Source organism: Bradyrhizobium sp. CCGB01 (genome assembly GCF_024199795.1).
GTDB lineage: Bacteria > Pseudomonadota > Alphaproteobacteria > Rhizobiales > Xanthobacteraceae > Bradyrhizobium.
In genome coordinates this window covers 8,726,297-8,781,716 of the sequence record NZ_JANADK010000001.1, presented here as the reverse complement: position 1 = coordinate 8,781,716, position 55,420 = coordinate 8,726,297, and the positions used below count along the sequence as shown (strand labels likewise).

55 protein-coding genes and 1 tRNA gene (1 of these 56 only partly in view) are annotated in these 55,420 nt (G+C 65.4%); 29 read left to right on the top strand and 27 right to left on the bottom strand.

The genetic code is table 11. From position 1 onward, the window contains the following. Positions 1 to 121 precede the first annotated feature (121 nt). From NLM25_RS41345 to NLM25_RS41320, 6 genes are all read right to left on the bottom strand, one after another. Positions 122 to 607, bottom strand: coding sequence for a peroxiredoxin (locus tag NLM25_RS41345; protein WP_007597501.1), 486 nt, complete (start codon positions 605 to 607; stop codon positions 122 to 124). Between the two features lie 108 nt (positions 608 to 715). Further along, the gene (locus NLM25_RS41340) at positions 716 to 1,270 is read right to left on the bottom strand and encodes a DUF924 family protein (protein WP_254140735.1); all 555 of its coding nucleotides are present in this window, start codon (positions 1,268 to 1,270) and stop codon (positions 716 to 718) included. 16 nt (positions 1,271 to 1,286) lie between these two features. Further along, positions 1,287 to 2,972 (bottom strand): long-chain fatty acid--CoA ligase, encoded by a 1,686-nt coding sequence (locus NLM25_RS41335; RefSeq protein ID WP_254140734.1) that lies wholly within the window; start codon positions 2,970 to 2,972, stop codon positions 1,287 to 1,289. 190 nt (positions 2,973 to 3,162) lie between these two features. Further along, positions 3,163 to 4,620, bottom strand: a complete 1,458-nt coding sequence (locus tag NLM25_RS41330; protein WP_254140733.1) for a D-alanyl-D-alanine carboxypeptidase family protein — start codon at positions 4,618 to 4,620, stop codon at positions 3,163 to 3,165. A gap of 189 nt (positions 4,621 to 4,809) precedes the next feature. Further along, the gene (locus NLM25_RS41325; RefSeq protein WP_254123643.1) at positions 4,810 to 6,606 is read right to left on the bottom strand and encodes a glucan ABC transporter ATP-binding protein/ permease; all 1,797 of its coding nucleotides are present in this window, start codon (positions 6,604 to 6,606) and stop codon (positions 4,810 to 4,812) included. A gap of 91 nt (positions 6,607 to 6,697) precedes the next feature. Further along, positions 6,698 to 7,747, bottom strand: coding sequence for an ABC transporter substrate-binding protein (locus NLM25_RS41320; RefSeq protein WP_254140732.1), 1,050 nt, complete (start codon positions 7,745 to 7,747; stop codon positions 6,698 to 6,700). A gap of 226 nt (positions 7,748 to 7,973) precedes the next feature. Between NLM25_RS41320 and NLM25_RS41315 the strand changes: the two genes are divergently transcribed. The 7 genes from NLM25_RS41315 (at position 7,974) to NLM25_RS41285 (ending at position 13,750) form a co-directional block, all read left to right on the top strand. Further along, complete coding sequence (locus tag NLM25_RS41315) at positions 7,974 to 8,351, top strand: hypothetical protein (protein WP_254123641.1); 378 nt, start codon at positions 7,974 to 7,976, stop codon at positions 8,349 to 8,351. A gap of 117 nt (positions 8,352 to 8,468) precedes the next feature. Continuing rightward, on the top strand, positions 8,469 to 8,873 hold the full coding sequence (gene hisE / locus NLM25_RS41310) for a phosphoribosyl-ATP diphosphatase (RefSeq protein ID WP_254123639.1): 405 nt from the start codon (positions 8,469 to 8,471) through the stop codon (positions 8,871 to 8,873). A gap of 154 nt (positions 8,874 to 9,027) precedes the next feature. Beyond that, positions 9,028 to 9,609, top strand: coding sequence for a YqaA family protein (locus NLM25_RS41305; RefSeq protein ID WP_254140731.1), 582 nt, complete (start codon positions 9,028 to 9,030; stop codon positions 9,607 to 9,609). A gap of 46 nt (positions 9,610 to 9,655) precedes the next feature. After that, a complete protein-coding gene (locus NLM25_RS41300; RefSeq protein WP_254123636.1) occupies positions 9,656 to 10,174 on the top strand; it encodes a hypothetical protein in 519 nt (172 codons plus the stop codon). 27 nt (positions 10,175 to 10,201) lie between these two features. Further along, positions 10,202 to 11,602: an aspartate ammonia-lyase gene (locus tag NLM25_RS41295; RefSeq protein ID WP_254140730.1), complete on the top strand. Its 1,401-nt coding sequence runs from the start codon at positions 10,202 to 10,204 to the stop codon at positions 11,600 to 11,602. 186 nt (positions 11,603 to 11,788) lie between these two features. Beyond that, entirely contained in the window at positions 11,789 to 12,757 is a 969-nt protein-coding gene (locus NLM25_RS41290) for a nitronate monooxygenase family protein (protein WP_254140729.1), read from the top strand. A 219-nt stretch (positions 12,758 to 12,976) separates the two neighbouring features. Next, positions 12,977 to 13,750, top strand: coding sequence for a thioesterase family protein (locus tag NLM25_RS41285; protein WP_254140728.1), 774 nt, complete (start codon positions 12,977 to 12,979; stop codon positions 13,748 to 13,750). Between the two features lie 640 nt (positions 13,751 to 14,390). Here NLM25_RS41285 and NLM25_RS41280 read toward each other — a convergent pair. Continuing rightward, positions 14,391 to 15,953, bottom strand: a complete 1,563-nt coding sequence (locus tag NLM25_RS41280) for an AMP-binding protein (RefSeq protein WP_254140727.1) — start codon at positions 15,951 to 15,953, stop codon at positions 14,391 to 14,393. 158 nt (positions 15,954 to 16,111) lie between these two features. Here NLM25_RS41280 and NLM25_RS41275 point away from each other — a divergent pair, with 158 nt between their 5' ends. The 6 genes from NLM25_RS41275 (at position 16,112) to NLM25_RS41250 (ending at position 21,799) form a co-directional block, all read left to right on the top strand. Next, entirely contained in the window at positions 16,112 to 17,077 is a 966-nt protein-coding gene (locus NLM25_RS41275; RefSeq protein WP_254140726.1) for a nitronate monooxygenase family protein, read from the top strand. Positions 17,078 to 17,229: 152 nt separating this feature from the next. After that, positions 17,230 to 17,478, top strand: coding sequence for a hypothetical protein (locus NLM25_RS41270; protein WP_014491549.1), 249 nt, complete (start codon positions 17,230 to 17,232; stop codon positions 17,476 to 17,478). 132 nt (positions 17,479 to 17,610) lie between these two features. After that, positions 17,611 to 18,303: a hypothetical protein gene (locus NLM25_RS41265; RefSeq protein ID WP_254140725.1), complete on the top strand. Its 693-nt coding sequence runs from the start codon at positions 17,611 to 17,613 to the stop codon at positions 18,301 to 18,303. Between the two features lie 86 nt (positions 18,304 to 18,389). Continuing rightward, on the top strand, positions 18,390 to 19,085 hold the full coding sequence (locus NLM25_RS41260; RefSeq protein WP_254140724.1) for a hypothetical protein: 696 nt from the start codon (positions 18,390 to 18,392) through the stop codon (positions 19,083 to 19,085). Between the two features lie 351 nt (positions 19,086 to 19,436). Next, on the top strand, positions 19,437 to 19,904 hold the full coding sequence (locus tag NLM25_RS41255; protein WP_254140723.1) for a hypothetical protein: 468 nt from the start codon (positions 19,437 to 19,439) through the stop codon (positions 19,902 to 19,904). 2 nt (positions 19,905 to 19,906) lie between these two features. Beyond that, complete coding sequence (locus NLM25_RS41250; protein WP_254140722.1) at positions 19,907 to 21,799, top strand: PQQ-like beta-propeller repeat protein; 1,893 nt, start codon at positions 19,907 to 19,909, stop codon at positions 21,797 to 21,799. Positions 21,800 to 21,857: 58 nt separating this feature from the next. Here NLM25_RS41250 and NLM25_RS41245 read toward each other — a convergent pair whose 3' ends face one another. Beyond that, the gene (locus NLM25_RS41245; RefSeq protein ID WP_254123620.1) at positions 21,858 to 22,082 is read right to left on the bottom strand and encodes a cysteine rich repeat-containing protein; all 225 of its coding nucleotides are present in this window, start codon (positions 22,080 to 22,082) and stop codon (positions 21,858 to 21,860) included. Between the two features lie 226 nt (positions 22,083 to 22,308). Between NLM25_RS41245 and NLM25_RS41240 the strand changes: the two genes are divergently transcribed. Continuing rightward, positions 22,309 to 22,593, top strand: coding sequence for a hypothetical protein (locus NLM25_RS41240; RefSeq protein WP_254140721.1), 285 nt, complete (start codon positions 22,309 to 22,311; stop codon positions 22,591 to 22,593). 135 nt (positions 22,594 to 22,728) lie between these two features. On the opposite strand, the gene NLM25_RS41235 is transcribed toward NLM25_RS41240, so the two are convergent. The 5 genes from NLM25_RS41235 to NLM25_RS41215 all read right to left on the bottom strand — a co-directional run bounded on the left by NLM25_RS41235 (position 22,729) and on the right by NLM25_RS41215 (position 28,933). Then, positions 22,729 to 24,633, bottom strand: a complete 1,905-nt coding sequence (locus NLM25_RS41235; protein WP_254140720.1) for a sensor histidine kinase — start codon at positions 24,631 to 24,633, stop codon at positions 22,729 to 22,731. Further along, complete coding sequence (locus NLM25_RS41230) at positions 24,630 to 25,313, bottom strand: response regulator transcription factor (RefSeq protein WP_254123614.1); 684 nt, start codon at positions 25,311 to 25,313, stop codon at positions 24,630 to 24,632. The genes NLM25_RS41235 and NLM25_RS41230 overlap by 4 nt, the downstream gene beginning before the upstream one ends. 106 nt (positions 25,314 to 25,419) lie before the next feature. Then, positions 25,420 to 28,143 (bottom strand): DUF2235 domain-containing protein, encoded by a 2,724-nt coding sequence (locus NLM25_RS41225; protein ID WP_254140719.1) that lies wholly within the window; start codon positions 28,141 to 28,143, stop codon positions 25,420 to 25,422. A 269-nt stretch (positions 28,144 to 28,412) separates the two neighbouring features. Then, a complete protein-coding gene (locus NLM25_RS41220) occupies positions 28,413 to 28,664 on the bottom strand; it encodes a GCG_CRPN prefix-to-repeats domain-containing protein (RefSeq protein ID WP_375166917.1) in 252 nt (83 codons plus the stop codon). A 26-nt stretch (positions 28,665 to 28,690) separates the two neighbouring features. Then, a complete protein-coding gene (locus NLM25_RS41215; protein ID WP_254140718.1) occupies positions 28,691 to 28,933 on the bottom strand; it encodes a hypothetical protein in 243 nt (80 codons plus the stop codon). A 294-nt stretch (positions 28,934 to 29,227) separates the two neighbouring features. Between NLM25_RS41215 and NLM25_RS41210 the strand changes: the two genes are divergently transcribed. Continuing rightward, positions 29,228 to 30,187: a helix-turn-helix transcriptional regulator gene (locus NLM25_RS41210; protein WP_254140717.1), complete on the top strand. Its 960-nt coding sequence runs from the start codon at positions 29,228 to 29,230 to the stop codon at positions 30,185 to 30,187. Between the two features lie 136 nt (positions 30,188 to 30,323). Here the strand turns inward: NLM25_RS41210 and NLM25_RS41205 are convergent, their stop codons facing one another. The 3 genes from NLM25_RS41205 to NLM25_RS41195 all read right to left on the bottom strand — a co-directional run bounded on the left by NLM25_RS41205 (position 30,324) and on the right by NLM25_RS41195 (position 31,287). Next, a complete protein-coding gene (locus NLM25_RS41205) occupies positions 30,324 to 30,557 on the bottom strand; it encodes a hypothetical protein (protein WP_254123607.1) in 234 nt (77 codons plus the stop codon). A gap of 156 nt (positions 30,558 to 30,713) precedes the next feature. After that, positions 30,714 to 31,016: a hypothetical protein gene (locus NLM25_RS41200; RefSeq protein WP_254140716.1), complete on the bottom strand. Its 303-nt coding sequence runs from the start codon at positions 31,014 to 31,016 to the stop codon at positions 30,714 to 30,716. A 186-nt stretch (positions 31,017 to 31,202) separates the two neighbouring features. Continuing rightward, a tRNA-Leu gene (locus NLM25_RS41195) sits at positions 31,203 to 31,287 on the bottom strand. A 159-nt stretch (positions 31,288 to 31,446) separates the two neighbouring features. Between NLM25_RS41195 and NLM25_RS41190 the strand changes: the two genes are divergently transcribed. Continuing rightward, positions 31,447 to 31,986, top strand: coding sequence for a disulfide bond formation protein B (locus NLM25_RS41190; RefSeq protein ID WP_254140715.1), 540 nt, complete (start codon positions 31,447 to 31,449; stop codon positions 31,984 to 31,986). Between the two features lie 114 nt (positions 31,987 to 32,100). On the opposite strand, the gene NLM25_RS41185 is transcribed toward NLM25_RS41190, so the two are convergent. Then, positions 32,101 to 33,186, bottom strand: a complete 1,086-nt coding sequence (locus NLM25_RS41185) for an AbrB family transcriptional regulator (RefSeq protein ID WP_254140714.1) — start codon at positions 33,184 to 33,186, stop codon at positions 32,101 to 32,103. 101 nt (positions 33,187 to 33,287) lie between these two features. Continuing rightward, positions 33,288 to 33,575, bottom strand: a complete 288-nt coding sequence (locus tag NLM25_RS41180; RefSeq protein ID WP_254140713.1) for a PsiF family protein — start codon at positions 33,573 to 33,575, stop codon at positions 33,288 to 33,290. Positions 33,576 to 33,778: 203 nt separating this feature from the next. Between NLM25_RS41180 and NLM25_RS41175 the strand changes: the two genes are divergently transcribed. Continuing rightward, positions 33,779 to 34,270 carry a hypothetical protein gene (locus tag NLM25_RS41175; RefSeq protein ID WP_254140712.1) on the top strand — a complete coding sequence of 164 codons (492 nt, stop codon included), beginning with the start codon at positions 33,779 to 33,781 and terminating at the stop codon, positions 34,268 to 34,270. Positions 34,271 to 34,418: 148 nt separating this feature from the next. On the opposite strand, the gene NLM25_RS41170 is transcribed toward NLM25_RS41175, so the two are convergent. After that, positions 34,419 to 34,967: a TetR/AcrR family transcriptional regulator gene (locus tag NLM25_RS41170; RefSeq protein ID WP_254140711.1), complete on the bottom strand. Its 549-nt coding sequence runs from the start codon at positions 34,965 to 34,967 to the stop codon at positions 34,419 to 34,421. Between the two features lie 110 nt (positions 34,968 to 35,077). Between NLM25_RS41170 and NLM25_RS41165 the strand changes: the two genes are divergently transcribed. The 3 genes from NLM25_RS41165 (at position 35,078) to NLM25_RS41155 (ending at position 36,741) form a co-directional block, all read left to right on the top strand. After that, positions 35,078 to 35,503, top strand: coding sequence for a thioesterase family protein (locus NLM25_RS41165; RefSeq protein ID WP_254140710.1), 426 nt, complete (start codon positions 35,078 to 35,080; stop codon positions 35,501 to 35,503). Between the two features lie 3 nt (positions 35,504 to 35,506). After that, positions 35,507 to 35,983: a PaaI family thioesterase gene (locus tag NLM25_RS41160; protein WP_254140709.1), complete on the top strand. Its 477-nt coding sequence runs from the start codon at positions 35,507 to 35,509 to the stop codon at positions 35,981 to 35,983. A 98-nt stretch (positions 35,984 to 36,081) separates the two neighbouring features. Then, positions 36,082 to 36,741: a DsbA family protein gene (locus NLM25_RS41155; protein ID WP_254140708.1), complete on the top strand. Its 660-nt coding sequence runs from the start codon at positions 36,082 to 36,084 to the stop codon at positions 36,739 to 36,741. Between the two features lie 78 nt (positions 36,742 to 36,819). Here NLM25_RS41155 and NLM25_RS41150 read toward each other — a convergent pair whose 3' ends face one another. The 3 genes from NLM25_RS41150 to NLM25_RS41140 form a co-directional block, all read right to left on the bottom strand. Continuing rightward, the gene (locus NLM25_RS41150) at positions 36,820 to 37,026 is read right to left on the bottom strand and encodes a hypothetical protein (protein ID WP_028159206.1); all 207 of its coding nucleotides are present in this window, start codon (positions 37,024 to 37,026) and stop codon (positions 36,820 to 36,822) included. A gap of 81 nt (positions 37,027 to 37,107) precedes the next feature. Continuing rightward, positions 37,108 to 38,178: a phospholipase gene (locus tag NLM25_RS41145; RefSeq protein ID WP_254140707.1), complete on the bottom strand. Its 1,071-nt coding sequence runs from the start codon at positions 38,176 to 38,178 to the stop codon at positions 37,108 to 37,110. A 35-nt stretch (positions 38,179 to 38,213) separates the two neighbouring features. After that, positions 38,214 to 39,185, bottom strand: a complete 972-nt coding sequence (locus tag NLM25_RS41140; protein ID WP_254123592.1) for a S1C family serine protease — start codon at positions 39,183 to 39,185, stop codon at positions 38,214 to 38,216. A 284-nt stretch (positions 39,186 to 39,469) separates the two neighbouring features. Here NLM25_RS41140 and NLM25_RS41135 point away from each other — a divergent pair, with 284 nt between their 5' ends. The 6 genes from NLM25_RS41135 (at position 39,470) to NLM25_RS41110 (ending at position 46,772) form a co-directional block, all read left to right on the top strand. After that, positions 39,470 to 40,888 carry a M20 family metallopeptidase gene (locus tag NLM25_RS41135; RefSeq protein ID WP_254123591.1) on the top strand — a complete coding sequence of 473 codons (1,419 nt, stop codon included), beginning with the start codon at positions 39,470 to 39,472 and terminating at the stop codon, positions 40,886 to 40,888. A 260-nt stretch (positions 40,889 to 41,148) separates the two neighbouring features. Then, positions 41,149 to 42,939, top strand: coding sequence for a peptide ABC transporter substrate-binding protein (locus NLM25_RS41130; RefSeq protein ID WP_254123590.1), 1,791 nt, complete (start codon positions 41,149 to 41,151; stop codon positions 42,937 to 42,939). Positions 42,940 to 42,969: 30 nt separating this feature from the next. Then, on the top strand, positions 42,970 to 43,929 hold the full coding sequence (locus NLM25_RS41125) for an ABC transporter permease (protein WP_254123589.1): 960 nt from the start codon (positions 42,970 to 42,972) through the stop codon (positions 43,927 to 43,929). Then, entirely contained in the window at positions 43,895 to 44,812 is a 918-nt protein-coding gene (locus tag NLM25_RS41120) for an ABC transporter permease (RefSeq protein ID WP_254140706.1), read from the top strand. Before NLM25_RS41125 ends, NLM25_RS41120 begins: the two co-directional genes overlap by 35 nt. Next, positions 44,812 to 45,807, top strand: coding sequence for an ABC transporter ATP-binding protein (locus tag NLM25_RS41115; protein ID WP_254140705.1), 996 nt, complete (start codon positions 44,812 to 44,814; stop codon positions 45,805 to 45,807). Before NLM25_RS41120 ends, NLM25_RS41115 begins: the two co-directional genes overlap by 1 nt. Beyond that, a complete protein-coding gene (locus NLM25_RS41110; RefSeq protein ID WP_254123584.1) occupies positions 45,804 to 46,772 on the top strand; it encodes an ABC transporter ATP-binding protein in 969 nt (322 codons plus the stop codon). Before NLM25_RS41115 ends, NLM25_RS41110 begins: the two co-directional genes overlap by 4 nt. A 25-nt stretch (positions 46,773 to 46,797) precedes the next feature. Here NLM25_RS41110 and NLM25_RS41105 read toward each other — a convergent pair whose 3' ends face one another. From NLM25_RS41105 to NLM25_RS41090, 4 genes are all read right to left on the bottom strand, one after another. Further along, the gene (locus tag NLM25_RS41105) at positions 46,798 to 47,421 is read right to left on the bottom strand and encodes an HAD-IA family hydrolase (protein ID WP_254140704.1); all 624 of its coding nucleotides are present in this window, start codon (positions 47,419 to 47,421) and stop codon (positions 46,798 to 46,800) included. A 96-nt stretch (positions 47,422 to 47,517) separates the two neighbouring features. Further along, positions 47,518 to 48,549, bottom strand: coding sequence for a helix-turn-helix domain-containing protein (locus NLM25_RS41100; protein ID WP_254140703.1), 1,032 nt, complete (start codon positions 48,547 to 48,549; stop codon positions 47,518 to 47,520). Between the two features lie 178 nt (positions 48,550 to 48,727). Further along, positions 48,728 to 50,632, bottom strand: coding sequence for a diguanylate cyclase domain-containing protein (locus tag NLM25_RS41095; RefSeq protein WP_254140702.1), 1,905 nt, complete (start codon positions 50,630 to 50,632; stop codon positions 48,728 to 48,730). 180 nt (positions 50,633 to 50,812) lie between these two features. Next, positions 50,813 to 51,034, bottom strand: coding sequence for a dodecin (locus NLM25_RS41090; protein ID WP_254123576.1), 222 nt, complete (start codon positions 51,032 to 51,034; stop codon positions 50,813 to 50,815). Between the two features lie 148 nt (positions 51,035 to 51,182). Between NLM25_RS41090 and NLM25_RS41085 the strand changes: the two genes are divergently transcribed. Next, on the top strand, positions 51,183 to 52,064 hold the full coding sequence (locus NLM25_RS41085) for a DMT family transporter (protein WP_254140701.1): 882 nt from the start codon (positions 51,183 to 51,185) through the stop codon (positions 52,062 to 52,064). Positions 52,065 to 52,069: 5 nt separating this feature from the next. Here the strand turns inward: NLM25_RS41085 and NLM25_RS41080 are convergent, their stop codons facing one another. Continuing rightward, positions 52,070 to 53,317, bottom strand: a complete 1,248-nt coding sequence (locus tag NLM25_RS41080; protein ID WP_254140700.1) for a glycosyltransferase family 87 protein — start codon at positions 53,315 to 53,317, stop codon at positions 52,070 to 52,072. Between the two features lie 272 nt (positions 53,318 to 53,589). Here NLM25_RS41080 and NLM25_RS41075 point away from each other — a divergent pair, with 272 nt between their 5' ends. Both NLM25_RS41075 and NLM25_RS41070 read left to right on the top strand, forming a co-directional pair. Continuing rightward, on the top strand, positions 53,590 to 54,591 hold the full coding sequence (locus tag NLM25_RS41075; RefSeq protein WP_254140699.1) for a family 16 glycosylhydrolase: 1,002 nt from the start codon (positions 53,590 to 53,592) through the stop codon (positions 54,589 to 54,591). 2 nt (positions 54,592 to 54,593) lie between these two features. Next, on the top strand, positions 54,594 to 55,420 hold the 5' portion of the coding sequence (locus NLM25_RS41070) for a GH1 family beta-glucosidase (RefSeq protein ID WP_254140698.1). Its footprint extends 649 nt past the window's final position; the window shows 827 of its 1,476 coding nt (coding positions 1-827); the start codon lies at positions 54,594 to 54,596; its stop codon lies off the right edge, out of view.

The following is a 55,420-nucleotide window of genomic DNA, read 5'->3' as shown; positions in this document are numbered from 1 at the left end:
TCATCGCCCGGTTTCGTAGGGTGGGCAAAGCGAAGCGTGCCCACGACTTTTTTAAATCGAGGAAGATGGTGGGCACGGCGCTGACGCGCCTTTGCCCACCCTACGGTACTTCCGCCGTGACTCAGAGCTGCCCGAGCAGCGTATCGCCGCCGGATACCTCGACCTTGCCGGGCATCGCCTCGAGGTTCAGCTTCTTGACCACGCCGTCCTCGACCAGCATCGAATAACGCTTGGAGCGGATGCCGAGGCCGTTGCCGGAGGCGTCGAGCTCCATGCCGATCGCCTTGGCGAAGTCGGCGTTACCGTCGGCGAGGAAGATGGCCTCGTCGCGCTGGTCGGTGTCGCGCTTCCAGGCGTTCATGACGAAAGCGTCATTGACGGAGACGATGGCGATGGTGTCGACGCCCTTGTCCTTCATCGCGTAGGCGTTGAGGAAGATGCTCGGCAGATGCATCTTGTGGCAGGTGCCGGTGTAGGCGCCGGGCACGGCGAACAGCGCCACCTTCTTGCCCTTGAAGATATCGTCGGTGGTCTTCACCTGCGGGCCTTCCGCCGTCATCACGCGGAATTTCGCCTCGGGCAGCTTGTCGCCAGTCTGGATCGCCATCGTCAGTCTCCCTGAAAATCGGTCCCGCTTTTTAGACCGTGCAGCGGGCCTGCACAATATTGCCGGCGGGGAAAGCGGCGAGGGCGGTCGTCTTTCACCGTGATGTCATCAGCCGGCAAACCCGCCGCCGTCGAGGAAAGCCTGCTCCTCCTCGGTGGTGTCGCGGCCGAGGAGGCGGTTGCGGTGGGGGAAGCGGCCGAACCGCTGGATGATGTCGGCGTGCTCCCGCGCGTATTTCAGGTTCTCGGCATTGTCGGTGTCCTGAAACAGCGCGACGCAATGCAATTGGTCGGGCAGGTGCTCGGAATGCATGAAGGGCAAATAGAGGAATTCGAGCAAGATCGGATCGATCCTGCGATCGACGCCCCGATCGATGGCGCGGCGGGTGACGTCGCGCGCCAGCGCGTCGCTGGCAAAGGCCTGCGGCGTACCGCGAAACATGTTGCGGGGAAACTGGTCGAGCACGATGACGAGCGCGAGCGTGCCGTCGTCGCTCGCCTCCCACGAGGACAGCTCGCCGGCAACCGCCTTCTGCCATAGCGGAAGAAAACGGAGCCTGACCTCCGCGTCGAAAGCGTCGTCCCGCTCGTACCAGCGTTCGCGGCCGGCCTCGCGCCAGAAGGCGAGAATGCCGGCCGGGCTGATATTGGCCTCGTCAGTCATGAACCAGAGGCGCGGCTTACGCCGCCTCCGCCTTCTTCTCGTCGCGGAGCTGCCGGCGCAGGATCTTGCCGACATTGGTCTTCGGCAGGTCGGTGCGGAATTCGATGTGCTTGGGCACCTTGTAGCCGGTGAGCTGCTCCTGGCAGAACTTGATCACGGCTTCCGCCGTGAGGTTCGGGTCCTTCTTGACCACGAACGCCTTCACCGCCTCGCCCGACTTGGAATCGGGGATGCCGATCACGGCGCATTCGAGCACGCCCGGATTGCTCGCGATCACTTCCTCGATCTCGTTCGGATAGACGTTGAAGCCGGAGACCAGGATCATGTCCTTCTTGCGGTCCACGATCTTGGTGTATCCCTTCTCGTCCATCACGCCGATATCGCCGGTGCGGAAATAGCCGTCCGCGGTCATCACCTTCGCGGTCTCTTCCGGCCTGTTCCAATAGCCCGACATCACCTGCGGGCCCTTGGCGCAGATCTCGCCGGGCTGGCCGAGCGGCAGCTCGTTGCCGTCATCGTCACGGATCGAGATCCAGGTCGAGGGCACGGGGATGCCGATCGAGCCCGAGAACTCGGTCGTGGTCGCCGGATTGCAGGTCAGCGTCGGCGAGGTCTCCGACAGGCCGTAGCCTTCGGCGATGAAGCAGCCGGTCACGGCCTTCCACTGTTCGGCCACCGGGCGCTGCACCGCCATGCCGCCGCCGTTCGAAATCTTCAGCTTGGAGAAGTCGAGCTTCTTGAAGTCGGGATGGTGCATCAGCCCGTTGTAGAGCGTGTTCACCGCCGGGAAGCTGTTGACCTGGTACTTCGCCAGCTCCTTGATGAAGCCCGCGATGTCGCGCGGATTGGGGATCAGCAGATTGCAGCCGCCAGCGCGCACCGCGAGCAGGTAGCAGGCCGTCAGCGCGAAGATGTGATAGAGCGGCAGCGCGCAGACGATCATGAGCTGATCGACATGCGGAGGTGCGGCCATCGCCGGCTGAAGCCACGCGTCGTTTTGCAGGACGTTGGCGACGATGTTGCGGTGGAGCAGGGTGGCGCCCTTGGAGACGCCGGTGGTGCCGCCGGTATATTGCAGGAAGGCGACGTCGCCCGGCGACAGTTTTGGCTTGTTGAACGTCATGCTGCGGCCGGCCGATACCGCGTCGTTGAAAGACACCGCGCCCGGCAGCGACCAGGCCGGCACCATCTTCTTCACGCGGCGGACGACCAGGTTGACGATCACGCCCTTGAAGCCGAGCAGATCGCCCATGCTGCCGACGATGACATGCTTGACTTGTGTCTTCGCGATCACCTGCTCGACCGTGTGGGCAAAATTCTCCAGCACGATGATGGCTTCGGCGCCGGAATCCTTGAGCTGGTGCTCGAGCTCGCGCGGCGTGTAGAGCGGGTTGACGTTGACCACCGCGAAACCGGCACGCAGCACGGCGGCGGTGGCGACCGGATATTGCAGCACGTTCGGCATCATGATCGCGACGCGCGCGCCGCGCTGGAGACCGCGACCCTGCAAGTAAGCCGCGAGCGCCAGCGACATCTGGTCGAGGTCGCGATAGGTGATCGCCTTGTCCATGCAGATGAACGCCTTGCGGTCGGCGAATTTGGAGAAGCTCTCCTCCAAGAGGTTGACCAGCGATGCGTATTGGGTCGGCTCGATATCAGCGGGCACGCCGGGCGGATATTGCTTGAGCCAGATGCGCTCCATGGAAAACTCCCCTCATTTGCCAGAGCCCGTTGTGTCTCGGGCTTGCCTCATTGCCGGCAGTATCGAGCCTGCCGGAACGGGTGGCAAGCCGGTCGAGGCTTAGGACAAAGGTCAGGGAGTGGCTACTGGAATCGTCGCAAACCGCGCTGCCGCAAGTGCGAAGCGCGGGGCGGTTTTGGCCGCAAGGGCGTTAACTGTTGTTGGCCGGCTTGGCGGCAGGCTTGGTCGCGGCCTTGGGCTTGGCGGGCTTGGCCGCCGGCTCGCCGCTCGCAGCGGGCTTCGCGGCTGCATCAGGCTTTGCTGCAGCGTGCCTGGCCCCGGCCGGTTTGGCCGCGGTCTTGGTGTCGCTCTTGGTATCGCCCTTGGCGCCGGATTTGGCATCCGGCTTCGCCGCCGTCTTGGTGCCCGCGTCTTTCGGCTTGTCAGCTGCGTCCGGCTTCCTGGCGACGCGCGACTTCTTGCCACGCGGCTTTGGCGTGGCCTGCTGGTCGGCATCGGCCGCGACTGCCGCGATCAGGGCGGTGCCGGTGCGGGTCGGGCCGGTATAGACCAGCACGGGTTCGGCCGCAGCGGGAGCGGTGGCCATCAGCTCGGAGGCCTTCATCAGCGGCGGCTGAAGGCCCGCCGTGAAGAAGCTGACCTGGGCTTCGCCGCCGGTGGCGGAAGCCGACCCGGACGTGCCGCCATTGGTGGCGATCAGCGCGTCGTCATCGTCGCTGGCCGGCCGCTTGCGATGACCGCCGCACATGTCCTCGCGCAGGTTCGGCGGTGAGGCGTCGACCGGTACCAGCCTGTCGACGGTGCCGAGCGAGGGGCGCAGCCAGGTGAGATTGTCCTGGCTGAAGCCGCGCTCGAGCAGCTGCGCCGCCTTCACCGCGCGCGCGGTGCCGGAATTGGCGCCGAGCACGACGGCGATCAGCCGGCGGCCGTTGCGCGTCGCCGACGCCACCAGGTTGTAGCCGGAGGCGCAGATGAAGCCGGTCTTAAAACCGTCGGCGCCGGGATAGCGGCCGATCAGCTTGTTGAAATTGCCGGTGACGCGCTTGCCGAAGCGGATCGCCGGGATGTGCACGAAGTACTCGTATTCCGGCAGGTCGCGCAGGAACGAGCGCGCGAGAATGCCGAGGTCGCGGGCCGACGTGATCTGGCCGTCGGCGGGCAGGCCGTTCGGATTGACGTAGCTCGTCTGCGTCATGCCGAGCCTTGCGGCGGTGTCGTTCATCATCGCCGAGAAGCCGTCGATCGAGCCGCCGACGCCTTCGGCGAGCACCACGGCCATGTCGTTCGCCGACTTCACCATCATCATCTTCAGCGCGTTGTCGACGGTGAGCTGCGTTCCCGGACGGAACCCCATCTTCGACGGCGACTGCGATGCGGCCGTCGGCGACACCGTGAGCAGCGTATCGAGCGTGAGCCTGCCGTCCTTCACCGCCTTCAGCGTCACATAGGCGGTCATGATCTTGGTGACGGAGGCCGGATACCAGGGAATGGTCGCGTTCTCCGCCTGCAGCACCTTGCCGCTGTCGGCTTCGATCAGCAGCAGTGCTTCTGCGTTCGCCGTGCGCGGCGCAAGCAGCGCGGTGCATGCGAGGGCCGCAGCGAACAGATTGAACAGGGACTTGCGAAGCAGCGGGCGAAGGGCGTGCACTATCCGATTCCGGTCCTTGGAGACCCGCCTGATACGGTCGGCTCTCGTGATCTGATGTTCGGTTCTGAAATCCGGCGCCGCCGCTTGCGGCGTCGCAAACCTATACCGGCTGTTGCGTCGAGAATAGGGGCTTCGGTGCGGTATTCCGCAATGAAATAGGCCGAATTTCGACGGTGCTGCGGGGACTTGCTAGGGGGATTTGGCCGCAGTCGCGGCAGCCTCAGCGGCCGTCACGCTGGCCCGTGTATTCTCATGAACCATGAACTGGGCCCTGGCGAGCTCGGCGAAATGGCCGCCTTTGGCCACGAGTTCATCGAAAGTTCCGCTTTCGATCACGCGGCCGTTCTCGAACACCAGGATCCGCGTGGCATTGCGGATGGTGGAGAGGCGGTGGGCGATCACGAACGTGGTGCGTCCCTTCATCACTTCGTCGAGAGCGGCGTTCACCTTGGCCTCGGTGACGGCGTCGAGTGCACTGGTGGCCTCGTCCAGGATCAGGATCGGCGGATCCTTCAGCAGCGCGCGGGCGATCGACAGCCGCTGGCGCTCGCCGCCGGAGAGCATGCGGCCGCGCTCGCCGGCATTGGTCGCGAAGCCGCCGCTGCGTTCGATGAATTCGAGCGCCTGCGCGCGCTCGGCGGCCTTGCGCATCTCGGCCTCGGTCGCATCCGGTTTGCCGACGCGCAGATTTTCCTCGATCGAGCGGTTGAACAGCAGCGCTTCCTGGAACACCACGCCGATGTTCCGCCGCAGCGACGTCAGCGTCACGCCGCGCACATCCATGCCGTCGATCCTGATGAAGCCGGATTGCGGATCGAAGGCGCGATGCAACAGCGCGATCGCGGTCGACTTGCCGGCGCCGGTCGGGCCGACCAGCGCGATGGTCTGGCCGGGCAGCGCGGTGAAGGAGAGGTCCTCGATCGCCGGGCGCTTGCCGTCATAGGAGAAGGTGACGTCGTTGAATTCGACGAGGCCGGAGAGCCGCCCCGCATCGATTGCGTCGGGGCGGTCGTGCACCGCGGGCACCGCATCGAGCACGTTGAAGAATTCGCGCAGGCGCGGGGCTTCCATGAACACGTTGTTGATGAAGCTGACGACCTGCTCGAGCTTCTGGATCAGCATGGTCGCGAAGCTCACGAACATCACGATCTCGCCGACGGTGGTGAGCCCCTGGTCGTGCAACGCGATGCCGAGCGAGAAGATCGCGAGCACCGTGATGGTGGTGGAGGCGCGGGTGATGACGGTGACGAGCGCCCACCATGACAGCACCGGCATCTGCGCGGCCAGCAGATCGTCGGCGACGGAACGCAGTCCCTTCACCTCGGATTCGACACGGACAAAGCTCTGCACCAGCGCGACGTTGCCGAGCGCGTCGGAGGCGCGCGCGGAGAGCTCGCTGTAGTGCTCCTCGACCTCCATCTGCATGCCGAAGGTCCTGCGCACGACGAAGGTCGTCAGCGCCGTGAAGACGATGCAGAGCACGAACAGCAGGATCGCGAGCCGCCAGTTCAGGTAGAGCGACAGCGGCAGCAGCACCACGACCGACAGGATCGCGGCAAAGTGCTCGCGGAAGAAGCCGAGCCAGAGCCGCCATAGCGCATCGGTGCCGTTGAGCATCACCTTCATCAGCCGGCCCGAATGGGTGCCGGAATGGAAGGTCAGCGGCAGTTGCAGGATGTGCTCGAAATAGTCGGTCAGCACCGCCTGGCGCTGGCGGTGGGAGAGCCGGTCGGCCTGCAGCGCCACGAGCGCGCTGCAGACGATGGTGAACAGCCCGAACGCCACCCAGGCCATCAGGAACGGCCAGGCCGAGTTCGATCCGGCGACCGTCTTGCCGGAGAGCACGTCGACGATCCGGCCGAACAGCACGGGTTCCGCGAATTGCGAGGCGGCCAGCAGGAGATTGGCAAACGCCAGCAACCAGCCCAGCCGCGCCTCCTTGCCGAGCAGTTCGAGAACGCGGGTGTAGAGGCGGAGGATGGGCATGCGGGCGAAGAACTCGGGCTCTTGAGTCAAAGGTGAGCCCGTATTCTAAGCAGGGTCGCCCGCGAGATACAGCGGAAGCTGTCGGTTTTGCTCAGTTGATCAGCCGCCCCGCGACCGGCGGCAGGAACCGGTCGTCGAAGATTTCGCCGGCCGCGGGCCGTTTGCGGAATTTGAAGTCCTGCGCGAGCTGATCGATCGAGCGCTCCAGGCGCGCCGGGTCGATGCCGCCGAGGCCGTTGCGCTTGACCTCTTCGGTCAGGATGTTGTCGATGAGCGTGCTGCGCAGGCGTTCCAGCTCGAGGTCGCGGTCGCCGTCGTCGATCCGGCTCGCGGCCTCGCCCGCCGCGCGCGCCGGCTCTTTGACGGACGCGTTGACGCCGGCGATCAATGCGCGGACGAATCCCTTCACTGCGTCGGGCTTCGCGGCGGCGAAAGCGGGGTTGGCTACCACGGCGAAGCCGTAGGCCTCGCAGCCATAGTCGGCATAGCGGAGTACCACGAGGTCGCCACCGGGCACGCCGCGGTCGCGCAGGTTCACCGCCGAGAGATAGCTGAAGCCCGCGACCGCATCGACCTGGCCCGCGGAGAGGAGCGGCTCGCGGACCGCAGCACTGATCTTGTGGAATTTCACATGCGACGAGTTGATGCCGTTCTGCTGCGCGAGCGCCGGCCACAGCCGCATCGACAGATCGCCGTCGGCAACGCCGACGGTCTTGCCGTCGAGATCGGGCAGCAAGTGGATGCCGCGGCTCCGGCGCGCAACGATTGCATAGGGCGCGCGGTTGAACAGCACGAACACCGCCTTGATTTGCGCGGCATCGTCCTTGTCGCGAAAACGCATCAGCTCGTTGATGTCGACGAGCGCGAGCTCGCTGTCGCCTTTGGCGACGCGTGCGAGCGCGTCGGGCGATCCGGCCGCGCTGTTGAAGGAGACGTTGAGACGCTCGGCGCCGAAATTGCCGTCCTTTGCGGCAATGAAGAACGGCGCCATGCTCGCGTCGATTGGGCGGTCGAAGGTGAAGTGAATCGCAATGGAGGGCGCGGCGGTCTCGGCCGCTCCGGCATCGCGTGCAGTCAGCGCGGCGAGCGAGATTGCAAGGGCCAGCAGGCCGCGAAGGGCGATTGTCTTGAATGCGAACATCAGTCGCGCCGGTCCCGCATTGTTTGGTGTGGTGACGCTCGGAGCGCCGGCTGGCGGCGACTGTGTCCGTGCCAACATGAACGGCGGATGAGCGGCGGTTGCGGCATGATTACGCAACCCCGTTCAGCTTGTGTTGGGGTTGGGGAACCCAACATGGGATGCGGGTGTTTGAAAGACATGAGCCTGTCGTCAGGCACCATTCGAGGTCCCAAGGAGGGTCCAGGACATGTTTGACAGATTTTCCAGATTTGCGGGCCGTAAGGCCGTCCTTGCCACGGCCGCCGTGGTGGCGCTGACTGCGGTCGCCCCGACTGCCTCTTACGCAGGCGGCCGCCACTGGCATGGCGGCGGCGGGGCAGCCTTCGCCGGCGCCGCCATTGCCGGCGCCATCGGCACTGGCCTTGCGATCGCCGCGACCCGTGACGCCTACGCCTATGATTACGGCCCGGGGCCGGGCTACGGCTATTACGGTGGCCCTGTCTATTATAGCGCCCCCGCCTACGGTCCCTATTACGGTCCGGGCCCGAACTATCAGTATCAGCGCTATGGCGGCTCGGCTCCCTCCGAGCTCTGCGGCCAGGGCTACGCCCAGAACTGCTACTAGCTTTGGCTAGCAAGTCTTGACCATAACTGGCCGTCGCGCTTGCCGCGGCGGCCGGTTTTTTGCTTTTACTATCGAACGTTAACGCGCTCTCCATTGGTTTAGAGTAGTTTCCAGTACATGAGTGATTCGCTTGAGCGGCTATATCTGGCTGTGCTCGCGGCCAAGGATCTTGATCCGGCAACATCTCGTACGGCCCGGCTGTTTCAGCGTGGCCCCTCCAAAATGGCGAAGAAGCTGGCCGAAGAGGCCATCGAAGTCGTGATCGATGCGGTCAACGGCGACAGCGAGGCCGTGGTCCGGGAAAGCGCCGATCTGCTCTACAATCTCACTGTGCTCTGGGCTTCAGCCGGCGTGCGCCCTGAAGACGTCTGGCGCGAGATGTCGCGGCGGGAAGACATGCTCGGCATTGCCGAGAAGCTGCCGAAGTCGGAGATGAAACTGCCCAAAGTTGCGTCACCGCGTGTTGCCGCCAGGCGGCCAATTGTCGCGCTGGAAGGGCGCGTCGCGCGCAAGCGCCACTAAAGCGCGATGACATTGGAACGAAGCGTCATCGCGCTTTAGGTTATTGTTTGAGCGGGATCTTTTCGGAATACCGCGACACACTTTTCCGGATCACGCTAAAACGTCACAAACTCGCGATGGACAAATCCGTCCCAGGGTGCTTCATCGCGGCGCCATGCTGAAACGTATCTACGATTGGTGCATCGACGCCGCCCACAAGCCCTACGCGCTCTGGATCATGGGAGCCGTGTCTTTCGCGGAAAGCTCGTTCTTTCCGGTCCCGCCGGACGTGATGCTGATCCCGATGTCGCTGGCGCGCCCGCAGCGCGCCTGGGTCTATGCGGCGATCTGCACCGTCACCTCGGTGCTCGGTGGCGTCCTTGGCTACGCCATCGGGGCGCTGCTGTTCGACTCGGTCGGCCACTGGCTGATCCAGGTCTATGGCCTCGGCGACAAGGTCGACGCTTTCCGCGCCTCCTATGCCGAGTGGGGCGCGGTGATCATCCTGCTCAAGGGTCTGACGCCGATCCCCTACAAGCTCGTCACCATCACCTCGGGCTTTGCTGGCTACAATCTCATCCTGTTCATCCTGTGCTCGATCGTCGCGCGCGGCGGACGCTTCTTCATCGTGGCGATCCTGCTCAACCGTTACGGCGATTGGATCCGGCACAAGCTCGAGGAGCATCTCGGCCTGTGGGTCACGCTCGGCGCCGTCGTGCTGGTGCTCGGCTTCGTGGTGGCGGTCAAGCTGATCTAGACTCCCGCGCTTTGATGCTGCGGCGGGTTCGGGTACGGTTGCGGTCATGATGGTTCGATCCGGCAATCCGGTCCTGCGACTGGGGACGCTGACATTTGCGGTGCTTTGGCTCCTGCTCGGTGCTGGCGGGACCGGATGGCCGCAATCCGCGCCGCCGGCGCTTGGATTGCAGGAGCAGGGACCGCAGACCGCGCCGCCGCCCTCGACTCCCGCGCCGGAAAATCCCGGGCTGATCAACGAAATGGGCAAGCTGTTCGACAAGCTGCCCTCGATCCTGCCGCCGATCAAAAGCCCGAGCGAGACCATGAACGACCTGTCGCGGCTGGCGACGCCGTCGACCATGGTGTCGGGGCGTGTGGCCTGCCCCGCCTCGTCGAACGGCGCGCCCGATTGCAAGCAAGCCGCCGACCAGCTCTGCCAGAGCAAGGGCTACAAGGAAGGCAAGAGCCTGAACGCCGATTCCGCGGAAAAATGCTCGGCCAAGGTTCTGATCCCGGGCCGGCAGCGCAAACCGGATGACTGCCGCACCGATACCGTCGTCACCAGCGCGCTGTGCCAGAACTGAGGACGTCGCGCCAGCAAAGGAGCGCCCATGAGCCGCACTGAGCAGGACTTCCTCGGACAGCGTGAGATCGCTGACGACATCTACTACGGCGTCCAGACCATCCGCGGGAAGGAGAACTTCCACATCACCGGCATTCCGATGAACCAGGAGCCTTACTTCGTGAAGGCGCTTGGTTATGTGAAGAAGGCCGCCGCCATGGCCAACCGTGATCTCGGCGCAATCGACACCAGGGTGGCGGACGCGATCATCCTCGGATGCGACCGCGTCATCGCCGGCGACATGATGGACCAGTTCGTCACCGACTTCATCCAGGGCGGCGCCGGCACCTCCACCAACATGAACGCCAACGAGGTGATCGCCAATCTCGCGCTGGAATCGCTCGGCTTCGGCAAGGGCGACTACCAGCACGTCAGCCCCAACGATCACGTCAACTACGGCCAGTCGACCAACGACACCTATCCGACCGCCTTTCGGCTGGCGCTGATCCTGCGGCTCGAGAGCTACATGACCGCGCTGCGCCAGCTCCAGGAAGCCTTCTTCACCAAGGGCCGCGAGTTCGACCGCGTGCTGAAGATGGGCCGCACGCATCTCCAGGACGCGGTGCCGATGTCGCTCGGCGCCGAATTCCGGGGATGGGGCACCACGATCGGCGAGGAGGTCGATCGCATCTCGGAGGCGCGTGCGCTGCTGCGCGAGATCAACCTCGGCGCCACCGCGATCGGCACCTCCGTCACCGCGGCGGTCGGCTATCCCAAGCTCGCGGTCCGGCATTTGAGCGCGCTGACCGGCGTCGACTTCATCCTCGCCGGCGATCTCGTCGAGGCGACCTCCGACACCGGCGCCTATGTGCAGCTCTCCGGTGTGCTCAAGCGCACGGCGAGCAAGCTGACGAAGATCTGCAACGACATCCGCCTGCTGGCCTCCGGCCCGCGCGCCGGCTTCAACGAGATCAACCTGCCGCAGCTCCAGCCGGGCTCGTCGATCATGCCGGGCAAGGTCAATCCCGTGATCCCCGAGGTCGTCAACCAGACCAGCTTCCTCGTCATCGGCCTCGACACCACCGTGACGTTGGCCGCGAGCGCCGGCCAGCTTCAGCTCAACGTGATGGAGCCGGTGATCTCGTTCGCGCTGTTCTTCTCGATCCGCACCATGGAGCGCGCGGTCAACAGCCTGCGCGAGAACTGCGTGCTCGGCATCACCGCCAACGAGGAGCACACCCGCAACATGGTGCTGAACTCGCTCGGCATCGTGACGGTGCTGAAGCCGCTGCTCGGCTACAAGCAGTGCGCCGAGATCGCGCGCGAGGGCTACAAGAGCGGCAAGTCGCTGCACCAGATCGTGGTGGTCGAGCGCAAGCTGCTGACACAGGAGAAATGGGACGAGATGTTTTCGTTCGAGCGGCTGATCAATCCGGATTTGATCGGGTAGGATCGCTGTCATTCGGGCTCGGCGCTGCGCGTCGCGCCGGAATGACAGAGAAGGAATTCCGCGCGTTGGAATTGCGGTAACGACGTCCGGTCCGGCGTCAAAACGCAATACTTGACAGTGGAAAGATTGCCTTGTTGGTATGGCCCCCAACCTTCAATTTGTCGGCCAATAGAGGATCGTTCCGCAATGTCCATGCCTGCCTTGTTCAAGGGACGCCTGTCGATCCCCGTGATCGGTTCGCCGCTCTTCATCATCTCGGTGCCCGACCTCGTGATCGCGCAGTGCAAGGCCGGTGTGGTCGGCTCGTTTCCGTCGCTGAACGCGCGACCGCCGGAGCTGCTCGACGAATGGCTGGCGCGGATCACCGAAGAGCTCGCGGCCTATGACCGGGCCCATCCCGACAAGCCGTCGGCGCCGTTCGCGGTGAACCAGATCGTGCACAAGTCGAACAACCGGCTCGATCACGACATGCAGCTTTGCGCCAAGTACAAGGTGCCGATGATCATCTCGTCGCTCGGCGCGCGCGAGGAGCTCAATCAGGCCGTGCACGGCTGGGGCGGCATCGTCTTCCACGACGTGATCAACCAGAAATTCGCTCACAAGGCGATCGAGAAGGGCGCCGATGGCCTGATCCTGGTCGCGGCCGGCGCCGGCGGCCATGCCGGCACCATCTCGCCGCTGGCCTTCGTCGCCGAGACGCGAAAGTGGTTCGACGGCCCGATCGCGCTGTCGGGCGCCATCGGCAACGGCAAGGCGATCCGTGCCGCGCGCATCCTCGGTGCCGACTTCGCCTATATCGGCTCGGCCTTCATCGCCACCAAGGAAGCCAACGCGGTCGAGAATTACAAGGAGATGATCGCGGGCTCGACGGCCGACGACATCGTCTATTCCAACCTCTTCACCGGCGTGCACGGTAACTATCTGAAACCTTCGATCCTCGCCGCCGGCATGGACCCGGAAAACCTGCCGACGTCCGATCCGTCCAAGATGAACTTCGGCACGGATGCCTCCGGCGAGCGCGCCAAGCCGAAAGCCTGGAAGGAGATCTGGGGTTCGGGCCAGGGCATCGGCAGCGTCGACGGTATCGTCCCCGCCGCCGAATTGATCGCGCGCTTCAAGAAGGAATACGACGAAGCGATCGATCCGCCGTTGTGATCGCTCTCGTAGCCGTCGTCCCGGACAAGCGCAGCGAAGCGGAGCGCCGATCCGGGACCCCCGCGCGAGCGCCTGCGCTCGTCGCTAGCCACAGGAAGTAGTTCGATGAAGACTCGCGGTTGCCAGCTTGCGCAACAACTTCTTCCTGTGGTTATGGGTCCCGGCGTTCGCCGGGACGACACTTTTTTCTAAGCTCCGAATGTGCTCCACGGAGAAACGATGACCGCCATCTACCGCGTCGACGGCAACAATGTCGTTACCAGCCCTGATGCCGCCGGCCCCTGGGACCGGCGCATGCAGCACGGCTCGGCGCCGGCTTCGCTGGTGACGTGGGCGGCCGAACGGATTCCGACGCCTGTCCCGATGGACATCGCGCGCGTCACCATCGATCTGATGCGTCCGGTCCCTGTAGCGCCGCTGACGATCGTGACCGAGGTATTGCGCGAGGGTCGCAAGATCCAGCTCTGCGAAATCAAGCTGCTCGCGGACGGCGTTCAGGTCGTCGGTGCAACCGTTCTCAAGATCAAGCGGCAGGCGCTGACGCTGCCGGACGGTGTCGAGGAGCTCCCGGTCGCGCTGCCGTCGCCGGAGGACTCCCTCGTCGAGGACGGTCACGCCGCCACCAGCCCGTTCGTGCGCTCGGTCTCGATGCGGGCCGCGCGCGGTCGCTTCGGTCAGGCCGGCGCCGGCGCGATCTGGTTTCGCGTCGACAGTCCGCTGATCGAAGGCGAGGCGGTCTCCCAGGCGATGCGCGCCGTGGTCGCCGCCGACTTTTCCAACGGCACCGCCTCGACGCTCGACTTCCGCGCCTGGACCTACATCAATGCCGACCTCACGGTGAACCTGTCGCGCCAGCCGGTCGGCGAGTGGATTCTGCTCGACGGCGAATCCTGGATCGGCCCCGACGGTGCCGGGCTCGCGATGTCGCGGCTCGCGGACAGGCAGGGCTACTTTGGCCGCGCGGTGCAGAGCCTGGTGATCGAGAAGCGGTGAGGGGCGCGACGCCGCGGTGAGTTTGGCGGGACGCTCGCCTCATTCTCGCTGTCATGCCCCGGCTTGACCGGGGCATCCAGTACGCCGCGGCCTCTCGATCCAATGACTCCCGTCTCTGGAATACTGGATCGCCCGGTCAAGGCCGGGCGATGACACCTGTTGTGTGGGTGCCGCGTCGCGTGTCGCGACGTTCATCAGAGCCTGGTGATCGAGAAGCGGTGAGCGTGACGGCGGGTGCCGCGATCGCTCCTTGGGCCGATTGAACGGCAGGCTTCCGCCGCCGCGGAAGGGACGCTTGGCCACGAGCTTCCTGTCCGGAAGTCTCTTGTTTGACGCGGCATCCTGCCTGTTCACATACCGTAGAAGATCTTGATCTCCCACAGCACCACGATGATAGCCGTGATCAACGTGACCGCGGCCACTGCACTTTCCAGGGAAGCGACTCTCATTCTACTCTCCGCTTCCCAGCCCCGTTATCGGTCTAGTTGATTCGTTGATTCGCCCGCAATTGCGCGGACGGCGCGCCTGAAAAGTCCCTTGCGCGCTGTTGTTCGCGGGCCACAGCGACACCGTAGAACCCCGGGGGGTGGATACGGGAAGCCGTGCGGCGCTGCGTGCCACAGGTTGCAAATCGAGGTGGCTACCCCACCATCCGGTCGCGTCCGCTCCAGAAGCCTGCGCGCAGTACCTTCTTGTCGACCTTGCCCACGCCGGTCATCGGCAGCTGCTTGACGAACTGGATCTGCTTCGGCGCATGTGCCGAGCCTTTTCGCCTTTTCACCAGATCGATCAGCTCGTCTTCGTCGGGTTTCGCGCCCTCGCGCGGCACGACGATGGCGGTGACGGCTTCGCCCCATTTCTCGTCGGGAATGCCGACGACCGCGACCATCGCAACGTCCGCATGCTGCGACAGTACGTCCTCGACCTCGCGCGGAAAAATGTTGAAGCCGCCGGAGACGATCATGTCCTTCTTGCGGTCGAGGATGAACATGTAGCCGCGCTCATCCTTGCGCGCGATGTCGCCGGTGTGAACCCAGCCATTCTTCAGCGTCTCGGCGGTGATGTCAGGCCGCTTCCAGTATTCGGCCATGACATGCGGGGCGCGCACGCAGATCTCGCCGGCGTCGCCCGTCCTCACTTCCTGGTCGTTGTCGTCGAGGATCCTGACCTCGCAGGCCGAGATCGGGAAGCCGCAGGACAGGAACAGCTCCGGCGTCTTTGGATCATGATCCGCCTTGCGCAGCACCGAGACCGGATAGCATTCGGTCTGGCCGTAGAGCTGCGAGAACACCGGCCCGATCCGCTCGATGCCCTCGATCAGCCGGCTCGGCGACATCGCGGAGGCACCGTAGAGCACGAGCTCGAGCGAGGAGAGATCGGTCTTGCCCAACGCGGGATGATCGAGCAGCACATAGATCATGGTCGGCACGAACAGCGTGAAGTTGATGCGCTCGCGCGCGATGGTCGCCAGCACGGCCTCTGGATCGAAACCCTTCAGCATGTGCACGGTGCCGCCGCGCATCAGGGTCGGGAGCACTTTCGTGCCCGCGACGTGGCTGATCGGTGCGACCGTCAGATAGCGCGCTTCTTCCGGGATTTCGAAGTCGGCGAGGATCGCGCCGGCGGCCCCGCTGTTTTCGCGGTGGTAGCGCAGCGCGCCCTTGGATTTGCCGGTCGTGCCGCCGGTGTAGTTCAGCGTGGCGAGATCGTCGGGGCGGGCGAGGCACAGCGCACTGGCATGGCCTTCGATCTCGATCGCCTGCAACAGATCGACGCCGTAGTCGGCCGGTCCCATGGTGAAGATTGCCTTGAGCCGGCCCGCCTGCGCGGCGAGCTCGCCGCCGCGCTCGCGGAAGGCGGCTGCATCGACCACCAGCATTTCGGCCTCGGAATCCTCGAGTTGGAAGAGCTGGTCTCCTCGCGATCCCAAAGGATGCAGCCAGGTGATGCAAAGCCGGGACAATTGCGCGGCGACGCCTGCGCACCAGGTGTCGGCGCGGTTCGCGGTGAGAAATGCGACGCGCGCGCCGGGCTGCAGTCCAAGCCGTATGAACACGCCCTGGATGCGTCCGATCAGGTCGATGGTGCCCTGATAGCTGAGCGATCCGCCGGGCCAGGCGAAAGCAGTGCGGCCGGGATAGCGCGACAGCGCGCGTAGCGTCTGCGCACAAGCCGGGAGCGATGCGTGGAGCGGATCGGACATTTGTTTCCTCGTTGCTTTGTCATCGGCTTCTGGCGTGCCAATGTTGCGTGCAACGCTAGCACAGAGAATGCGGGATGGAACGACAAAGCCCGCATAGGGCGGCTTGGATGAAAGCAAGGCTTCGATGAAAGCAAGGCTTGGATGAAAGAGAGGCTTGGGTGACATCCGATCGACTGCAACACTTCCGCGATCGTCTCAGCCTGCCTTTGATCGCGGCGCCGATGTTTCTGGTGTCGGGCGTCGAGCTCATGGTCGCGGCCTGCCGCAACGGTGTGATCGGCAGCTTCCCCACCGTGAATTGCCGCAGCACGGAACAACTCGATGCGTGGCTCACCGAGATCGAAACGCGGTTGCGGCAGTATGAGGATCGAGCCGGCCGCAAGGCCGCGCCGCTCTGTCCGAACCTGATCGTGCATCGCTCCAACGCGCGGCTGGAGCAGGATCTCGCCGTGCTGCTGCGACACAAGCCGGAGATCGTCATCACCTCGGTCGGATCGCCCGCGCCGGTGCTGAAGCCGCTGCATGAAGCCGGCGCGCTGGTGCTGGCGGACGTGGCCTCGATCCGCCACGCCCAGCGCGCGGTGGAAGCCGGCGCCGACGGGCTCGTGCTGCTCACCGCGGGTGCAGGCGGGCAGACCGGCTGGCTCAATCCGTTCGCCTTCGTCCGCGCGGTGCGTGCGTTCTTTGACGGCATCATCGTGCTCGCCGGAGGCATCAGCGACGGCCACGCGCTGCACGCGGCCGAAGTGCTCGGCTGCGATCTCGCTTACATGGGCACGAAGTTCATCGCGACGCGCGAAAGCATGGCGGACGAGCGCCACAAGGACATGCTGGTCGGGAGCAATGCCGACGACATCCTGCTCACCACCGCGTTCACGGGATTGCAGACCAGCATGCTGAAGCCGTCGATCGTGGCTGCCGGCCTCGATCCCGACGATCTGCCGGCACGCGGGGCGATCGACATCGGCAAGGACATCGACGTCGGTGCGCGAGAGAACCGCCCCAAGCGCTGGCGCGATATCTGGAGCGGGGGGCACTCGACGTCGGGCGTGACCGACGTGATGGCGGTGGACGATCTCGTTGCGCGGACGCTCGCCGAATATCGCGAGGCGGGCGGCCGGTAAGTTGTCTCCTGCTTTCCCCGTAAAAATGCGGAGGGGGCCACCGATCACAGTTAATCGAGCGCTCCTCCAAATCCCTTCATTTAACGGCAGATTAACCAACGCCCGCCAAGAATCCCCTCACGGCCGCCAATCAGGACCGAGAGGGACAGGCGATGGACTTCGATTTTCTCAACAGCAAGACAGCCGCGACGCTGGACGAAATCCGGGTCCGCGTGGCCCATGCCCTGGCCCGTCACCCGCTGTGCCGCAACGTGCGCTTCGACATCGTCAGCGTTCCCCGCACCCGCCGGGGCGGCAACTGGACGGTGACGCTGCAATCGGTCGAGCCGCGCGCAGTCTGGGAGGCCTCCGAGATCGTCGCCGACATCCAGGATGCCTACGATCTGGCGCTAGCTGCCTGATTTTCTTCAGGTTTCCGGGTCATGTCGCCGCAGTCCGCGCGATTGTCACTACGCCGGCACCGTTAAGCCTTAATTACCGCCCAGTTTCCGGGCACTGATCACGTGGACTTGAAGTTGGGCGCGGAGAGACGTTTGTCCAAAGCCATCACCATCGTTGTGCTGACCTGTTTCCTCGTCCTCGGCGCCGCCACCACCGCTATTCTCGGCCGCGACAGCGTGCCCAGTGTCAGCGCCGAGATGATCTCGCAGGCCCCGCCGAAGCCGCTCGCCACCAACCGCGCCGCCAAGGCCGACCGTCTGGTTCCGACGCTGGCGCTGGCTTCGGCCGCGATCGAGCCGGTTCAGGTGCCCGCGGACAAGCTTTCGCAGGCGCCGGTGCTGACCGAGCCGCTGCGCCAGGCCTTTGCCGCCGCCACGCCTTCCGATTTCCCGATGACCAAGGCAACTTCGCATGAAGCGCCTGCCGCGGTCGAGGCTCCGGCCAAGCCGAAGGTCGTCGCCAAGCCGCAGCCGCAGAAATCCTATTCGCTGCTCTCCGACGTGCAGATCGCGGGCATCAGGGATCGCCTGAAACTGTCGTCGTCGCAGGAATATTATTGGCCCTCGGTCGAGACCGCGCTGCGCAACGTCGTCCGCAAGATCTCGGCAAACAAGCTCTCCAATCCGAACGCTCCGGGCGTGCCGATCGATCCGAATTGCGACGAGGTCCAGCAGTTGAAGTCGGCGGCGATGCCGCTCCTGTTCCAGCTGCGTGAGGATCAGAAGGAAGAAGTGCGCAAGCTCGCCCGCATCATCGGGCTGGAGAAGGTCGCGCAGCAGATCTGACGCGGAAGTTCCTCCGGGAACCGCGCCGGTATCAGGAACATCCGGCAATCGACAAGCGTTGCCCGCTCCAAAGAGGGAGTGGACCAATGCGCGCCTCGACAGCCTATTTCGTCGGTGCCGGAACGATCATCGCGGCCATCGCCATTGGTCTCGGCGGCGGCATTGTCGCCGGCAATATCATGAATCCGGTCTCGCCCAGGCAGGGACCGGACACGAGCAAGATGGCGCAGCGTGCTGAAGCCGCCAAAACCGCGACAACGAACGCGCCGTCCGAGCGCCTGCAATATCTCACCGGCTCGCAAGCCTTCGGCGCCATGATCGCCGCGCCGGCGCAGGCCGAAGCCAAGACCGAAGCCAAGACCGAAGCCGCAAGGCCCGATACGCAGGCCACCCAGGCGAACGCTGAACCGCCAGCGCCGCAACCCTCGCAAGCGGCCGCGGTGGAGCCGCCCAAGCCGGCACCGGCATCGCTTCCGCACGTCGCAAAACCTGCCGAGCAACAGGCCTCGACGGAACAGCCAGCCTCACCCGACAACGCCTACGCCAAGGCCAGGGATTCCGACGTGAGGCGCGCCGCGTCCGAACGGCGCCGCATGGAGCGCCGCGAGCGCTGGGCCGAGCGCCGGCACTACGATTCCCGCGAGCCGCGCGGCATGCGTGACCGCACCGATTGGGACGACGTCGCACGCAACATCCGCGAAGATTCCGATGCGCGCGATGTCGCCAGCCGTCCGCGCGGCGGCTTCCCGCAGATGAGGCTGTTCGGGCCTGACGACGATTAGCGCCCTTCCTCGCCGTCGCGCACGGGATCGTGAGCGCCGGTTCGTTCTACGGGCGCGCTTGCCTCGAATTTCAACTTCCAGACGATCTCCATTCAATGCATGATTGATGCAGCCAGCCAAAGGCCGCGTCATGGGCGTAGTGCTGTTCGCTTGGAGCTTGTTCGGGCCGCACGGCGAAAGCGTCAGCGCGCCTGTTGACGGAGCCGACGCACCTCGGCTGATCGAGATTCCAGTGCGACATGCGCGGGATCTCGGCTTCACCACGCTGCAATTGCCGTCGAAGGCGGATGGCGGCGCGGCCTTCTCGATTGATCTCACTTGTCTCGCATTGCAAACCTTTTGGAGGTCGCGATGTCGTTGCATTTGTTGTGGACGTCCGCGGACAGTCTCATCGCGGCCTTTGCGCTCGCATTCATCGTTTCGCGACGGCATGTGATGCCACTCGTCTTGATGTTCGGCGTTTGCGATGCGCTGGGCTCCGCGCTCGGCGTCGCCATGCCGGTCGCGGGCGGGCTCGCTGCGATCCTGTTGATCGCGTGCGGTGCATCGCTGCTGGTGCGTCATCCCATCGCGCAACGTCTTTTGAATGCGCCGGGCTGGCTCTATGTGCTGCCCCCGCTGCTGGCGATCGACAATTTCGTGTCGCACACACCTGATGCACCGGCCGCTGCCGCACTGTCGAGCGCGATCATGGCTGCCCTCGGCTTTGCCTGCGGAGCCGTCGTGTCGAGCGGCTGGCGCGCAAGCTTGAACGACGTACGACGGCTTGCCGCGGCTTGCCTGATTGCGGCCGGAAGCCTCCTCGCCTGGGGAGCCTGACCATGGTCGCCTCCGTCACGACCCGCAGCTACGACCGTGCCCGGACCGGCGCGAACAATTCCGAGACGGTGCTGACGGCGACCGCCGTCCGCACCAGGGGCATCGTCAAACTCTTCAGCCTTCCGATTCCCGACGATCCCAGGCTCGAGGCCCAGCCGCTGGCAGTCGGCGGCGTCCACACCGCCGATGGCAAGACCCGCGACCTGATCTTCCAGGCCAGCATGGGCAATTGGGTCTATGCATTCGACGCTGTGACCGGCGAGAGGATCTGGGCGACGAACCTCGGACGTCCCATCGTCGGAACGAGGGCCATCGACGGCCACTTGACCAACATCCATTGGGGCATTCTCTCGACGCCCGTGATCGACGAGGGGGCGGGTATTCTCTATGCGTGCGCCTGGATCAGCGACGACGGCAGCGCTGCCAGGGGACAGCATTTCCTCGCCGCGCTGCGGATCCGCGACGGCTCGAAGGTGTACGGCCTCCTGAACCTGGAGGGCGCGGTCTACACGCCGCCGAACGGACTGCCGGTGCAGAAATTCGTCTCGGCCCAGCGCAAGCAGCGCAGCGCCTTAACGCTGATGCAGAACCACGTGCTGATTCCCTTCGGCACGATCGCCGAGACGTCGAAGACGGCGCGCGGCTGGCTGCTCGCGGTCGACGTCCAGGCCTGGCGGCTCGCTGCGTCGTGGTGCTCCACCGTCACCGGCTCCGGCGGCGGGCTGTGGCACAGCGGGGCCGGTCCGGCCGTCGCGCCCGACGGTTCAATCTACGTCATCACCGGCAACGGAGCGTTCTCACCGCAGCATGGGGATTTCGGCGAGAGCATCGTGCGGCTCGCCTTGCACACCGGAGACCATGCCCATTTCGAGGTCGTGTCGTGGTGGGCGCCATGGACCGACGCCAACCGGATCGGCGCGGCCGCGGTCGCGGCAGCCGGCGCGGATGACGACGATGACGAACCGGCGTTGCCGTCCAACGTTTACCTGCCCTCCGTGATCGCGCATGCCAGGCGCATGGGAATGCCGCTGAAGCCTCGCCATGCGCGCGAGATGCGGCATGTCGCGGTTACCGCAAGTCGCACCGCAATTGATGCGCAGATCGCGCCGGTCGTGGCGCATCACATGGAGGCGGTGAACAAATCGATGTGGGGCGACCAGGATTTCGGGTCCGGCGGTCCGGTCTATGTCGCCTCCGCCCATGCCATTCTAGCCGCCGGCAAGGACGGCATCCTCTACACCGGCAATGCCAATGCGCTCGGCAAGACGCAGCCGGGCGAACTCGTGGCCGGCCATTTCGCGGCGAACTACGACAAGCTTCGCATGCCGCCGATCCTGTACACCTATTTCGATCCTGGCGTACCGCCGGCGCCGGCCTCACCGATGGAGCTGAATCTGTTTCCCGGCGGCGCGACGCGGCATCTGCATGGTACGCCGTTGCTGTTCCAGTCGGTCGTCCACGGCACCATGCATTTCGTCGGCGGCGAGAACAGCGCCTTGCGGGCCTGGTCGATCGCGGCCGACGGGAAAACGACCTATCTCGCCGGAGGCAATGAGATCGCCTCGCCGCAATCGCCGCGTCCGCCGGGCGGCATGCCGGGGTGGAGCATCACCCTTGCCGCGAACAACGGCACTGATGGCATCGTCGTGGCGATGGTGCCCTATCAGGACAGCAACATGATCCTCAGCCCGGGCCGCTTCCTGGTCTACGACGCGCAGAATTTCGCCACCAATCCGGATGGCTCCAAGCGGCTTCAGGTGATCTGGGACAGCGGGAATTGGGGGCCCGAGCACGCCTTCATGCATCCCAAGTTCAACCGTCCGATCGTCTGGAAAGGCCGCATCTATCGCCCGACCTATGACGGTCGCATCGACGTCTACGGCCTGACGCATTAGCGCCGGACGCGATTTTTCCGGGACGCGCCAACGGCGCGAGCCCGGAATGACGGCTTGCTCACCCGCCGTGCGACTCCACCACCTTGCGGCAGGCGTCCGAGAGCTTGGTCTTGTTCTCGCGCAGGCAGGCATTCATCTGCGGCGGCTTGCCGATATGTTCGGCGCAGAATTTGCCGGCGTCGCTGCGGCAGGCCATCTGCTCCTGCGGCGTCGGACCGGATTGCGCGGCGGCGGGCAGGGTGGCGGCAGCGAGCAGCAGCGCGGCAAGAACTGAAGTTTTCATGAAGCACCTCGTTGGGATTGTGAATGGTCCCGCTGGGATCGGGTGAGCCGGACCATCTCGCGGGGGCCCATGGCCGGTCCATGCCATGTTCATGGCATCGGCCCTGCCGCCGCCCCCCCATCTTCATGGCATGTATCTGCGCGCCGCCTTTTGCCATTCAGGCTGCACGTCGGCTGCGAGACCCGGTGATTGCATCGGGGCGCCGAACGGGAAGCAGGAGAGCAAGATGTCGAAGAACGTGGGAGCGCTGAGCGCCGGGCTGACAGTCATGATGCTCGCGGGTGCGGCAATGGTGTCGCTGGGCACGAGCCCGGCGCAGGCGGTGGTCTATTGCAAGACGGTCGGCGTGCCCAAGGGCTGCGTGGTGCGGCCGACCGCGGCAGTCGTGGTTGGCGCACCGGTCGCAGCAGCGGCGGTGGCAACGCCGGGCGTCGGTGCGCCCGGTGTCGGCGTTCGCGCCGGTACGCCGATGAATCGCGGCGGTCCGGTCAATCGCGTCGGCGTGCGCTGACGATCTCGTTCGATTGAGTTGATTGCATCGCTTCGGGCGACGGAGCCTTGCGGACGAACCCCCCGTCCTCCGCATGACAATAATCCGGCCCGTTCCCTCTCTCCGCGCGTCCCACACGTTCGGGGAGGGGGCTTTTCAGCCGGTGGCGGCGTCGCTGTCCGGAAAGACCTGCGGCAATTGCAGCCGCACACGCGTCCCCGAGAAATCCGAGTTCAGCTCGAACGCGGCCCCGCAGCGTGCGGCACGGCTTTTCATGTTGCGCAGGCCCCGCGCGGTCTGGCCTGTGGCCTCGCCGGCGAGCGCAAACCCCTTGCCGTCGTCCGCAACGCTGATCACGCCACACGCCCCCTGCCCATCGTCGATGGTCTCGATGGTCACGGCGATGTGGCGCGCCTGCGCGTGCTTGACCGCGTTGGTCACGGCCTCGTCGAGGATGCGGACGATCTGGATGACGTGCCATGGCCGCAGCTCAGGATGCAGAGGCAGGCCCTGCGGTGTTGCCACGCGCCAGTCGAGCGCGATGTCGTGCGGGCGCAATTGTGCCGCCGCGCGCTCGCGCCAGGAACCGAGCGCAAGCATCAGGTCACCGCCAATGTCGTCCATGGAATCGATGACGAGGCGCAGGTCCTTCAACGCGGCGCGGGCCGCGTCCGTGATGCTCGCGCCTTCATGGCCGCGCTCGGAGAGCGCGACGATGCTGACAAGCTGGCCGCCGAGGCCGTCATGGAGGTCCCGCATCAGCCGTGTGCGCTCGTTGGCGAGCGCCGCGGCCCGCGCACGCTCCTCCTCGCGGGCAAAGCTCGCCTTCAACCGCTCCTCGGCCTCGCGCACGCGCGTCACGAGCTGATTTGCAAAGCCGTCGACCTGGTTCAGCGCGCGGGCGAAGCGCCAGGTCAGCCCGGCGCCGATCGCGACCAGCATCGCCGAATAGGACAGCCGCGAGACGAAGATGCGCTCGTTGGTCATGATTTCGAACGCCGCCAGCATGTCGTGGACCCAGCAGGTCAGCACGATGGTCACCGCGCAGCCGAGCGTGAAGCTCGCCGCGTCCTGCCGCCGCACCACGGCGGCTGCGGTGACGCAGGCCATCAGGAACAGGCAGAGCCCGACCGTGGGGATGCCGAGCACCAGGAATAGAATGCGTGGCAGTGGTGGCCCCGCGATCAGTCCGACCACGAACACGACGAGCCCCGGCACGAACAGCAGCGTTCCGTAGCGCGGCCAGCGCCAGCCGAAGAACAATACGCCGAAGGCGACGATCAAGGCGCTCTCGATCGGTGCGGATGCGAGCAGCACTGCGGCGAGCCGGGACACCGGCGCCGGCGGCACCGGCGGCGGCGAGAATGCCTGCACGACGCCGAGCACCATGGCCACGGCCAGCACGCCATAGACCGGCTCGCGGCGCCGCATCAGCCACATGATCGCGAGGATGACGGCGAGGATCGATTGCCAGGCGGAGAACGCCACCGGCAGCGTGACGAACAGCAGCGTGCGTGTCTCGTAGGACGGACGCAACGCGGTGTCCGGTCCGACATAGACGGTGTCGAGAAAGCCCTTCAGCGGGCCCCAGACGAACAGCCGCACGGTGATCTCGTTGCTGCCGTCATTCAGCAGCGAGGCGGGGATGAGCGCGATCTGCGGTGTGTTGCGGTCCGGGCGGTTGGCGTTGGCATCACGGCGGGAGTCGAGCACGACGACGCCGTTGACGGCGACCTCCACCGCGTTGCTGAAGCGCGGCAGGTACACGGACCATCCGGCGTTGCCGCTTCTGAAAGTGAAGGTGCCGGTGTAGAGCGGAGGATCGACAAGCGAATAACGCGACGACGTGAAATGCGGCAGCGTCACGGGACGGCTCGCGCCGTCCTCCCGCAGCGAAAATCCGTTCAGCGCGAAGTCCTCGGGATCGCTGGGCTGGAGCAGCCGCAGTCCGAGGATGGTGGCGATCACGATCAAGACCTGCAGCAGCAGATAAGGCACGAGGCGCGAGCCAATCAGCCGGCGCCTGGTGCGCGGGGGTGCCTTCGCCGCAATCTCGCTCACAGCTTGATCAGGCCCTGCTGCACCGCCTCGAACACCGCTTCGCCGCGCGTGTGCACCTCGAGCTTGCGATAGATGTTCTTGATGTGGCCGGGCACGGTCTGCCTGGACAGGCCGAGATGACTCGCGATCTCGGCGTAGCTGAAGCCCTTGGCGATGCCCCAGAGAATGTCGATCTCGCGTGGGGTCAGTCTTGCGGTGTTGAGCACGGGGCCCGGCGGCGGCTCGGCCGAGCTCTGCGCGGCACCTTGCGTTCTGCGCACGATGAAACGGGCGATCGAGGCCGAGATCGGCGAATGGCCGGCGACCAGATCGCGCACGGTGGTGGCGATGTCGGTCGGGAAGGCATCCTTCAGCAGATAGCCGGTGGCGCCGACCGTGATCGCGGAGATCACGCTTTCCTCGTCGCCGAGTGCCGAGATCACCATGATCTCGGTGTCGGGAAAGCGCTGCCGGGTCTCGCGGATCAGCTCGACACCGTGGCCGTCGGGCAGCCGCAGGTCGGTCAGCAGCACGCGCGGCGCGCCGCCGTTCAGGGCCTGACGCGCCTCACCGAGCGTGCCCGCGCTGCGCACCTCGTAGCCGGCCTTGACCAGCGCATCCTGGAGCCGCCAGCAGGTCGGCGCGTCGTCCTCGACGAGGAGGATGGTGATGGCCTCACCCGTCTCGCCCTGTTCGCTCATGGTCATCGTCCCGCACCGCGTGTCCCCCGCGGCGCAAGGCCAAGCTTAGCCGCAGCGCGGATGCCGCGACACCCATAATCATGGGGGCGGCAATGCCGCGGGGGGCTTACTGCTTCGCCACGGCCGGTTTATCCGTCGGCATGAGCGGGCTCGGCAGTCGCTGCACGACGATGCGCGCGGTACCGGCATTGTTCTTGTAGAACTGCTCGTATGGCCCCTGAACCACGTCGAGCATCGCCGGTCGCAACGGTGCCGGCAGCAGGGTCGGGTAAATCTGCACGGCGTCGTTGACGTAGAAGAACAGATCGCCGGCGTCGGGTGCGACGAATTCCGCGACCAGCCGTCCCGACAGCTTCTGGCCCTCCCAGATCGCGCGCGCCGTAGGGTCTTTCGGCACCGGGTCGAAAGGTCCGAGCTTGCTGACTGCGAGCTTGAGCGAATTGTCCTCGGGAAGAGCCTCGAACTCCTTCGTCTTGTCGAGCCGGGTCGGATACCTGCCCTTGCTCTTGTCCGCATCGTCCTCGGCCGGAATGGTCGGATTCATCCGGCGCGGCAATTCGTCGGCCGGCATGACGTTGCCGGCCGCCAGCGGAATGTCGTTCATTCCCTTCGTGCCGACGCGCACCACGGGCTGGAACCATGCGGCGCCGAACTGACGGAGCGTCGGCAGGGCGAGATAATGGCGCACGAAATAGGTCTTGAAGCCATTCGTACCGCTCAAGATGGTGCGATCGAACCAGGGATCCTCGATCTCGACCCAGACGCGGTATTTGCGACCCTTCTCGACCGCAAGGCCGCTCCACCAGCAAAACTCCTTTGTCGCGAAGCGGCCGCGCGCATCGATCGGCTCGTCGAGCACCGGCGTCCCGGGCTCCGGCCCGGGGAGAGTGCAGATATTTCCGGTCGCGGTGCGGGCGGTAAAGATGCTGGTCGCACCAATGAGTAGCGCCGAGTAGAAGATGATGAGCAGGAAGATGCCGGGCAGAACGAACCTTGCGAAGAGAAGGCGCGCCGGCCCCGCATTCAGCCGCATCCATCGGGCGAAGCGGAGCAGCATGCCGGGCTCGTCGACATGCCGCCGGCTTGCCATGCGGTGTGGCCTGCTCCAGGCCAGCCGCGCGCGTTCCTGAATGGCGTCGCGCAGCACCGTGTTCCTGCGCCAGATCAGATAAGTGATCGCCAGGACGATCGAGGTGGCGAACGGGTAGTACAGCGTGATGTCGAGCCACGGCGCCGCATAGGATGGCAGGACGTTCCTGACGAGATTGGCCAGCGGACCCAGCACGCCGCCAACGAGCCAGTCGATGGTGGCGATGATTTTCAGCAGCATGGTGCCTTGCAGGCCGCTGTCCTTCGACACACCGATCAGGCTGCTGGCGATCCAGGGCCAAACCACGATCACCCCGGCCATGACCAGCAGCGAGAAATAGGCGACGCGCCGCCACCACACGGTGTCGCGCGTGAGCCTGGCCATTTCGGCGTTGGGCGTGTTCATGCGGATGAAGGCTTCGGCCTCCGTCTCGCGCCGCGGGCCGGTGGCTTTGGCCAGATAGGCCTGTTTCATCGCTTCGCGCGTACCGTCCTCGATCAGGTTCTGCTTGCTGCCGTCGGGCATCAGCACCAGCGCGTCCGCCGGCAGCATGATCGGCGCGTAGTCGTCGCAGCCGAACAGCATGCGCTCGATGACGGCGAAGTGCACGACCGGCAGCCCGCCATTGACCTGACCGGCGAGGACCGGGCGTGGTCCGTAGCGGTAGAACACGGCGGCGCTGCTGCGCGAATCGTGCTTCGGGCCGATCGCCGATTGATATTCCCTGAAGTGCTCGATCTCGCCGTCCTGGAAGCGGAGCCGGCCGCCGAGCTGATCAGTCATCCAGACCAGCGGTACGAAGGACAGTGTGGAGTCCGGATAGCCGCCGCCGATGTCGGAATGCATGCCGGCGAACCACACCTCCTTGACCGTCTGGTCTGGCGCCAAATGGCTCTGGTCGATGCGCAGCGGATGGAAGGTGGTGCGCTCGTCGTCCAGCGCCAGCGCATGACAGATGTGCTTCACCTTGCGCGAGGGCCGGTGATTGCGGAACGAGATCGGCCAGATCGCCCAGTCGATCGCGACGCGCAGCTCCTCGATCGGGACGCCGTAAGCCTCGACCGTGTCGAACAGTCCCATGAATTCGATGTCGATGTCCTTGCGGCCGTTCATCTCCGCCCGGACATTGGCGTAGGAACGGTGCCCGCAGATCGCATGATAGAGATAGAGCAGGACATCGCGGATGAAGCGGGCGATCCAGATCGTCGGCAGGCTCTTGTTCAATGGCACGGTGCCGCGGCGGTATTCCCGCCACGCGGCCATCGCGTTGCGGTCCATCTCCGCATGCGACACCGGCGTGCCGTCGATCTCCGCCGGCACCAGTCCCTGGCTCGCGATCATGGCTGCCAGCGTGCGCGCGGTGAAGGCGCCGCGGCTGAAGCCGAAGATGTAGATCTCGTCGCCCTCGCGCCAGTTCCAGCACAGGAAGCGGTAGAGCTTGCGGACGTTGCCGGGCACGCCGATGCCGGTGGCGCCGTCGAGCGCGGCGAGCGGCGCCCAGCCCGCGGTGCCGACACCCTTGATGTAGTGGGCGATCTGGTCCGGCTGGGTGTGGTCGAGCGCTTCATAGAGACGCCAGACGCTCGATTCCTGGGCGGTGAACGCGTTGCCCGTGCCGTCGGCGAACAGCACGAGCTTGCGCTTCGGCGGCGTGGCGGTCGTCCCGTCGGCGCCTACATCGTCATGCGTGTGTTTGGGCTTGGCGGAATCGACATTCTGCTCGCCGTCATGGTGAGTCATGGAGCCCCTCCGGCAATCGACGGTGAAGCACTTCAGGCCGGAGCCGGGCAGCACTCCCCGATTTCAGTCAATGGTTGCGCCATGAAAATGAAGGTGCATTTTGTGCATAATCCCGCTGAGGTAGCAAGCGGGATCGCGCAGCCGTGGCACGACGTCGGGTGAAGGAGCGCGGAATATTCCGTCTTGCTGGCGGCGTGTCGGACGGCCGGAGCAGCCGTCCCGGCGATCGCCTCTCCCCAGCGAACGGGGAGAGGCGAAATGTTCAGCCTCTATTTGCCATTGCCGCGGCACGCGCCGCCGGGGCCGATATGGTAGCCGCGCGGGCAAGCATGTGCGGCCGGGTTGGCGTAGTTTCTCAGGCAGCCGCCATAGGGGCCGCGGTGCCAGCCGGGGCCGCAGCCGCCGGCGACTGCGATGACGTCGCCATTCGCGCCTGCGCCAAGCGGGGCGAGCGGCATGGCCTGGGCAGAGCCTGTGATCGCGCCGAGTGCGAGGGCTGCGGCAAACACGGTTCGCATCATGTCTTGTCCTCCCGAATGCCGTTGCTTCAATGGCCGGCGGCGAACGTGATGCCGGCGCGCACTTCGGCGATCGCCTGGTCGATCAACCCGATCGCCTTCTCGCGATGGCCGCCCTTGTTCGGCTCGGCCTTGCCGAGCTCGGCGCGGGCCGATTGCAGGATCGCGATGGCTTCGTCCATGTGCGGCTGCGCGCCGAGCGCGTAACCGATCGAGAGGCTGGTCGCGATGGCGCCGCCGAGCACGAGGCTGCGGGGTAGAGAGGTTCGCATGTCGTCGTCTCCTCCACGGGCGTCAGGCTGGGGCCGCCCGGTTGCCCGGATGCACTCCCTTATGTGCCGGGATGCCGCATCCGTCGCCTGAATAGGGCCCGTCCGGGCGTGTCGTCTTGGACTATCCGGCGCCGACGGTGGTGCGGCTTGGACTGACCGGCGCAGCTTGATTCACGTTGGCGTGCTGATAGCCTGCGCTCGCCGGTCTTCAGCGGTCGTTCATTTTTGCCTGACAGGCCACGGCACGTTTTCGCGCACGAGCTTTTCCCAGAAGTCCTTTTGGAAGTTCTTTCGATGTCCGTCATCAGGAAGGCGCTCTCGACCGACATGCTGCCGCAGGACCTGTCCGACCGGCAGCGCTTCATCCGCTTCGCCGAGTTGTTCGAGCATTTCTCCAACACCGGCGAGCTCGATCCGGCGTCCGACGTGCCGTTTCGCGCCACGATGAACTCGATTCATATCGGCACCACCATGCTTGGACGCTGCGACGGCAGCTTCGTCACGGTCAGGCGCGAAAAGCGCCAGGTGCGCGAGACCGGCGACGACCGCTTTTGCCTCGCGCGCAACACCGGCGACCGCCCTTCGCAGGTGGTCCATCGCGGCCGCGAATTCACCATGCGGTCGGGATCGATGGTGCTGCTCAAGCTGGACGAGCCGTTCTTCGCCGCCGACGGCGCCAGCCACAAGCGCTTCACCAACGTGCATCTGCCGGTCGATACGCTGCGCGCGATGGTTGCCGACGTCGACGATCTCGTCGGCTGCGAGCTCGAACCCGGCGGCGCGCTGTCGCTGGCGATGGACTACAGCGATCTCCTGCTACGCCATTCGACGGCTGCTGACGAAGCCGGCATGGCCATCGCCGCGCATCTGCTCGACCTCGCGGCGATCGGTCTCGGTGCCCGCGGCGATATCGCCGCTGCGGCGCGACGCCGGGGCCTGCGCGGCGTGCGGCTCAAGGCCGTGCTGTCGATTCTCGCGGCGCGCTTCCACGAGTCGGATTTTTCCGCACAAAGACTCGCCGCCGCCGCCGGTCTCTCCGAACGTTACGTCAACGAGCTGTTGTTCGAGGCCGGCGCCAGCTTCACCACGCGCCTCAACGAGCTGCGCCTGCGCAAGGCCGCCGATCTTCTCGCTCATCGCGAAGGCCGCATCAGCGACATCGCCTTCGCCTGCGGCTTCAACGACCTCTCTTATTTCAACCGCAGCTTCCGCCGGAGGTTCGGCCTGACGCCGACGGCGGCACGGGGGAAGTGAGGGATCGCTTCTTGTGGTTTTTTCGTAGGGTGGGTTAGCCCTGCGGCTGCGCGAAGCGCAGTCCCGCTTGGCGTAACCCACCTCTTCTGTTCCCGAGGATGGAGACAGTGGTGGGTTACACTGACGCTAACCCACCCTACAGGACGTCAACCCTCGGCGGCGGATAGCGCCGTGCCAGTATCGACAGCGACAGATGCCGCTCGTCCTCCGGCAGCGCCAGAAAGGCCAGCACCTGCGGCCGCTTCCAGTCATCGATGCCGAAATCCATCGCCATCCATTTCTGCGGCTCGGGGCCTTCGAGGCCCCGGACCCAGACGAAATAGCGGGGGAGGTCGTCGGCGTCCGCTTCCGTCGTGCGTCTCCGGGCCATCAAGCTGCTCGCTGCATCAATACGCGCCGCCTCACGATATAGGTAGTCGCGTGGCGAAGTCGAACGCCTCGGGGCGGCCCTGATGGTGAGCGCGGGGCCGCTTATAGATACAGTAAGTCCGGGACACCGGTGCGAGGCGCGCGCAGCGCTGCCTTGTCACTGCCAGAGTTGGCTGTCCGCGACGCGATTGATGTCCGCAAGACGCCGGCTGGCATCGCCATGGAGGTCGATGCTCTCAACCAGCGTCAGCAGGCGCTGATAGGCGCTGTCAGCAATTTCGACCGGCAATGGAGCCTCGTCAAACGCCTCGACATAGCTGCCGACGAGACCGCTGAGCAGACGGCAAAGACCGCGCTGGGCGGGATCGTCCCGGCCGAGCGTCTCGAGCTTTTGCTGGAATGTCCGGAAGGTGCGCAGGCCGTGGTGTTGCTGGGAAAGCCACGTGTGCAGGTCGTTCATATGAGCCTCTTCGAGTTACAGAAGAAGCTACCGGTTTATACAGGAGGGATATGACGATTGGAAGGTAGAGAGACGATCAAGCCTTGCTGAGGAGACAGTCCGTCTCCACCAAGACACTTCGCCGGACACGCTTTGCCCTTTCGGCCCGGCGTGGCCGCGCCACGCGAAACCCGAAAGGGCGAAGCGTGGTGCCCCTGGCCGGAATCGAACCAGCACTCCTTGCGGAACTCGATTTTGAGTCGAGCGCGTCTACCAGTTCCGCCACAGGGGCCCTCGGTCGGCCCCACGTATGGGGGCGTCGCGAAGCCGGCGGACTATAGCCATGGACAGGGCGGGGTCAACCCGCGCCAAAGTGATCCCGGCCGTTCTCGACAGCCGCCTGGGCCGGGGTTAGAGCCTTGAGAAAGCGACCCGTCCGAAAGAGGCTGCCGTGCCGACCCAGAGTGCCGCAATTCCTGCGTTCAAGCCGGCTGCGACCGGTCCCGCGCTGATCGCCTCGCTTCTCGTCACGCTGATTGCCGCCGCGACCATCGCGGGCGCCTGGTTCTTCCAGCTCGTGCTGGAGATACTGCCCTGTCCGCTGTGTCTGGAGCAGCGCTACGCCTATTATCTTGCGATCCCGGTCGGTGCGCTCACAGCGCTCGCGGCGCGGAGTGGCGCGCCGCGGCCGTTGCTGCTCGCCGGCCTTGCGATCCTCGCGCTGGCGGCGCTCGCCAATGCCGGGCTTGGCACCTACCACTCCGGCGTCGAATGGGATTTTTGGAAGGGACCGACCGATTGCTCGGGCCCAGTCGTCAATCTCGGCAGCGCCAATGATCTGCTCTCGCGGCTCGACACCGTGAAGGTGGTCCGTTGCGACGAGGTGCAGTGGCGCTTCCTCGGCCTCTCGCTCGCCGGCTACAACGTGCTGATCTCGCTGTTGATGACGGCGATTGCCGCGTGGGGATTTGCGGCGACGGCGAAGCGCTAGCTCAGCTGCCGTAGGGTGGGCAAAGCGCAGCGTGCCCACCATTCTTAACGACAATGCGGTTGCATGGTCGGCACGGCGCTGACGCGCCTTAGCCCACCCGGAAGCTATGCCTCCTCAATCGTCCACATCGTCCTGCGTGCGGCCGAACAGGTGCACGATGCCCGGTGTCGCGATCGTCACGAACACGAAGCGTGACAGATGATGAGCGCCGACGAAGATCGGGTCGATGTGCAGCGTCAGGGCCAGCGCCAGCATCGCATCCATCGCGCCCGGCGCAAAGGCGACGACGACGTCCGAGAATTTCACTTGCGTGGTGAGCGCGACGATGCCGACGAAGATCGCGGATACCGCGATGGCCACGGCAAACGAGCCGAGCGCCGCATTGATGTGTCCGGCGAGCGTCTTGATCCGCATCCGCGCGAAGCGGCTGCCGATCAGCGCGCCAATGCCGATCAGGGCCACGCCGCGCACCCAGTTCGGCAGGCCGCCCTCGACCCAGTCGGCGCCGTGCAGCACGCTGGAGCCGATCATCGCGCCGAACATCCAGCTCGCCGGAAACTTGATCAGCCGCAGCAGCAGCGCCGCAGCGAGCGAGGCTGCGACCAGCATCGCGAGGTCGAGCGGCGAGGCGATCACCGTCGTCAGCGATGGCGCCGCGGAGGGCGCGACCCCCGCGATCGCCAACACCATCGGCAGCGCCGCGGTGAGGATAATGACGCGCATGGTCTGCACCACCGCGATGCCCGGCAGGTCGGCGCCGCGCTCGACCGCCAAAATCGTGATCTGCGACAGGGCGCCGGGACTGCCGGCGAGGAAGGCCGAGGTACGGTCCCAGCCGTGGATGCGCTGGAGGTAATAGCTCGAACCGAAGGTCGAGCAGAAGGTCGCGAGCGCAAGCAGGCCGATGGTGAGAGGATAGGCGCTGACCTGTTGAAGCAGGTGGCGCGAGACGACCGAGCCCAGCGAAATGCCGAGCAGCACCAGCACGGTCTGGGTCAGGATCGGCGGCAGCGTGAGCTTGCGTCCGGCGATCGCGGCGATTCCGACCGCGATCATCGAGCCCGAGATCAGCCCGCCGGGAAGGCCCGCGAGCAAAAACGCCAGCCCGCCCGCGGTGCCGATGACGAGCGTCTCCACCGTGCTCAAGATCTCGGCACGGCTCGGCCACTCGAACGGCAGGGAGGCGGTGATTTGCTTCACGCCACCTTATCGCAAATCAGCGAGAGGCGCACAATTGCAGGCTCGTCATGCCGCAATGCGCGCGCCTCTCACGGATGCTCGAAAGCCGTATTGTGACGGATTTACTTCTTGTCGGCGGCGGGGGCGGCGGTGCCGGCCTTCGCTTCCTTCATGCACTCACGGCGAAATTTCTTGCGCTCCTTGCCCTTCAGTGCCTTGGCGTCCGCTTGCTTGGAGCATTCGAGCGACTCCGCCGAGCGCTCCTTCGGCGCCTTCTTGTCGGCGGGGGCGGCGGCAGTTGTGCTCTTGGCATCGGTCTTGGCGGCCGGCGCGGCCGTCTGGGCGAAGGCGGTGCCGGTGGCGAGCAGGGTGGCGAGGGCGACGACGGCGAGGCGAGACGTGAAGGTCATGGTGTTGCACTCTTCTTGCGAGAATGGCGAAGGCTGGGAACGTCGGCTCGTGTTGCTGAACGCGACATGAATAATTCGAACCGGGGGGATCACTATATTTTGGCGGCAGGGGCCATCACTTCCTTGTCGCGAGCGGGCGGCACGCTAGGATAGCAATCCTCGTTTCACTTCCGTCGGGGAAGACCAAGGAGGAGGACCCAAGGATGACCATTCAATCAAAACTGCTGTGTGCCGCTGTCGTGTCTGGCTTTGCCGCGCTGGTTGCGAGCGCACCGGCGCAGGCGCTGACCTCGCAGGAGTGCAGCGCGAAATACCAGGCCGCCAAGAAGGACGGCTCGCTCGGTACCATGAAGTGGAATGACTTCCGCAAGGCCCAGTGCGGTGCTGATGCGACGCCTGCCGCGGCGCCGACCGCGGCGGCTCCGGCTGCGCCTGCAGCTCCCGCCGAGCCGAAGCAGGCGAAGAAGGAGGCCGCCCCCGCTGCCGCGCCGACCCTGCCGGCCGGCCCCGCGATCTATCCGAATGCGGTCGATCCGAAATACGCCAAGGAGACCGCCGGCAAGGCGCGTCTCCACACCTGCGTCGACCAGTACAACGCCAACAAGGCCACCAACGGCAATGGCGGCATGAAGTGGATCGAGAAGGGCGGCGGCTATTACAGCGAATGCAACAAGAAGCTGAAGGGCGCCGCCTGAGCTTCGAGCTGACGCGATGGCCGGAGCGAAGCTCCGGCCATTTCGTTCGGAGCGTTTTCGAGCGAAGTGGGTACCGGTTCGCGTAACGAAAACGCGTCAAGACAAGAATCCAGAGCCCCGTTCCGATTCCATCGGAACGGAAATGGCTCTAGTCGAGCAGCTTCTCGGCCGATTTCGCCACGAGCTGCGATCGCTTGCGCGGACCGCGCTCGACGAACAGCAGACTCTGGCCGAAGATGAAGCAGTAGAACAGGAAGGCTTGCGCATCGGCCGCCTCCGCCTCGAGGCCGGTCGCGCGATAGAGCTCGGCGACGTGCTTGAGCCGCGCCGCATCGACGCTCGCGACGGCCGCTGCCGCGTTCTCGTCCGAGCGGGCCCATTGCCGGATCGCGAGCTCGATCGCCATGCCCTCGGGATTGAGGCGTTCGGAATAAAGCTGGATCATCGCTTTCAGCCGCTCGCGGGGATCTTGCCCGTCGAGGCTGGTCTGTTGCGCGATCGACGCCGCGCGCCCCTCGCGCCAGCGCTCCAGCATGGCATCGAGCAGCGCGGCGCGGTCGGCGAAGCGGCGATAGAAGCCGCCCTTGGTGACGCCGAGATTCTTGGCGAGCACCTCGACCCGCACGCCCTCGACCCCCGAGCGGGCGAGCTCGGTAAACCCTGCCTCGACCCAGACATCGCCCTTGCCGTCGCTCATGAAGAAAGCCTCACCGGTTCTTGATACGGTGCCGTATTGCTAACGCGACCGGGTCCTGATACGCTACCGTATCAACAATCAAAAGACGGAAAACGGCAGGAGGAATTGCGATGCAGGAGGCGACCTATCGCGGCACGGTCTATCCGTGGCAGTGCGATCACGTCGGCCACATGAACATCATGTGGTATGTCGGTAAATTCGACGAGGCCAACTGGAATCTGTTCGCCCGCCTCGGGCTGACGCCGAGCTATCTGCGCTCGTCCGGCCGCGGCATGGCCGCCGTGCAGCAGAACATCACCTACAAGCGCGAGCTGCTTGCCGGCGACATCGTCGAGATCCGCAGCCATCTGCTCGAGGTCCGCGACAAATCGATCCGTTTCCGGCACGACATGGCGAATGCCGAGACCGGCGAGATGGCTGCGTTCTGCGAGATTACCGGCGTGCACATGGACCGTAGCCAGCGGAAGTCGGCGCCGTTCACGGATGCGATCCGCGAGGCCGCCTTGAGCCATCTCGCCGAGCCGGCCGAGGTCTGAGCCATGGCGACATTCGAGCCGAAAAACCCGGGCTATCGTGCGGCTGCCATTGCCATGTTCGAGGCCCAGCCGGCGATGCGGACGCTCGGCATCGTGATCGTCCGCCTCGCGCCGGGCGAAGTCGAGCTCGCGATGTTGCATTCGCCCGCCTTCACGCAGCAGAACGGCTTTGTCCATGCCGGCATCATCACCGCGGGCCTCGACAATGCCTGCGGCGTCGCCGCTTTCACCCTGATGCCGCCCGAGGCCGATATTCTCACCGTGGAGTTCAAGATCACGCTGCTCGCTCCCGCCCGTGGCGAGCGCTTCGTCTTCAAGGCCGAGGTGGTCAAGCCCGGCCGCACGCTCACCTTCTGCGAGGCCAGGGCCTTTGCCGAGCACGACGGCAAGACCACGCTGATCGCAACGATGACCGGGACACTGATGGCGATGCTCCCCCGCGCTACGGCTTCGCAAGCGCCGGCCGGGATCCGCGCATAGCACGGCGATGACATCGCGCCCGCAACGCTCTATATGACGCGTAACAATTCCCGGTCCCGAGCCGTATTTGCGGCGATGGGACCGAAACGGGACGAGATATGACTGGATTCAGGAATAAGGGCCTTGTGGCGACGCGGCGTGCGGCGTTGACGCTGATCGGGGCGGGTGCCCTTGCGGCCGGCAGGATCACGTCTGCGCGCGCGGCCGCCGATGATGACGAGGTGCTGACCGAAGCCAAGGTGCTGCGCGACCCCGATGTTCCTGTCGCCGGCAATCCCGACGGCAACGTCAGCATCATCGAATGGTCCGACTACAATTGTCCCTACTGCCGCAAGCTCGAGCCGGAGCTGCGCCAGGTCGTACAGGACGACGGCAAGGTGAGGCTGGTGATGAAGGACTGGCCGATCCTCGGGCCGGTCTCGGTCACCGCGGCGCGGATCGCGCTCGCGGCCAAGTACCAGGACAAATACCATCAGGCGCACGACGCCATGATGGGCGTCAGTTCGCGCCTGACAGAGCCGCGCATCAACGAGCTGCTCGCGGCCGCCGGCGTCGACATGGACCGCCTGAAGCGCGACCTCAACGAGCGCGGCAAGGATATCGACGCGGTCCTCAAGCGCAACAACGACCAGGCCGAAGCCTTCGGCTTCCGCGGCACCCCGTCCTTCATCGTCGGCAAATATCGCGTGCCGGGCGTGCTCAGCATGACCGAGTTCGAGCAGGTCATCGCTGACGCCCGCAAGGCCAAGATGAACTGAAGCGGGCGGCATCGATCGCAGCCAACACAAAGGCGCCGCCGCGGACCCGCGACGGCGCCTTGTTCATGATAGGCATCGTTACTTCGACGAGATGCGGACCCAGTCCTTGTGCGCGCGATCGCGCAGGGCATCCCAATCGGCCTTGGCGACATCCCAGTTCACGATGGTGCGATTGGTGGTCGCGACCTCGCCATTGGCGACCGACGAGGTCTGCATGGAGTCATAGACGTACACGCCGCAACCGAGCAGCAGTGCGCCCAAAATCATTCCGAAAAAAGTCTGCATAGCGAACCTCCGGTGACGGGCGATAACGTCGGCCCGGAGTTATGGTTCCGCGGCAGTGCGGCGCAGATAAGGACGACCCGTTCATCCGCGGTTCAGCCATTCCAGCAGCTCTGCGTTGATCTCGCGCGGATAGGTGTGGCTGAGGTCGTCGATCTCGCGATAGGTGACGTCGGCGCCGGCGGCGGAGAGGGCCGCCTGCGTCTGGCGCGCGGTCTGTACCGGAAACATCCAGTCGAGCTTGCCGTGGGTGATGAAGATCGGCAGCCCCTGCAGGCGCGCGGCGTCCGCCATCTCCGCCAGCAGCGGATGGAAGGTTGCCGACACCGGCGCGAGATGCGTGAAGGGCGACGCGCCGTCGAGGCCGCTGACGTAGCAGAACGTGCCGCCGTCGCTCATCCCGGTCAGCAGCATGCGCGAGGTATCTATCGTCCAGCGGCTGCGCACGGTGTCGAGAATGCGCATGAGGTTCGGCGTGTCGCTATCGTCGCCCATCAGCGCCCAGGTCGAACCGGTCGCGGTCGGCGCCACCAGGATCGCGCCAAGGCTGCGGGCGTCGCGGAGCCAGCTCCAGAGAAAACCGCGGCCGTTGCCGCTGCCGCCATGCAGCGCCATCACCAGCGGCATGGCGCGATCGGGCGTGTAATATTCGGGCACATAGACCGAAAAGCCGCCACGGCTGCCGGGCTCGTTGTGGTCGTGGAAGATGCCGGTGTGTTCGCCCGCGCCGGCTTCCAGCCGGGCCAGCAGATCTTCGTTCTCGCGATTGGCGGCGTTGAGGAAGAAGCCGCTCACCGGCGGAAACTGGGTCGACAGCGGGTACAGCGCCTCCTGGGCACGCGGCACATGGCGTAGCGCGCGGAAGACCGCGACGAGATCGCCGTTGCCGCGCTCGACCTCGCGTATGCCGGCAAAGGCGGCGAGCGCTTCATTGCAGGCGCGGTCGAGCCGTTCGCGCAGCCCGGTGAACTGCTCGGGCCAGGTGCCGATCGCAGCGTGAGCCGCTTGCAGGGCCTCGTCGGGCATGCCGACCGCATTCATCACCGAGGCAAAGGCCGGCGGATGCAGATTCCGGGTGAAGAAGCCGAGTGCTTCCAGCGCATTGAGCAGCGGCGGCAGCACGGCCACGATGTCGTCAACGACGGCCTCGGTCATCGCCGCTTTCCTTGCCTGATGTCAGTTCGGTCTTGTCAGTGCAGCTTGGGCGCCTTCAGGAGCTTGAAGCGGTCGGTCGAGGTCACCGTGACGTCGAAGGTGACGCCTTCATGATGCACGGTGAGCGGCACGTCGACGCCGGCGGCGCCGAGCGCCCACATCTTTTTGTAGAAGGCGGTCTGGCTCGTAACCTTGTCGCCGTCCACGGCGAGAATGACGTCGCCGGTCTTGAGCTCGGCGCGCGCGGCCGGGCCGTTGGCGGAGATCCCGATCACCACCACGCGATTGTCGATCTCGGTCGAGTAGAGCCCGAGCCAGGGCCGCGCCGGCTTGTTGACGCGGCCGAACTTGCGCAGATCGTCGAGGACCGGTTTCAGCAGGTCGATCGGCACGATCATGTTGACATGCTCGGCCTTGCCGTCGCGTTCGCGCTCGAGCTGGAGCGAGCCGATGCCGATCAGTTCGCCGCGCTCGTTGAGCAGCGCGGTGCCGCCCCAGTTCGGATGTGCAGGATAGGTGAAGACGGCTTCATCCAGCAGATATTCCCAGTAGCCGGCGAATTCCTGCTTGGCCACGATCTGGCTTGCGACCGAGCGCGTGCGCCCGCCGGCGCCGCCGACCACGACGCGGTCGCCGACCCGGGTTTCCTCCGATGTGCCGAGCGGCAGGGGGTCGACGTCCAGCTGGCCGAGCGCCTGCACCAGCCCGAAGCCGGTCGCGGCATCGAAGCCGAGGACATGCCCCTCCACCACGCGCCCGTCTCCGAGATGCAGCCACACGGACTCTGCTTCGGTGATGAGATAGCCGATGGTCAGCACCAGCCCGTGGTCGATCACGACGCCGTTGCCGGCGCGCTCGGTGCCCAGCGTTTCGGCACTGAAGGCGTCGGGCGGGATGATGGCGTGCAGGCCGACGACGGACGCGAGCGCGCGGTCGAGATCGAAACTGTAATCGCTCGCGCGCGGCTGATTGGCCGGCGGCACTCTCCATTCGGTCAGGGCGGGCATGGAGTTCTCCTGGCTGAGAGCATCGCTCCGCCATTGCTGCGGAACGACGCGCGAAGCACGCATAATTTAGGCCGGGGGAGGCCGTCTTGAAAGCCTCGTTCCCAACTATTCCGGAGAACGCCGCGTGAATTCCTGGAAAGGCACATGAACGCCTGCACAGGCGGCAAGCGGCTGCCTATTCCGGCACCGGCCGCATGGCTGCTGTCCCGCGAGGTGCTAGGCGGGATGCAATGAAGCTGCTAACCATTGCCGCTTCGTTTGACCAAGAGATCACGGACCGAAGCATGGATAACCGCAGCGACATCTGGCGTGGCGTCGACACGATCAAGGCGCGTTTCATCGACCTCAGCGACAAGGTCTGGGGCATGCCGGAGGTGTGCTACACCGAGGCGCGGTCCGCCGCCGAGCATCTCGCCGAGCTGCGTCACCAGGGTTTCCGTATCACCGAGAACGTCGCGGGCATCCCGACCGCGCTGATGGGCGAGTGGGGTGAGGGCGGTCCGGTCATCGCCTTCATGGGCGAATATGATGCGCTGCCGGGCCTCAGCCAGGAGGCCGGCGTCGCCGAGCACAGGCCGGTCGAGACCGGCGGTCATGGTCATGGTTGCGGCCACAATCTGCTTGGTTCCGCGGCGCTGCTCGCCGCGACCGCGGTGAAGGACTGGCTCGCCGAGAACAAGGTGCCCGGCCGCGTGCGCTATTACGGCTGCCCGGCTGAAGAGGGTGGCGCAGCCAAGGCCTTCATGGTGCGCTCGGGAGCGTTCGAAGACGCCGACATCGCCATCACCTGGCATCCGCACAGCTTCTGGGAAGTGGCCGTGACGCCGTCGCTCGCCAACACCCGCGCGGACTTCATCTTCACCGGCCGCACCTCGCATGCGGCGGCCTCGCCCCATCTCGGCCGCTCCGCGCTCGACGCGGTGGAACTGATGAATGTCGGCGTGAACTACATGCGCGAGCACATGCCGAGCGACGCGCGCGTGCATTACGCGCTGCTCGACACCGGCGGCATCGCGCCCAACGTCGTGCAGGCCCATGCGCGCGTGCGCTATTCGATCCGCGCCCGCGATCTGCCCGGCATGAACGAGCTGGTCGGACGCGTGAGCAAGATCGCGGAAGGCGCGGCGCTGATGACCGAGACCAAGGTCGAGATGAAGATCATCTCCGCGGTCTCCAACATCCTGCCGAACACCCCGCTGGAGCAGGCGCTGCACCGGGTGATGGAAGAGCTCGGGCCGCCGCATTTCGACGACGCCGACAAGGGCTTTGCGACCCAGATCCGCGCGACGCTCAGCGACAAGGACATCGCGTCGGTCTATTACGCGATCGGCATGGAGCCGACCGACCGGCCGCTGGCCGACTTCCTGGTGCCGCTCGACGCCAAGCGAAACCCGCTGGTGGGCTCGACCGACGTCGGCGACGTGAGCTGGGTGGTGCCGACCGTGCAGGTCCATGCACCGACGGTTGCAATCGGCACGCCGTTCCACACCTGGCAGGTGGTGGCGCAGGGCAAGAGCGGACACGCCCACAAGGCGATGGTGCAGGCGGCCAAGGCGATGGCCGGTATCGGCATCAAGGCCTTGACGGATCCCGAGCTGATCAAGGCCGCGAAGGCGGATCTTCAGAAGCGGACGGCCAAGACACCTTATGTCTGCCCGCTGCCGGACCACGTTTCGCCGCCGCTGAACATGTCCGTGGCGTAGAATTTCGCCTCGATACTTCGTCTGATCCGGCGAACAAATTTTCCGCAGTGCAGCGCGAAATCCAGCGTGTTTTGACGCTGGATTGCCGAGCGGATGGGCTGCGAACGTTGCTTTTGCCCAACAGACAGTCAGAACACCGTTTGCATACACACGGTCGCAGTTGACGCGCGGCCCATTCGGTGTGCCATCTACCGCCAGCAAAACCCGGCGGCCGCGGCGCGGCTGCCTGCATCCATACGGGAACCAGACGGGGGACAACGATGCTGGATAAAGAACTGCGTTCGATGATCGGTCAGGTGAAGGATGGCCGGATGGACCGCCGCGCCTTCATCACGCGCATGGCCGCGGTCGGCCTCACGGCGCCGCTCGCCAACCAGATCCTCGCGCTTGGCGGCGTCGCCATGGCCGAGGGTGCCTCCACCTACAAGCCGACCAAGCGTGGCGGTGGTGGTGCGCTGAAGCTGTTGTGGTGGCAGGGACCGACCTTGCTCAATCCGCACTTCGCCACCGGCACCAAGGACCAGGACGGCGCGCGCCTGTTCTACGAGCCGCTCGCCTGTTGGGATCCCGACGGCAACATGAAGCTGGTTCTGGCCGCCGAAATTCCGTCGATCCAGAACGGCGGCCTCGCCGCCGACGGCAAGTCGGTGACCTGGAAGCTCAAGCCCGGCGTCAAATGGCATGACGGCGCGCCCTTCACGGCCGACGACGTCGTGTTCAACTGGGAATATGCCAAGGATCCGGCGACCTCCGCACTGACGATCGCGACGCTCCGCGAGATCACGGTCGAGAAGGTCGATGACCTCACGGTTCGGATCCTCTTCAACAAGCCGACGCCGTTCTGGGCCGACGCCTTTGTCGGGGCCCCCAACACCATCATCCCGAAACATCTGTTCAAGGACTATATGGGGTCCAAATCGCGGGAGGCGCCGACCAACCTCTCGCCGGTCGGTACCGGCCCCTACAAGTTCGTCGAGTTCAAGCCGGGCGATCTTGTCCGCGGCGTGATCAATCCCGATTACCACATGTCGAACCGCCCCTATTTCGATTCGATCGAGATGAAGGGCGGCGGCGATGCCGTTTCTGCCGCGCGCGCGGTGATCCAGACCGGCGAGTATGATTTCGGCTGGAACATCCAGGTCGAGGACGACGTCCTGCTGCGCCTGGAGAAGGGCGGCAAGGGCAAGACCGTCTACGCGGTCGGCGGCGACACCGAGTTCATCGCACTGAACTTCACCGACCCCAACACCGAGGTCGATGGCGAACGCTCGTCGATCAAGACCAAGCACCCGCTGTTTTCCGATCCGGCGGTGCGCAAGGCAATCTCGCTGCTGATCGATCGCGAGTCGGTCAAGAAGGCGATCTACGGCCGCGCCGGCCGCACCACCGCCAACTTCCTCAACGGTCCCGAAAAGTTCGTGTCCAAGAACACCTCGTGGGAATTCAGCGTGGAGAAGGCCTCGAAGATCCTCGACGATGCCGGCTGGAAGCCGGGCGCCGACGGCATCCGCGAGAAGGACGGCAAGAAGCTGAAGCTCCTCTACCAGACCTCGATCAACGGCCCGCGCCAGAAGACGCAGGCGATCGTCAAGCAGGCCTGCCAGAAGGCGGGGATCGACGTCGAGCTGAAATCGGTCGTCGCCTCCGTGTTCTTCTCCTCCGACGTCGGCAATCCCGACACCTATTCCAAGTTCTACGCCGACATGGAGATGTTCCAGATCCCGCTGAGCCAGCCCGATCCGTCGCAGCACATGCGCCGCTATCTCTCGACCCTGGTCGCCACCAAGGAGAACAAGTGGCAGGGCACCAACTTCCCGCGCTGGGTCAACAAGGAGTACGACGCGACCATCCAGGCTGCGGACGGCGAGATGGATCCGGTCAAGCGTGCCGCGCTCTACATCAAGGCCAACGACCTCATGTACCAGGACACCGTGTTCATTCCGGTGCAACACCGCCTGAAGGTCGAGGCGGCCGCCAACAATCTGCGGCCGGTCGTTTCCGGTTGGGCCAACGAGACCGACAATCTCTTCGACTGGTACCGGGAGGAATGATCACGCAGGCCTGAATCGGGATCGTTCGTTATGAGTCAGTATGTCCTGCGTCGTCTGCTGATCGCCGTTCCGAGTCTGCTCGGCATCTCCCTGGTGCTGTTCGTCGTGCTTGCCCTGGCGCCCGGCGATCCCTTCTCGGAACTGGCGACCAATCCGAACGTACCGCCCGAAGTCGCTCTCGCGCTTCGGGCGAAGTTCGGCCTCGACGATCCGATCTACCTCCGCTACCTGCACTGGCTCAACGCCATGCTGCACGGCGACTGGGGCTTCTCCTTCGTCAGCCGGATGAACGTCGATACGCTGATCCTCCAGCGCCTGCCGGCGACGCTCTACGTGATCGGCTCGGCGCAGATCCTGGCGCTCCTGGTTGCGATCCCGGTCGGGGTCTATGCGGCGACAAAGCCCTATTCGCTGTTCGACCAGATCGCCAACACGCTCGCCTTCGTCGGCTTCTCGCTGCCGACCTTCTTCACCGGCATCCTGTTCATCCTGATCTTCTCGGTCACGCTGGACTGGCTGCCTTTCGTCTATACGACCGACATCAAGGGCACCGGCATCCATTGGGTGCTGGAGATGATCCGGCAGGCGATCATGCCGGTGGCGGTGCTCGGCCTGTTCCAGGCGGCGTCGATGACGCGCTTCGTGCGTTCGGCGATGCTCGACGTGATCCGGCTCGATTACGTCACCACGGCGCGGGCCAAGGGGCTCGGGCAGGCCAAGGTCATCGTCAAGCACGTCATGCGCAACGCCATGATCCCGGTGGTGACGCTGATCGCGCTGCAGATGCCGGCCGTGTTCGGCGGCGCCATCGTCACCGAGCAGATATTCCGGATCCCCGGCATCGGCTCGCTGCTGATCTCCTCCATCCTTTCCAACGACACGCCGGTGGTGATGGCCGTCACCTTCGTCTTCGCGTGCCTCGTCGTGCTGTTCAATCTCATCGCGGACGTCCTTTATGGCTGGCTTGACCCTCGCATCTCCCTCCGCTGAGCGGCGCGTCTACTCGCCCTGGCGCGAGATGTGGCGGCGCTACAGCCGCCACAAGCTCGCCGTGGTCAGTGCGTTTCTGCTCCTCATTCTGATCCTGGCGGTGGTCGCCGGCCCCTTCGTCTGGCGGGTCAAGATCGACGACATCGATATCGTGGCGGGCATGCAGGGGCCGTCGCTTGCCCATCCCTTCGGCACCGACGATCTCGGGCAGGACATCCTTGCCCGCATGATCTATGGCGGGCGCATCTCGCTTGCGGTCGGCCTTGCCGCGATGCTGGTCTCGGTCTTCATCGGTGTGCTGATCGGCGCGCTCGCCGGCATGTCGCGCGGCGCGCTCGGCCACGGCCTGATGTGGCTCACCGACCTCTTCCTGTCCCCGCCGCAACTGCCGCTGCTGCTGCTGCTGATCTATCTGTTCCGCGACGGGCTGAAGCAGATGTTCGGTCCCGAGGGCGGCATCTTCATCCTGATCGTGCTCGTGATCGGCGGCTTGCGCTGGATGCCGGTCGCGCGGCTGGTGCGCGCGCAGTTCCTGTCGATCCGCGAGAAGGAGTTCGTCGAGGCCGCCCGTGCGCTCGGCGCAAGTCCGGTGCGCCAGGTGGTGCGGCACATCCTGCCCAATGCGCTCGGTCCGGTGATCATCGCCGGCACCATCGACGTCGCTGCCGCCATCATCGCGGAATCGACGCTGTCCTTCCTCGGCCTCGGCTTCCCGCCGGATACTCCGACCTGGGGGCGGCTGTTGTTCGACGCCAAGGATTTCCTCGATATCGGCCCGCACTGGGCGCTGTTCCCGGGCGGCGCGATCTTCATCGCGGTGGTCGCCATCAATTTCATCGGCGACGGCTTGCGTGACGCGCTCGATGCGCGACGGGTGATCTGATGGCGCCGCTGCTGGAAATCAAAGGGCTGAAAACCCACTTCTCGACCGACGACGGCATCCTGCAGGCCGTCGACGGTGTCGACATCTCCATCAACAAGGGCGAGACGCTCTGCGTCGTCGGGGAATCCGGCTGCGGCAAGACCGTGACCGCGATGTCGATCCTGAAGCTGATCGCGATGCCTCCGGGCCGCATCGCGGCGGGCCAGATCATCTTCGAGGGCCGCGATCTCGTGCCGCTGACGAGCAGTCAGCTCGACGAGATCAGGGCCAAGGAGATCGGCTTCATCTTCCAGGAGCCGATGACCTCGCTCAATCCGGTGCTCACCGTCGGCGAGCAGATCGCCGAGAGCCTGCGCCGGCATGAAGCGGTGACGAAGAAGCAGGCGCTCGAGCGCACCATCGAGATGCTGAAGCTGGTGCAGATCCCCAACGCCGAAGGCCGCGTGCACAACTATCCGCACCAGTTCTCCGGCGGCATGCGCCAGCGCGTGATGATCGCGATGGCGCTCGCCTGCAGGCCGAAGCTGATCATCGCCGACGAGCCGACCACCGCGCTCGACGTCACCATCCAGGCGCAGATCCTCGACCTCTTGCAGGACATGAAGGAACGCTTCGGCATGGCGGTGATGCTGATCACCCACGCCATGGGCGTCGTCGCCGAGACCGCGCAGCGCGTCGTCGTGATGTATGCCGGCAAGGTGGTGGAGGAAGCTCCCGTCGAGGATCTCTTCGGCGATCCCCGTCATCCCTATACGCAGGGCCTGATCCGCTCGATCCCGCGCATCGATCTCGACAGCGAGCACAAGACAAGGCTCGAAGCCATCGGCGGCTCGGTGCCGATCCTGATCAATCCGCCGGTCGGCTGCCGCTTCGCTCCGCGCTGCAAGTTCGCCATGAACGTCTGCACCGAGAAGGAGCCGCTGCTGCGCGAGATCGCGCCCGGCCACCGTATGGCCTGTCATCTGGGAGATACGCAGTTGGGAGGCACGGCATGACCGAGCCCTTGCTCCGCGTCAGCGGCCTGAAGAAATATTTCCCCGTGCTCGGCGGTCTGTTGTCGCGCCAGGTCGGCAGCGTCTATGCGGTCGACGGGGTCTCGTTCTCGGTCAACCGCGGCGAGACGCTGGGTCTCGTCGGCGAGTCCGGTTGCGGCAAATCCACGACGGGGCGCTGCGTGCTGCGCCTGATCGAGCCGACCGACGGCGAGGTCGTGTTCGACGGCCAGGACGTGCGCCAGCTCGGTGGCAACGATTTGCGCGCGATGCGGCGGAACATGCAGCTCGTGTTCCAGGACCCGTTCGCCTCGCTCAATCCGCGCATGACGGTCGGCGCGATCCTCGGCGAGGCCTTCACCATCCACAATCTCGCGTCTTCGGCCAAGGAGCGCGAGGAGCGCGTCGCGGGCCTCCTGGTGAAAGTCGGACTCAAGGCCGAGCACATGCGCCGCTATCCGCATGAGTTCTCCGGCGGCCAGCGCCAGCGCATCGTGATCGCGCGCGCGCTCGCGGTCGAGCCGAAGCTGATCGTCTGCGACGAGCCGGTGTCCGCGCTCGACGTGTCGATCCAGGCGCAGGTCATCAATTTGCTGGAGGATCTCCAGGCCGAGCTGAACCTCACCTATCTGTTCGTCGCGCACGACCTGTCGGTGGTCGAGCACATCTCCGACCGCGTCGCCGTGATGTATCTCGGCCGCATCGTCGAGCTGGCGAAAGCGAGCGATCTCTACCGCAATCCGCAGCATCCCTACACCAGGGCGCTGCTGTCGGCGGTGCCGGTGCCCGATCCCAAGCTCAAGCGCGAACGCATTCGCCTCAAGGGCGACGTGCCGAGCCCGATGAAGCCGCCGTCCGGCTGCCACTTCCACACCCGCTGTCCGATCGCCCAGCCGCGGTGTTCGGAAAGCGCGCCGGAGCTGAAGGAAGGCGCGGGCGGACACTTCGTGGCGTGTCATCTGGCCTGATGCCGGCGAAAAACGGAGCGCGTATTCACCCGGCCGCAAGCAGGCCGCGCTCCGAAAGAGCCTGTCTGAAAGTCGCCGCCGAGCTGTGGTGATGCGCAAAGAGGCCCGCCTCGCGCGCGCCGGCGACATTCGCCGCGAGATCGTCGACGAACAGGGCGGTTTCAGGCTTCACGTTGAGCTCCGACAGGCAGAGGCGGAAGCAGCGCGGATCCGGCTTCGCAGTCTTGAACTGGGCCGACGTGTAGATTTTGGAGCCGAACAGCGGTCGCAATTCCGGCAGCAGGGTGTCGATGTGATCGGCGACCAGCGTGGTGTTGTTGGTCAGGATCGCAATTTCGACGGTCCGGCGCAGCTGCCCGGCAATCTCCAGCATCGCGCGATCGGCTTGCATCGACCGGCGTCGCGCCTCGACCCACTCGTCGAGCGACAGCGGATAGCCGATGCGTTCGCCGAAACCCCGCAGATAGTCTTCGGCATCGAGCGCGCCGGAATCGCCGAGTTGTTCGAATCCGCTGTCCCAGATCGCGTTGTGAACGAACTCGTTGCTGGTCCCGGCAAGCTCGGCGAGACGCGCAACGCGCTTCCCCCTGTCGTAGTCGCAGAGGACGTTGTCCATGTCGAACAGGACGAGCTTGATTTCGTCAGTCACGCCGAGGCTCTCAATCTGGCCGCAACATTTCGGCCGTGATCAGAGTCATATCCTGCCGGGGCGCAGGCGACAAACCGGACGCGGCGCCGGCGTCTCTTACGGCTGCGACGTGCGGCGTCGGGCCAATTGGTGCAGTACCGTGTCGATGGCGGGGATCGCTCCGGTCTCGCGGAGCCATGTCTCGGCCATTTCCCTCAATTCGCCTGGTGTCACGCCGAACTTGCGGCGGAATGCGCGGATGAAGGTGGAGTCGCTGCTGAAGCGCATGCCGACGGCAAGGTCGATCAGGCGGTCGTCCTGTGTAGCCGGCGAGAGCAGTCCTCGGAACGCAAGATTGAGCCGTTGCTCACGCACGTAGTGCGCAAGCCCGCCATCGGCCTCGAACAGCCGGTAGAGCGTCGCGCGCGAGATCTGGAAGTGGCGGCAAAGCTCTTCGACGGAGAGGGCGTCGGTCTCGAGATTCTGCGCGATGTGGCGCTTGATCATCGCGAGATAAAGATGCCGTTCGGCCCGTTCGACGCCCGCCGCAATGTCGGCCGTCCCGCCGGCGGCCGCGGCGACGATGTCGGCGATCGCCTCGATCGTGGCCTCGGTGCTGCCGGCTTCAGGCTCCGGGGGCAGCCCGAGCGCCGCGTAGTGGCTGGCGAGGAGCCGCGCGTGAGGGTGGTCCGACGGCAGCAGGGTTGCCGTCGCCGAATCCGGATGTGCGAGCCGGGGCGCGAGCATCGCGCGTTGCAGGATGATGACCATCAGGCGGGTGCGGCCGGATCCGGCGCGCAGCACGGTCCGGTTTGGCTGCGCCATGTCGATGAGGACGATGTCGCCCGGCCGCAGCGTCACCTCGCGCCGGCCGGAGCTGAACTGCATCCCGCCCTCGACACACAGGGTGATCTGAAAGTGATCCATCGCGCCGCGGGCGACGTGCGCGGGTGTCCGGTCGTATTCCTGATCGGTGGCGCGCGTGTCGACCAGCAACGCATTGCCGGTCATCGTCGTCACGCTGGTGACATGGAAGTCGTCCTCCGCGGTGAGCGGAATGACGTCGCAGATGTCGGCCGTCATGGCGCGCAACTGATTTAGCGCGTGCGGCCCGCGCCCGGGAATGTCCGCCAGAATGCTCTCGTTCACGGCCGTCTCGTCTGCATCACCCCACGACGAGGCTGGACCGCATGGACTCGATAGTCGAAGACCGGCGGCACACCAACATCGCTCCGGCATGTAGCCATTCCGAAATCAGTGCGCAAGCGATGGTGGACGAGGCTGCCGGCCGGATCTGGCGTGCGCCGCCTGGTGAGCGGTCGATTTCTCACGCGCTCTTCGCGGGCCAGGCTACGACCTGTCCCGACATCACCAGACGGTCGCGGCCGCTGTCCTTGGCGGCGTAGAGCGCGCGGTCGGCGCCAGCGACCAGCGTGTTGCAGTCCAGCACGGTCTGAGACGGAAGACTCGTCGCAGCGCCGATGCTTGCCGTCACCAGCCGGGAGGGCGGATTTTGGGCATGCAGCATGGCGAGATCGTGCAATGCCTGGCGAATCCCTTCGCCAACCTCGGCGCAGCCATCCGGGCCGGTGTTCGGCAACAGGACGGCGAATTCCTCCCCGCCGTAGCGCGCCGCGAGGTCCGCCGGGCGCCTGGCCTGCGCGGACAGGATCCGGCCGAGAGCGCGCAGGCACCCGTCGCCCGCCTGATGTCCGTAATGGTCGTTGAACTTCTTGAAATGATCGACATCGATCAACAGGAGCGAGACCGGTGTGCCGTCGCGCCGGGCGCGCGCCCATTCCTCCGCGAGGCGCTCATCGAACGCCCGGCGGTTGGCAAGGCCGGTCAGGCCATCGGTGGTTGCGAGCGAAGCGAGCTTGTCCTGCAGGTCCTTCTGCTCGGTCATGTCGCGCACGACGGCGACGACACCGTCGACCTCGCCGCTGTCGGAGGCGCGGGTCACGTGCAAGGCCGCCTCGGCCCAGATATCGCCCTTGTCGCGATGGCGCTGGCGATAGACGAACCGCGCTTCCTCGGCCTCGCCGTTCTTCAACGCGATGATGGCCTGCTCGACCCGCTCCATGTCGTCCGCATGGATGCCGGCCACCGCCGACGTGCCGAGCAGTTCGTCGGGAGACCAGCCGATGATGCGCGCGCACGAGGGAGAGACGTAGAGCAGCCGGTTATCCAGCCCGATCCGGGATACCATATCGCTGGATTGCTCGGCGAGCAGGCGGAAATGGGCTTCCGTCGCAACCAGGGCCTGCGCCATTCGCTGCCGTTGCCAGAGCTGGCGGACCAGGTAGAAGCCGATCACCGCGATCAGCCCGACGAGGCCGAGCACGAAGGTCGTGCGTGCGGTCGCCGCGCGTCGCCAGGGCGCCAGCACGTCGTCCTGCGACTTGCTCGCCAGCACCATCAGCGGATAGCGGCTGCTGCGCTGGTAGTAGCTCAGCCGCTGCACGCCATCGAGCGGTGATTTGAAGTAGTAGACCGCGGCCGCCGGACGGCTTTCCCAATCCTTGAACAGCGGCGCATTGGACAGGTCGCGGCCGACGAAGGCGCTGCTCTCGTCGTGGCTGCGCGCCAGCATGATACCGGCGTTGGTGAGCAGCGACGCCGAGCCGTTCGGCCCGAAGTCGAAGCGCTCGTAGAACCTGGCGAAGTAGCTCACGTCGAGCGTAAGCAGGACAACGCCGGCGAAGCCGCCGTCGGAATCGTTGATCCGGCGGGACGCCGTGATGATCCATTGGCCCCCGGCACGGCTCTTGATCGGCGGTCCGATCAGCGTGCCCGTCTCCCTGGAGTCGCGATGGCGCCGGAAATATTCGCGGTCGCTGTTGTTGAGCTTGGAGAAGTCGAGCCGCTCGGTCGTGGCAAGCCAGCGACCCGTGGCGTCATAGACGAAGATGCCGCGGATGCGGTCCGATGATTTGCGGGTCGGCAGATAGGTCTGGAGCTTTGAGATCGTGTCCGGGCCCATTCCGTCGAGTTCGAGCCGATGAACCAGTCCGACCAGGATCGTATCGGCGAGCTCGAATGTGTCGTCCGCGTGCTGGACCAGCGAATGCGCGAGGTTGGCGACGTCGACCTCGGCGTTCCTGAGATCGGCATCGTGCGATTCCCATTCGCGCCAGACGCTCAGGCCGAGGATGGCCACGCAGATCAGCACGACGAATCCCGCCGCCCAGAGCGGAAGGCGGGTCTTGCCGAGTTCGCGGCTCGTGACCATCGGGCTTGCTCCAAATCGGCGCAAACCTCTCACTTTGGTCTTAACGGCCTGTTGCAACTTCCGCGATGATTTTGCGCGTCCATAGTCCGCCGGAGGAGGTCGTCGATATTTGAGCGACTCCCGTCGTCGAACGTTAACCACGCCGCCGCGGCATGACGGTTTCGCGCGCCGTCCGCGGAGTTAGTCCACCAGCGTGAAGCCGACGCGTAGCGTCACTTGGTAGTGGCGGACGGCGCCATTTTCGATGTGGCCGCGGGTCTGCACCACCTCGAACCATTTCATCTCGCGAACGGTCTTGGCGGCGCGGCTGATCGCGTTCTTGATCGCATCCTCGATGGACGTCTCGGATGATCCGACCAGCTCCAGGATCTTGTAGACATGATCCGTCTCGGCTGTGGCCATGGTGCGTCTCCCTCGTTTGCGTTGCGGCACGACTGCCGCCCGCGCTCCCATCTGAACGGGTACCGGCGTTCCGGGTTCCATCATCCGCCATAACCCGCATGCGCCAGCCGAGGTGGAGTGTGCCGCACGCGCCTGCTAAGCGCTATCCATGGATTCGGCCCGCCGCGACAGGATGATCGGTTCTCTGTGCCTCGGCGTGACGGCGTTCGGCTGGGCGCTGAACTGGCCGCTGATGAAGCTGCTGCTCCAGCAATGGCCGCCGCTATTCGCGCGCGGGCTGGCCGGCGTGTGCGCCTCGCTCATTCTCGGCATGCTGGCATTGAGCAGGAAGGAATCGTTCGCCGTTCCGCGCGAGGCGGTTCCGCGGCTGCTGTTTGCGACCCTCACCAACGTCTTTGCCTGGATGGGGCTCGGCACGGTCGCGATGAAATATGTGTCCGTGAGCGAGGGGGCTCTGCTCGCCTATACGATGCCGATCTGGGCCATGCTGTTCGCCTGGCCGGTGCTGCGCACGCGGCCGACCATGCGGGATCTCCTGGGTCTCGTCCTCGGTGTCGCCGGCGTCGCGCTGCTCCTCGGGGGCAACGGCTTTGCGTTCGGCGCCGACAAGCTGCTCGGCATTGCGCTCGCACTGCTCTGCGCCATCCTGTTCGCGCTCGGCAATGTGCTCAACCGCAAGCCGCTGCCGATGCCACCGCTCGTGGTCGTCGCCTGGCAGGTTGGACTCGGTTGCGCCACGATGCTGGTCCTCGGCGTCCTGTTCGAGCATCCTGATATCACCGCGATCACCCCGCTGGGACTCGGCTGCTTCGTCTATATGACGCTGGTCCCGATGGGCGTCTGTTACGTCACCTGGTTCGAGACACTGCGCCGGCTGCCGCCGACCTCGGCATCGACCGGCATGCTGATCGTCCCCGTGATCGGCGTGATCTCCGCCGCGATCATCCTGGGCGAACCGCTGGGCCTGCGCGAATGGGGGGCGATGGCGCTCACGCTCGGCGGCGTGACGCTGGCGTTGCAACGGGCGTAGAGAGCCTATTCGGCAGCCTGCGGCAGCGCAGGCGCCGGCTGCGTCCCGCGCCACAGCAGCCGCAGCAGCACGGCCAGGAGCGCCATCAGGGCAAAGCCGCCCAGGGCGGGCGCGAAATGTTGATCGGGATCGGCCTTCGGCCCGAACTGCACCGCGAGCCGCGCCGACTGCAACAGCCCATAGGCTCCGGCGAACAGGATCAGCCCGTAGATCACGCTACGCTCGCGCGGACCCGCCATCCTGGCGAGATCGGGCAGCATCAGGGCCAGACCGATCCCGAGCATCGGCAGATCGTAATCATATGCATAGGGGCTGATCATCACGGAGACCATCACGGCGGCACCGAGCGTGAAGGCCGGTGCGGCGCCGCGCACCACGCCGAGAAGGACGGCGGACAAGGCCAGCCCGGCAACGGCCGTCTGTCCCCAGAAGGCGGTGCTGGCGGGAAGGCCGGCCTTGTACAGCGCCGCATAGGCCGAGATCATGCGAAAGAGCGGATAGAAGCCCTGCTCGAGATAGCTAGCCGATTCCCTGATCGCACCGAGCCACGCGAACCAGATCTGCCATCCGAAGAGGAGCGTGCAGAGCAGCGAGCTCACCAGGACGACGGCCGCGGCCGTTCCGAGCGCAATCCAGCGCCGCGTCACCAGCAGATAGATGCCGGCGGCAATCGCAAGGTGCGGCTTGATCACCATGGCGCCGAGCGCGAGGCCGGCCAGCAGCTGCCGCCGCTCCACGTTGAGACAAACGAGCCCGATCAGCGCCCCCGTCAGAAACCCGTTCTGCCCGCAACCGATGGTGATCGCCATCGCGGGAAACAGGATCACCAGCACCTGCGCGAAATTCCGGCCGGCGATCGCGCGAAGCGTCACGAGATAGAGTGCGAGCGTCGCGGCGGTGAACAGGAGATAGCCGACGCCGACCGGCAGGAATGCGAACGGCGCGAGCAGGAGGTCGTATTGCGGCGGATAGGTCCAGGGCATGAAGCCGGTGGCGCCGCCGGCGGCCTCCATCTGCATCTTCAGCAGGGCATCGAAATGATAGACCTGGTCGAGATCGCCGCGCCAGACGTGCTGCGCGACAATGTGGAAGGCATCGAAGTCGGCGAGCTCGCGTTCCGTCCAGCCGCCGGAGCGTGCGAACCAGAAGGACTTGAAGACGGCGATCGCCGCCAGCGCCGCCAGCACGAAGCGGACATAGGCAGTCCGCTTCGACGGCGAGGACTGAACCGCTTCCAGCGTCTCGGCAAACATGAGCGGCGACCTTGGACCTGATGGATCGGCGGCTGGACGGGCAGCGCCGCGGATCCCGGCCAAACTGCCATCGGAGGCTTAAGGGACGGTAACGAATGCGGAAGGATTTTGGCGCCGGCGCCTCTCTGGCGCGGCTGGAGCGCGAGGAACTGGGCCCGGTCAGCCGCGAAATGACCTTTTCGAAATCGCCCGCCGGCATCAGGTGGCCGCGCTTGCCCGCTCGAAGACAGCCGAGCTAACCTGCCCATATCCTGCGATGTCTATGTGCGGTGATGATCGACAGTTGGACGAAGGGCGCCCTGGTTGCGATCGGCCTGTCTGCCGTGCCCGCGCCGGGCGTTGCGCAGGACGGCCTCGATGGTGCGCCCGGCACGATGTCGCTGCAAGTGACCACCGATCCCTCCATGATCGAGTGCCGCAAGCTGGCGACGGTCAATCCCGCCTTGCTCGAGTTCCGGCCGCTGCGCCGGACCTTCAACGAGGATTTTGACGAGCATCCGCTTGCGACGGGACGCTGGGTGCCGCATTACGCCGGCGGTGCGGCGTGGCCGGAGGCGCGCTATTGGGGCGGCGACGGCTCCGACTTCAAGCGCAAGACCAGCGCCAATGGGGAGCAGCAGATCTATGTCGATCCCCGCTATGCCGGCCGTGCGGCGACGCCGCTTGGGCTCGATCCGTTCAAGGTGAAGGACGGCGTGCTCTCGATCATCGCGAGCCGCACGCCGCCGGAACTGAAGTCGGTCCTGTTCAACAACGAGTACATCTCGGGGATCCTGACGACCCAGGGCACGTTTGCGCAGAAGCATGGCTATTTCGAAATCCGCGCCAAGGTGCCGGTCGGCCATGCGGTCTGGCCGGCGTTCTGGATGCTGGCGGATGACGGCGGCTGGCCGCCGGAGGTCGACGTGCTGGAAGGCCGCGGCGAGCGGCCCGGCGATCTCGTGATGACCACGCATTGGCGGATTCCGTCGACCCAGAAGATCCAGTCCTGCGGCTTCGACTACGCGGTCGGCGACGCCTCCAGCGCGTTCCACAATTACGGTGTGCTGTGGGAGGAAGATCGCCTGGTCTACTTCATCGACCGCAAGCCGGTCTCCGACATCAAGGTGCCGATCGGCTTCGACGATCCCATGTACATGATCGTCAATCTCGCGATCGGATCGAAGTTCTTTCTCGGCGTTGGTCCGGTCGATGCGGAATCGCCACCGAGCGTCGCATTCGAGATCGACCGGATTTCCGCCTATCAGATCGACATGGAGCAGGCTCGGAGATAGCGATGTCAGCTGATGTCTCGCGGCGCGATCTTGCCAGGCTCGCGGGCGTCGCCGCGCTTGGCGCAGCGGCGGGTTCGAACGCTGCAGCGAAGGCTGCGGAGAATGAAACGCCGGCATCGGCCGACCGCCACGCCCCCTTCCCGAAGGATTTTCTCTGGGGGACGGCGACCTCGTCCTACCAGATCGAGGGCGCCGTCGACGAGGATGGTCGCGGCAAGTCGATCTGGGATATCTTCAGCCACACGCCCGGCAAGATCGAGGACGGCTCGACCGGCGACCGCGCCAACGAGCACTATCATCGCTACAAGGACGACGTCGCGCTGATCAAGGCGATCGGCGTCAAGGCGTACCGCTTTTCGATCGCATGGCCACGGGTGTTTCCGGACGGTTCCGGCCAGCCCAATCCCAAAGGGATCGACTTCTACGACCGCCTCGTCGACGAGCTGCTCGCGAATGGCATCACCCCCTATGCGACGCTCTATCATTGGGACCTGCCGCAGACGCTGCAGGACCGTGTCGGCGGTTGGCAGTCGAGCGACACATCGAAAGCCTTTGCCGATTACGCGGCGTACGTCGCGGGCCGCCTGACCGACCGCGTGAAGAACATTTTTACCGTGAACGAAGTCGGTCGCTTCGTGAATTTCGGCTATGGCTGGGGCATCGACGCGCCCGGTCTCAAGCTGCCCGCGGCGCAGCTCAACCAGGCCCGCCATCACGTCGCACTGGCGCACGGGCTCGCGGTGCAGGCGATCCGCGCCTCCGGCCGAGCCGGCACCCGTGTGGGCGCCGCCGAGAACATTGCGGCCTGCGTGCCGGCGATCGCGACGCC

What these genes read in the sequence shown, in the direction of transcription:
- NLM25_RS41080 (WP_254140700.1), bottom strand. Translation starts at nt 53,317, where the DNA reads ATGTTTGCCGAGACGCTGGAAGCGGTTCAGTCCTCGCCGTCGAAGCGG.
- NLM25_RS41085 (WP_254140701.1), top strand. Translation starts at nt 51,183, where the DNA reads ATGGATTCGGCCCGCCGCGACAGGATGATCGGTTCTCTGTGCCTCGGC.
- NLM25_RS41225 (WP_254140719.1), bottom strand. Translation starts at nt 28,143, where the DNA reads ATGACTCACCATGACGGCGAGCAGAATGTCGATTCCGCCAAGCCCAAA.
- NLM25_RS41255 (WP_254140723.1), top strand. Translation starts at nt 19,437, where the DNA reads ATGTCGTTGCATTTGTTGTGGACGTCCGCGGACAGTCTCATCGCGGCC.
- NLM25_RS41260 (WP_254140724.1), top strand. Translation starts at nt 18,390, where the DNA reads ATGCGCGCCTCGACAGCCTATTTCGTCGGTGCCGGAACGATCATCGCG.
- NLM25_RS41090 (WP_254123576.1), bottom strand. Translation starts at nt 51,034, where the DNA reads ATGGCCACAGCCGAGACGGATCATGTCTACAAGATCCTGGAGCTGGTC.
- NLM25_RS41155 (WP_254140708.1), top strand. Translation starts at nt 36,082, where the DNA reads ATGACTGGATTCAGGAATAAGGGCCTTGTGGCGACGCGGCGTGCGGCG.
- NLM25_RS41290 (WP_254140729.1), top strand. Translation starts at nt 11,789, where the DNA reads ATGTCCATGCCTGCCTTGTTCAAGGGACGCCTGTCGATCCCCGTGATC.
- NLM25_RS41130 (WP_254123590.1), top strand. Translation starts at nt 41,149, where the DNA reads ATGCTGGATAAAGAACTGCGTTCGATGATCGGTCAGGTGAAGGATGGC.
- NLM25_RS41245 (WP_254123620.1), bottom strand. Translation starts at nt 22,082, where the DNA reads ATGAAAACTTCAGTTCTTGCCGCGCTGCTGCTCGCTGCCGCCACCCTG.
- NLM25_RS41240 (WP_254140721.1), top strand. Translation starts at nt 22,309, where the DNA reads ATGTCGAAGAACGTGGGAGCGCTGAGCGCCGGGCTGACAGTCATGATG.
- NLM25_RS41145 (WP_254140707.1), bottom strand. Translation starts at nt 38,178, where the DNA reads ATGACCGAGGCCGTCGTTGACGACATCGTGGCCGTGCTGCCGCCGCTG.
- NLM25_RS41285 (WP_254140728.1), top strand. Translation starts at nt 12,977, where the DNA reads ATGACCGCCATCTACCGCGTCGACGGCAACAATGTCGTTACCAGCCCT.
- NLM25_RS41165 (WP_254140710.1), top strand. Translation starts at nt 35,078, where the DNA reads ATGCAGGAGGCGACCTATCGCGGCACGGTCTATCCGTGGCAGTGCGAT.
- NLM25_RS41075 (WP_254140699.1), top strand. Translation starts at nt 53,590, where the DNA reads ATGATCGACAGTTGGACGAAGGGCGCCCTGGTTGCGATCGGCCTGTCT.
- NLM25_RS41250 (WP_254140722.1), top strand. Translation starts at nt 19,907, where the DNA reads ATGGTCGCCTCCGTCACGACCCGCAGCTACGACCGTGCCCGGACCGGC.
- NLM25_RS41335 (WP_254140734.1), bottom strand. Translation starts at nt 2,972, where the DNA reads ATGGAGCGCATCTGGCTCAAGCAATATCCGCCCGGCGTGCCCGCTGAT.
- NLM25_RS41300 (WP_254123636.1), top strand. Translation starts at nt 9,656, where the DNA reads ATGATGGTTCGATCCGGCAATCCGGTCCTGCGACTGGGGACGCTGACA.
- NLM25_RS41270 (WP_014491549.1), top strand. Translation starts at nt 17,230, where the DNA reads ATGGACTTCGATTTTCTCAACAGCAAGACAGCCGCGACGCTGGACGAA.
- NLM25_RS41160 (WP_254140709.1), top strand. Translation starts at nt 35,507, where the DNA reads ATGGCGACATTCGAGCCGAAAAACCCGGGCTATCGTGCGGCTGCCATT.
- NLM25_RS41205 (WP_254123607.1), bottom strand. Translation starts at nt 30,557, where the DNA reads ATGGCCCGGAGACGCACGACGGAAGCGGACGCCGACGACCTCCCCCGC.
- NLM25_RS41135 (WP_254123591.1), top strand. Translation starts at nt 39,470, where the DNA reads ATGGATAACCGCAGCGACATCTGGCGTGGCGTCGACACGATCAAGGCG.
- NLM25_RS41315 (WP_254123641.1), top strand. Translation starts at nt 7,974, where the DNA reads ATGTTTGACAGATTTTCCAGATTTGCGGGCCGTAAGGCCGTCCTTGCC.
- NLM25_RS41095 (WP_254140702.1), bottom strand. Translation starts at nt 50,632, where the DNA reads ATGGTCACGAGCCGCGAACTCGGCAAGACCCGCCTTCCGCTCTGGGCG.
- NLM25_RS41280 (WP_254140727.1), bottom strand. Translation starts at nt 15,953, where the DNA reads ATGTCCGATCCGCTCCACGCATCGCTCCCGGCTTGTGCGCAGACGCTA.
- NLM25_RS41210 (WP_254140717.1), top strand. Translation starts at nt 29,228, where the DNA reads ATGTCCGTCATCAGGAAGGCGCTCTCGACCGACATGCTGCCGCAGGAC.
- NLM25_RS41220 (WP_375166917.1), bottom strand. Translation starts at nt 28,664, where the DNA reads ATGATGCGAACCGTGTTTGCCGCAGCCCTCGCACTCGGCGCGATCACA.
- NLM25_RS41305 (WP_254140731.1), top strand. Translation starts at nt 9,028, where the DNA reads ATGCTGAAACGTATCTACGATTGGTGCATCGACGCCGCCCACAAGCCC.
- hisE (WP_254123639.1), top strand. Translation starts at nt 8,469, where the DNA reads ATGAGTGATTCGCTTGAGCGGCTATATCTGGCTGTGCTCGCGGCCAAG.
- NLM25_RS41345 (WP_007597501.1), bottom strand. Translation starts at nt 607, where the DNA reads ATGGCGATCCAGACTGGCGACAAGCTGCCCGAGGCGAAATTCCGCGTG.
- NLM25_RS41320 (WP_254140732.1), bottom strand. Translation starts at nt 7,747, where the DNA reads ATGTTCGCATTCAAGACAATCGCCCTTCGCGGCCTGCTGGCCCTTGCA.
- NLM25_RS41110 (WP_254123584.1), top strand. Translation starts at nt 45,804, where the DNA reads ATGACCGAGCCCTTGCTCCGCGTCAGCGGCCTGAAGAAATATTTCCCC.
- NLM25_RS41125 (WP_254123589.1), top strand. Translation starts at nt 42,970, where the DNA reads ATGAGTCAGTATGTCCTGCGTCGTCTGCTGATCGCCGTTCCGAGTCTG.
- NLM25_RS41340 (WP_254140735.1), bottom strand. Translation starts at nt 1,270, where the DNA reads ATGACTGACGAGGCCAATATCAGCCCGGCCGGCATTCTCGCCTTCTGG.
- NLM25_RS41150 (WP_028159206.1), bottom strand. Translation starts at nt 37,026, where the DNA reads ATGCAGACTTTTTTCGGAATGATTTTGGGCGCACTGCTGCTCGGTTGC.
- NLM25_RS41175 (WP_254140712.1), top strand. Translation starts at nt 33,779, where the DNA reads ATGACCATTCAATCAAAACTGCTGTGTGCCGCTGTCGTGTCTGGCTTT.
- NLM25_RS41180 (WP_254140713.1), bottom strand. Translation starts at nt 33,575, where the DNA reads ATGACCTTCACGTCTCGCCTCGCCGTCGTCGCCCTCGCCACCCTGCTC.
- NLM25_RS41215 (WP_254140718.1), bottom strand. Translation starts at nt 28,933, where the DNA reads ATGCGAACCTCTCTACCCCGCAGCCTCGTGCTCGGCGGCGCCATCGCG.
- NLM25_RS41170 (WP_254140711.1), bottom strand. Translation starts at nt 34,967, where the DNA reads ATGAGCGACGGCAAGGGCGATGTCTGGGTCGAGGCAGGGTTTACCGAG.
- NLM25_RS41295 (WP_254140730.1), top strand. Translation starts at nt 10,202, where the DNA reads ATGAGCCGCACTGAGCAGGACTTCCTCGGACAGCGTGAGATCGCTGAC.
- NLM25_RS41140 (WP_254123592.1), bottom strand. Translation starts at nt 39,185, where the DNA reads ATGCCCGCCCTGACCGAATGGAGAGTGCCGCCGGCCAATCAGCCGCGC.
- NLM25_RS41230 (WP_254123614.1), bottom strand. Translation starts at nt 25,313, where the DNA reads ATGAGCGAACAGGGCGAGACGGGTGAGGCCATCACCATCCTCCTCGTC.
- NLM25_RS41200 (WP_254140716.1), bottom strand. Translation starts at nt 31,016, where the DNA reads ATGAACGACCTGCACACGTGGCTTTCCCAGCAACACCACGGCCTGCGC.
- NLM25_RS41115 (WP_254140705.1), top strand. Translation starts at nt 44,812, where the DNA reads ATGGCGCCGCTGCTGGAAATCAAAGGGCTGAAAACCCACTTCTCGACC.
- NLM25_RS41325 (WP_254123643.1), bottom strand. Translation starts at nt 6,606, where the DNA reads ATGCCCATCCTCCGCCTCTACACCCGCGTTCTCGAACTGCTCGGCAAG.
- NLM25_RS41120 (WP_254140706.1), top strand. Translation starts at nt 43,895, where the DNA reads ATGGCTGGCTTGACCCTCGCATCTCCCTCCGCTGAGCGGCGCGTCTAC.